This is a genomic window from Bradyrhizobium centrosematis (genome assembly GCF_045571495.1).
In the GTDB taxonomy this organism is placed as follows: domain Bacteria; phylum Pseudomonadota; class Alphaproteobacteria; order Rhizobiales; family Xanthobacteraceae; genus Bradyrhizobium; species Bradyrhizobium centrosematis.
This window is the reverse complement of record NZ_CP120703.1, coordinates 7,051,141-7,108,391: the sequence shown is the minus strand read 5'-3', so window position 1 is coordinate 7,108,391 and position 57,251 is coordinate 7,051,141. Positions and strand designations below refer to the sequence as shown.

Annotated in this window: 51 protein-coding genes (2 of these 51 only partly in view); 31 read left to right on the top strand and 20 right to left on the bottom strand. The window is 64.5% G+C overall.

The features are described 5' to 3' along the window. The 5 genes from P6U31_RS33480 to P6U31_RS33460 all read left to right on the top strand — a co-directional run. Positions 1–362 carry the 3' end of a tetratricopeptide repeat protein gene (locus P6U31_RS33480; RefSeq protein WP_407185872.1) on the top strand. It extends 403 nt beyond the left edge of the window, so only the last 362 of its 765 coding nucleotides appear in the window; its start codon lies off the left edge, out of view; its stop codon occupies positions 360–362. A gap of 119 nt (positions 363–481) precedes the next feature. Beyond that, positions 482–1,864, top strand: coding sequence for a tetratricopeptide repeat protein (locus P6U31_RS33475; protein ID WP_407185871.1), 1,383 nt, complete (start codon positions 482–484; stop codon positions 1,862–1,864). A 372-nt stretch (positions 1,865–2,236) separates the two neighbouring features. Then, positions 2,237–4,147, top strand: a complete 1,911-nt coding sequence (locus tag P6U31_RS33470; protein WP_407185870.1) for a propionyl-CoA synthetase — start codon at positions 2,237–2,239, stop codon at positions 4,145–4,147. A gap of 181 nt (positions 4,148–4,328) precedes the next feature. Further along, positions 4,329–4,595 (top strand): hypothetical protein, encoded by a 267-nt coding sequence (locus P6U31_RS33465; RefSeq protein ID WP_407185869.1) that lies wholly within the window; start codon positions 4,329–4,331, stop codon positions 4,593–4,595. A gap of 226 nt (positions 4,596–4,821) precedes the next feature. After that, entirely contained in the window at positions 4,822–5,550 is a 729-nt protein-coding gene (locus tag P6U31_RS33460; protein WP_407185868.1) for an OmpW/AlkL family protein, read from the top strand. A gap of 102 nt (positions 5,551–5,652) precedes the next feature. Here P6U31_RS33460 and P6U31_RS33455 read toward each other — a convergent pair whose 3' ends face one another. Then, positions 5,653–6,348: a DUF1013 domain-containing protein gene (locus P6U31_RS33455; protein WP_164937984.1), complete on the bottom strand. Its 696-nt coding sequence runs from the start codon at positions 6,346–6,348 to the stop codon at positions 5,653–5,655. A gap of 265 nt (positions 6,349–6,613) precedes the next feature. Between P6U31_RS33455 and ispH the strand changes: the two genes are divergently transcribed. From ispH to rnhA, 3 genes are read left to right on the top strand one after another with little or no spacing between them, the layout of a single operon-like run. After that, entirely contained in the window at positions 6,614–7,582 is a 969-nt protein-coding gene (gene ispH, locus P6U31_RS33450) for a 4-hydroxy-3-methylbut-2-enyl diphosphate reductase (protein WP_407185867.1), read from the top strand. A 6-nt stretch (positions 7,583–7,588) separates the two neighbouring features. Then, entirely contained in the window at positions 7,589–8,572 is a 984-nt protein-coding gene (locus tag P6U31_RS33445) for a homoserine kinase (RefSeq protein ID WP_407185866.1), read from the top strand. After that, positions 8,569–9,033, top strand: a complete 465-nt coding sequence (gene rnhA / locus P6U31_RS33440; RefSeq protein ID WP_407185865.1) for a ribonuclease HI — start codon at positions 8,569–8,571, stop codon at positions 9,031–9,033. Before P6U31_RS33445 ends, rnhA begins: the two co-directional genes overlap by 4 nt. Positions 9,034–9,172: 139 nt before the next feature. On the opposite strand, the gene P6U31_RS33435 is transcribed toward rnhA, so the two are convergent. The 6 genes from P6U31_RS33435 to P6U31_RS33410 form a co-directional block, all read right to left on the bottom strand. Beyond that, positions 9,173–9,658 carry a peroxiredoxin gene (locus P6U31_RS33435; protein WP_407185864.1) on the bottom strand — a complete coding sequence of 162 codons (486 nt, stop codon included), beginning with the start codon at positions 9,656–9,658 and terminating at the stop codon, positions 9,173–9,175. A 120-nt stretch (positions 9,659–9,778) separates the two neighbouring features. Next, entirely contained in the window at positions 9,779–10,333 is a 555-nt protein-coding gene (locus P6U31_RS33430) for a DUF924 family protein (protein WP_407185863.1), read from the bottom strand. Positions 10,334–10,348: 15 nt separating this feature from the next. Beyond that, a complete protein-coding gene (locus P6U31_RS33425) occupies positions 10,349–12,034 on the bottom strand; it encodes a long-chain fatty acid--CoA ligase (protein WP_407185862.1) in 1,686 nt (561 codons plus the stop codon). Between the two features lie 188 nt (positions 12,035–12,222). Then, positions 12,223–13,710 carry a D-alanyl-D-alanine carboxypeptidase family protein gene (locus tag P6U31_RS33420; protein WP_407185861.1) on the bottom strand — a complete coding sequence of 496 codons (1,488 nt, stop codon included), beginning with the start codon at positions 13,708–13,710 and terminating at the stop codon, positions 12,223–12,225. 188 nt (positions 13,711–13,898) lie between these two features. Continuing rightward, the gene (locus P6U31_RS33415; RefSeq protein ID WP_407185860.1) at positions 13,899–15,707 is read right to left on the bottom strand and encodes a glucan ABC transporter ATP-binding protein/ permease; all 1,809 of its coding nucleotides are present in this window, start codon (positions 15,705–15,707) and stop codon (positions 13,899–13,901) included. Between the two features lie 85 nt (positions 15,708–15,792). Continuing rightward, the gene (locus tag P6U31_RS33410; RefSeq protein ID WP_407185859.1) at positions 15,793–16,845 is read right to left on the bottom strand and encodes an ABC transporter substrate-binding protein; all 1,053 of its coding nucleotides are present in this window, start codon (positions 16,843–16,845) and stop codon (positions 15,793–15,795) included. Positions 16,846–17,074: 229 nt separating this feature from the next. On the opposite strand from P6U31_RS33410, the gene P6U31_RS33405 reads away from it, so the two are divergent. The 7 genes from P6U31_RS33405 to P6U31_RS33375 all read left to right on the top strand — a co-directional run bounded on the left by P6U31_RS33405 (position 17,075) and on the right by P6U31_RS33375 (position 22,664). Next, positions 17,075–17,443, top strand: coding sequence for a hypothetical protein (locus P6U31_RS33405; RefSeq protein WP_407185858.1), 369 nt, complete (start codon positions 17,075–17,077; stop codon positions 17,441–17,443). Between the two features lie 126 nt (positions 17,444–17,569). After that, positions 17,570–17,974, top strand: coding sequence for a phosphoribosyl-ATP diphosphatase (gene hisE / locus P6U31_RS33400; RefSeq protein WP_407185857.1), 405 nt, complete (start codon positions 17,570–17,572; stop codon positions 17,972–17,974). A 46-nt stretch (positions 17,975–18,020) separates the two neighbouring features. After that, entirely contained in the window at positions 18,021–18,623 is a 603-nt protein-coding gene (locus tag P6U31_RS33395) for a YqaA family protein (protein WP_208764398.1), read from the top strand. A 46-nt stretch (positions 18,624–18,669) separates the two neighbouring features. Next, positions 18,670–19,203: a hypothetical protein gene (locus tag P6U31_RS33390; RefSeq protein ID WP_407185856.1), complete on the top strand. Its 534-nt coding sequence runs from the start codon at positions 18,670–18,672 to the stop codon at positions 19,201–19,203. A 30-nt stretch (positions 19,204–19,233) separates the two neighbouring features. Continuing rightward, on the top strand, positions 19,234–20,634 hold the full coding sequence (locus P6U31_RS33385) for an aspartate ammonia-lyase (protein ID WP_407185855.1): 1,401 nt from the start codon (positions 19,234–19,236) through the stop codon (positions 20,632–20,634). Between the two features lie 265 nt (positions 20,635–20,899). Continuing rightward, on the top strand, positions 20,900–21,868 hold the full coding sequence (locus P6U31_RS33380; RefSeq protein WP_407185854.1) for an NAD(P)H-dependent flavin oxidoreductase: 969 nt from the start codon (positions 20,900–20,902) through the stop codon (positions 21,866–21,868). A 22-nt stretch (positions 21,869–21,890) separates the two neighbouring features. Then, a complete protein-coding gene (locus P6U31_RS33375; protein ID WP_407185853.1) occupies positions 21,891–22,664 on the top strand; it encodes a thioesterase family protein in 774 nt (257 codons plus the stop codon). A 99-nt stretch (positions 22,665–22,763) separates the two neighbouring features. Here the strand turns inward: P6U31_RS33375 and P6U31_RS33370 are convergent, their stop codons facing one another. Next, positions 22,764–23,537: an AraC family transcriptional regulator gene (locus P6U31_RS33370; protein ID WP_407185852.1), complete on the bottom strand. Its 774-nt coding sequence runs from the start codon at positions 23,535–23,537 to the stop codon at positions 22,764–22,766. Between the two features lie 97 nt (positions 23,538–23,634). On the opposite strand from P6U31_RS33370, the gene P6U31_RS33365 reads away from it, so the two are divergent. Then, positions 23,635–24,555: a DMT family transporter gene (locus P6U31_RS33365; protein WP_407185851.1), complete on the top strand. Its 921-nt coding sequence runs from the start codon at positions 23,635–23,637 to the stop codon at positions 24,553–24,555. Positions 24,556–24,842: 287 nt separating this feature from the next. On the opposite strand, the gene P6U31_RS33360 is transcribed toward P6U31_RS33365, so the two are convergent. After that, positions 24,843–26,405, bottom strand: coding sequence for an AMP-binding protein (locus P6U31_RS33360; protein ID WP_407185850.1), 1,563 nt, complete (start codon positions 26,403–26,405; stop codon positions 24,843–24,845). A 108-nt stretch (positions 26,406–26,513) separates the two neighbouring features. Here P6U31_RS33360 and P6U31_RS33355 point away from each other — a divergent pair, with 108 nt between their 5' ends. From P6U31_RS33355 to P6U31_RS33340, 4 genes are all read left to right on the top strand, one after another. Further along, entirely contained in the window at positions 26,514–27,479 is a 966-nt protein-coding gene (locus P6U31_RS33355) for an NAD(P)H-dependent flavin oxidoreductase (RefSeq protein ID WP_407185849.1), read from the top strand. 158 nt (positions 27,480–27,637) lie between these two features. After that, a complete protein-coding gene (locus tag P6U31_RS33350) occupies positions 27,638–27,886 on the top strand; it encodes a hypothetical protein (protein WP_407185848.1) in 249 nt (82 codons plus the stop codon). A gap of 137 nt (positions 27,887–28,023) precedes the next feature. Then, complete coding sequence (locus P6U31_RS33345) at positions 28,024–28,728, top strand: hypothetical protein (RefSeq protein ID WP_407185847.1); 705 nt, start codon at positions 28,024–28,026, stop codon at positions 28,726–28,728. A gap of 86 nt (positions 28,729–28,814) precedes the next feature. Continuing rightward, on the top strand, positions 28,815–29,537 hold the full coding sequence (locus tag P6U31_RS33340; RefSeq protein ID WP_407185846.1) for a hypothetical protein: 723 nt from the start codon (positions 28,815–28,817) through the stop codon (positions 29,535–29,537). 48 nt (positions 29,538–29,585) lie between these two features. Here the strand turns inward: P6U31_RS33340 and P6U31_RS33335 are convergent, their stop codons facing one another. Beyond that, positions 29,586–31,157, bottom strand: a complete 1,572-nt coding sequence (locus tag P6U31_RS33335) for a winged helix-turn-helix domain-containing tetratricopeptide repeat protein (protein ID WP_407185845.1) — start codon at positions 31,155–31,157, stop codon at positions 29,586–29,588. A gap of 308 nt (positions 31,158–31,465) precedes the next feature. Between P6U31_RS33335 and P6U31_RS33330 the strand changes: the two genes are divergently transcribed. After that, positions 31,466–32,827, top strand: coding sequence for an adenylosuccinate lyase family protein (locus tag P6U31_RS33330; protein WP_407185844.1), 1,362 nt, complete (start codon positions 31,466–31,468; stop codon positions 32,825–32,827). A 112-nt stretch (positions 32,828–32,939) separates the two neighbouring features. Beyond that, positions 32,940–34,196: an aminopeptidase gene (locus tag P6U31_RS33325; RefSeq protein WP_407185843.1), complete on the top strand. Its 1,257-nt coding sequence runs from the start codon at positions 32,940–32,942 to the stop codon at positions 34,194–34,196. A gap of 194 nt (positions 34,197–34,390) precedes the next feature. On the opposite strand, the gene P6U31_RS33320 is transcribed toward P6U31_RS33325, so the two are convergent. Next, positions 34,391–34,957, bottom strand: a complete 567-nt coding sequence (locus P6U31_RS33320; RefSeq protein WP_407185842.1) for a hypothetical protein — start codon at positions 34,955–34,957, stop codon at positions 34,391–34,393. Between the two features lie 236 nt (positions 34,958–35,193). Here P6U31_RS33320 and P6U31_RS33315 point away from each other — a divergent pair, with 236 nt between their 5' ends. Further along, positions 35,194–35,649, top strand: a complete 456-nt coding sequence (locus P6U31_RS33315) for a cupin domain-containing protein (protein ID WP_407185841.1) — start codon at positions 35,194–35,196, stop codon at positions 35,647–35,649. Between the two features lie 82 nt (positions 35,650–35,731). Here the strand turns inward: P6U31_RS33315 and P6U31_RS33310 are convergent, their stop codons facing one another. The 7 genes from P6U31_RS33310 to P6U31_RS33280 form a co-directional block, all read right to left on the bottom strand. Beyond that, positions 35,732–36,784, bottom strand: coding sequence for an amidohydrolase family protein (locus P6U31_RS33310; RefSeq protein ID WP_407185840.1), 1,053 nt, complete (start codon positions 36,782–36,784; stop codon positions 35,732–35,734). A gap of 110 nt (positions 36,785–36,894) precedes the next feature. Beyond that, the gene (locus P6U31_RS33305; RefSeq protein ID WP_407185839.1) at positions 36,895–37,416 is read right to left on the bottom strand and encodes a hypothetical protein; all 522 of its coding nucleotides are present in this window, start codon (positions 37,414–37,416) and stop codon (positions 36,895–36,897) included. 65 nt (positions 37,417–37,481) lie between these two features. Next, positions 37,482–38,297, bottom strand: coding sequence for an MBL fold metallo-hydrolase (locus P6U31_RS33300; protein ID WP_407190028.1), 816 nt, complete (start codon positions 38,295–38,297; stop codon positions 37,482–37,484). A gap of 71 nt (positions 38,298–38,368) precedes the next feature. Then, positions 38,369–38,764 carry a type II toxin-antitoxin system VapC family toxin gene (locus P6U31_RS33295; protein ID WP_407185838.1) on the bottom strand — a complete coding sequence of 132 codons (396 nt, stop codon included), beginning with the start codon at positions 38,762–38,764 and terminating at the stop codon, positions 38,369–38,371. Beyond that, positions 38,761–39,015: an AbrB/MazE/SpoVT family DNA-binding domain-containing protein gene (locus P6U31_RS33290; RefSeq protein ID WP_407185837.1), complete on the bottom strand. Its 255-nt coding sequence runs from the start codon at positions 39,013–39,015 to the stop codon at positions 38,761–38,763. Before P6U31_RS33290 ends, P6U31_RS33295 begins: the two co-directional genes overlap by 4 nt. Before the next feature lie 68 nt (positions 39,016–39,083). Beyond that, positions 39,084–40,610 (bottom strand): permease, encoded by a 1,527-nt coding sequence (locus P6U31_RS33285; RefSeq protein WP_407185836.1) that lies wholly within the window; start codon positions 40,608–40,610, stop codon positions 39,084–39,086. Beyond that, positions 40,607–41,356, bottom strand: coding sequence for an ABC transporter ATP-binding protein (locus tag P6U31_RS33280; protein WP_407190027.1), 750 nt, complete (start codon positions 41,354–41,356; stop codon positions 40,607–40,609). Before P6U31_RS33280 ends, P6U31_RS33285 begins: the two co-directional genes overlap by 4 nt. Before the next feature lie 262 nt (positions 41,357–41,618). On the opposite strand from P6U31_RS33280, the gene P6U31_RS33275 reads away from it, so the two are divergent. From P6U31_RS33275 to P6U31_RS33250, 6 genes are all read left to right on the top strand, one after another. Beyond that, positions 41,619–42,494, top strand: coding sequence for a branched-chain amino acid ABC transporter permease (locus tag P6U31_RS33275; protein WP_407185835.1), 876 nt, complete (start codon positions 41,619–41,621; stop codon positions 42,492–42,494). Positions 42,495–42,499: 5 nt separating this feature from the next. Further along, a complete protein-coding gene (locus tag P6U31_RS33270; protein WP_407185834.1) occupies positions 42,500–43,651 on the top strand; it encodes a branched-chain amino acid ABC transporter permease in 1,152 nt (383 codons plus the stop codon). Next, positions 43,648–44,406: an ABC transporter ATP-binding protein gene (locus P6U31_RS33265; RefSeq protein ID WP_407185833.1), complete on the top strand. Its 759-nt coding sequence runs from the start codon at positions 43,648–43,650 to the stop codon at positions 44,404–44,406. Before P6U31_RS33270 ends, P6U31_RS33265 begins: the two co-directional genes overlap by 4 nt. A 4-nt stretch (positions 44,407–44,410) precedes the next feature. Then, complete coding sequence (locus tag P6U31_RS33260) at positions 44,411–45,199, top strand: ABC transporter ATP-binding protein (protein WP_407185832.1); 789 nt, start codon at positions 44,411–44,413, stop codon at positions 45,197–45,199. 94 nt (positions 45,200–45,293) lie between these two features. Continuing rightward, positions 45,294–47,132, top strand: a complete 1,839-nt coding sequence (locus tag P6U31_RS33255) for an AMP-dependent synthetase/ligase (RefSeq protein WP_407185831.1) — start codon at positions 45,294–45,296, stop codon at positions 47,130–47,132. A 143-nt stretch (positions 47,133–47,275) separates the two neighbouring features. Next, complete coding sequence (locus P6U31_RS33250) at positions 47,276–48,475, top strand: ABC transporter substrate-binding protein (RefSeq protein ID WP_407185830.1); 1,200 nt, start codon at positions 47,276–47,278, stop codon at positions 48,473–48,475. Between the two features lie 177 nt (positions 48,476–48,652). On the opposite strand, the gene P6U31_RS33245 is transcribed toward P6U31_RS33250, so the two are convergent. Continuing rightward, positions 48,653–49,771 (bottom strand): lysozyme inhibitor LprI family protein, encoded by a 1,119-nt coding sequence (locus P6U31_RS33245; protein ID WP_407185829.1) that lies wholly within the window; start codon positions 49,769–49,771, stop codon positions 48,653–48,655. A gap of 122 nt (positions 49,772–49,893) precedes the next feature. Further along, positions 49,894–50,622, bottom strand: coding sequence for a transglutaminase-like cysteine peptidase (locus P6U31_RS33240; RefSeq protein WP_407185828.1), 729 nt, complete (start codon positions 50,620–50,622; stop codon positions 49,894–49,896). A 609-nt stretch (positions 50,623–51,231) separates the two neighbouring features. Between P6U31_RS33240 and P6U31_RS33235 the strand changes: the two genes are divergently transcribed. Next, positions 51,232–56,310 carry a VCBS domain-containing protein gene (locus P6U31_RS33235; RefSeq protein WP_407185827.1) on the top strand — a complete coding sequence of 1,693 codons (5,079 nt, stop codon included), beginning with the start codon at positions 51,232–51,234 and terminating at the stop codon, positions 56,308–56,310. Between the two features lie 78 nt (positions 56,311–56,388). Further along, on the top strand, positions 56,389–57,251 hold the beginning of the coding sequence (locus tag P6U31_RS33230; RefSeq protein WP_407185826.1) for a CHASE2 domain-containing protein. Its footprint extends 1,369 nt past the window's final position; the window shows 863 of its 2,232 coding nt (coding positions 1–863); its start codon is at positions 56,389–56,391; the stop codon falls past the right edge of the window.

Here is a 57,251-nt window from a genome sequence, read left to right as displayed (position 1 = left end):
AGATCGATCCGAACCACGAGAAGGCCAAGGCCAATCACAGGGCGATGGCGCGCGAGCTCGAGCGGATCGGCGCGCAGATGGCCGTCGCCGGAAAGCCCAGCTTCAATTGCACGCGTGCGCGCCGCGCGGTGGAAAAGGCGATCTGCGCCAATCGCGAGCTCGCCGATCTCGATCGCGAGATCTACGGATCGCATCTGCGCGTCATCCGCGAGGCCCAAAGCCCAGCGGAAGCACGCAAGATCCAGCGCGAGCAGGACGATTTCATCGCGCACAGGAACGCCGGATACGGCCGGCCGGGCTATGATCTGAAGAAGGCGATGCAGGACCGGCTGCAGCAGATCAACGGGGTGGATGGGTACTGAGGCCCTTCGCTTTAAGGAGGCGTCAGGCCCAGCCATGACGGCGTGGACAGATGTGGTTTGAACCCGGCCCCGGCCCACCGCGACAACGGGAAGAACCCGATGTCACGGAGCCCAAAGTCATGTGCGGCATGCATGTTTCCGCGCAAGCGTCCCCATTCTCCCTGCGCGCGTTTCTCCTCGGCACGGCGATGAGCCTTGCGCTCGTTGTCCCGGCCTCGGCTGCCGCCGATTGTGTCGCCGGCAGCACGGCTGCCCCGGCCGAGCTGATCCCGGCCTGCACTGTCATCATCGACCAGACCGCCAATTCCCCGTCCGAACGCGCTGCGGCCCTGCTGGCGCGCGCCGACGCCAATGCCCGGACGTCGGGCGGCCTCACGCAGGCCTTGCGAGACATCGACCGCGCCATTGCGCTCGACGGCAGGAATGCGAAGGCCTGGCGCCTGCGCGGCGACCTGCTGCGCGAAGCCGGCGGCGATCTCAATCGCGCCGCGGCCGACCTCGGCAAAGCCATCGAGCTCGATCCGGCGGATGCCGAGGCCTACGAGCTGCGCGGCGTCGTCTACACCAATCAGCGCCGGCTCGACCGCGCGCTCGCCGACTACGACCAGGCGATCAAGCTGAAGCCGGACAATGCACAGGCCTGGTCCGACCGCGGCGTCGCGCATTACCTCGGCGGTGACAACGAAAAGGCGATCACAAATTTCGACGAAGCCTTGCGGCTCGACCCGAACCGGGCGCGCACCTACACCAATCGCGGTGCGGCCTTTAAGAAGCTCGGCCAGCTCGACAAGGCGGTCGCCGATGACAGCGAGGCGATCAGGCTCGATCCCAAGGTGCCAGAATATTACGACAACCGCGGCCTCGCCTATGCTGCGATGGGCGAGTACGACAAGGCTATTGCCGATTACGATCTGGCGATCCGACGGGAGCCGCGCGCCAACTTCCTGACCAACCGCGGCGATTCCTATCAGTTCAAGGGCGAGCTCGGAGCGGCGCTGAGCGACTACGAGGCCGCGCTGAAGCTCGATCCGACCTTTGCGAAGACCTACAACAACCGCGCCGTGCTCTACAAGAAGATGGGCGAGCGCGCGAAGGCCCTGGCGGACTACGAGATGGCGCTGAAGCTCGACCCCGGCAACGAGAACGCAGCGAATGGCCGCCGCACTGTGATCGCCGAGATCGCGAAATTCGGCGCGGCGTCCCCCGGCCCGATGCATGCGCGATCGTCGGATGATCGCGGTCCGTCATTCGATTGCGCCGCCGCAAAGCGCGAGGTCGAGAAGGTGATCTGCGCCGATCCGCAGCTCGGCGCGCTCGACCGCCAGATCGCTGAGGCTTATGAGCGTGTGCTGAGATCCGCGAGCAGACGCGCGGCGGATGGCCTGCGCAAGTCCCAGCGCGATTTCCTCACGACGCGCGATGCCAGTTTCCGCCGCCCCGGCTACGACCTGAAGAAGGTCATGCAGGATCGCCTGCAGCGGCTGAATGCGATGGAGAGCTAGGTTCTGTCACGCGCACACTGCGTTCCCTCCCCTTGTGGGTAGGGCAATCGCATATGAGATTGATGTCACGTGCGGCATCCTGAGGGCCCGCCAAGGGCGGGCGTCTCGAAGGGTGCGCCACAGGTAACCGCACTCATATGCGATAGCCCTGCCACAAGGGGGAAAGCCCACCTATGTTGCGGTGCTGGTCTGCCCCGATCTCCAATGCTCGCTGAGCGCTCTCGACGGGACCCCTTCTTTTCGGCTTGAACCGCGGCCCGTTCCCGGGAAAATAGCCCGCAACCAAGGCCGGCATTGATCCTGGTCATGGCGGGACGCCCGTCCTGCCATGAGGCTCAAAGCTAGGCGAATAAAGGGAACGGGAGCGCGGGAATGAACGTCGACGGTAAAAGTCGTTATCACGAGGTCCATGCGCGTTCGCTCGCCGACCCCGAAGGCTTCTGGGCCGAAGCCGCGAAAGAGATCGACTGGATCGAGCCGCCGAAAAAGATCTTCGACCCCTCGCAAGGAACCTACGGCCGCTGGTTTACCGGCGGCGTCGTCAACACCTGCTACAACGCGCTCGACCGCCATGTCGAAGGCGGGCGCGCCGACCAGGTCGCCCTGATTCATGATTCGCCGCTGACGGGCAGCATCACCAGGCTGACCTATGCCGAGCTGCTGAGCGAGGTGCAGGCGCTTGCCGCCATCATGCAGGATTTCGGTGTCGCCAAGGGCGATCGGGTCATCCTCTATATGCCGATGGTACCGGAGGCTGTGGTCGCGATGCTCGCCTGCGCGCGGATCGGTGCGGTGCACTCCGTGGTGTTCGGCGGATTTGCCGCGAAGGAGCTCGCCACCCGCATCGACGACGCGCAGCCGAAACTCATTCTCTCCGCAAGCTGCGGCATCGAGCCCGGCCGCATCGTGCAGTACAAGCCATTGCTCGACGAGGCGATCAAGCTTGCCGGCAGCAAGCCGAAGGCCTGCATCGTGCTGCAGCGTCCGCAGCTCACTTGCGACCTGACCCCGGGCCGGGACTACGATTGGGCCAGCCTGCGCCGCAAGGCGCTGAACGACGGCAAGAAGGCGCCTTGCGCGCCCGTTGCAGCGACCGATCCGCTCTACATTCTCTACACCTCGGGCACCACGGGCATCCCGAAGGGCGTCGTGCGCGACAATGGCGGCCATCTCGTTGCGGTGAAATGGTCGATGTTCAACCTCTATGGCGTCAGGCCGGGCGAGGTGTGGTGGTGCGGCTCCGACATCGGCTGGGTGGTCGGCCACAGCTACATCGTCTACGGCCCGCTGCTGCACGGGGCGACCACGATCATGTACGAGGGCAAGCCGGTCGGCACGCCCGACGCCGGCGCGTTCTGGCGCGTGATCTCCGAGCACAAGGCGGTGGCGTTCTTCACCGCGCCGACCGCGTTCCGCGCGATCCGAAAGGAGGATCCGGAAGGAAAGTTCATCCGGCAATACGACCTGTCGAAATTCCGCACGCTGTTCCTCGCCGGCGAGCGGGCCGATCCGCCGACGGTCGAATGGGCGGAAGCGCAGCTCAAGGTGCCGGTGATCGACCATTGGTGGCAGACCGAGACCGGCTGGTGCATCGCCGGCAATCCGGTCGGGCTCGGCATGCTGCCGGTGAAGCATGGCTCGCCGACGGTGCCGATGCCGGGCTACCAGGTCGATGTGGTCGACGAGGCGGCGAAGCCGGTGGGACCCAACACCATGGGCTCGATCGTCATCAAGCTGCCGATGCCGCCGGGCTGCCTGCCGACGCTGTGGAATCAGGATGCGCGCTTCAAGGAAGCCTATTTGAGCGAATTCCCCGGCTATTACAAAACCTCGGACGCCGGCTACAAGGACGAGGACGGCTATGTCTTCGTCATGGGCCGCACCGACGACATCATCAACGTCGCCGGCCACCGGCTCTCCACCGGCGGCATGGAGGAGATCCTGGCCTCGCATCCCGATGTCGCCGAATGTGCCGTGCTCGGCGTCAAGGACGCGATCAAAGGCGAGGTGCCCTGCGGTTTCCTGGTGCTCAAGGCCGGCGTGAAACGCGCCCCCGCCGAGATCGAGAAGGAGATCGTCGCACTGGTGCGCGACAAGCTCGGCCCGGTCGCCGCCTTCAAGCTCGCGATCACCGTCGGCCGCCTGCCCAAGACGCGCTCCGGAAAGATCCTGCGCGGCACCATCAAGAAGATCGCCGACGGCGAGTCCTGGACCATGCCGGCGACGATCGAGGATCCCAAGGCGCTCGACGAGATCGGGGAGGCGCTGAAGGGGCGGGTGTGAGCAGCTCTCTGTCGTGCCCGGGCTTGTCGTCTTCGCATGGCTTCACCGGCCGCAAACCGAATGCCCGGCATAGCCTTGGCGGCGCCGGGACCCGGGCATCCATCAATGGGCAAGCAACTGCCTTGATTTCGATGGATTGCCGGGGCAAGCCCGGCAATGACGAATGGGACAGGACCAGCCAATGTCAGCCAAGCTCGCGCAGTACGGGGCCATCTCCCTGCTCGCCATCGCTCTCTCCGCCTGCTCCGCGCGCTACCAGAATCCGGTGGCGGCGGGCGGCGACGATGACGACGCCGTCTGCCAGAGCCGGGGCTATGCCCAGGGCTCGCCGGAATATGTGGCCTGCCGCAAGGACCGCGACGTCCAGCGCAATGCCGCGACCGCGCGCGCCGACCGCCGCCAGCGCGATCTCGGCGAATACATGCTGAACCATCCCGAGCGGCCGTAGCCATCTGGGCACGTGAACGTAATAGACTGAAGCGGCTCGCCATGCTCAGCGGCTATCACCACGCCAGTGGCTCGCAGTGTCGTTGACCGTTGCAGATATGCAACGCCGTGGCTGAATTGCGACGCATCAGTCCGGATTTGATGCAGGTCAAATCCGAGAGCGCCCCCTTTCTGCTGTGACATCTGTGATCGCGCAACGGAGCGCGCATGGCTGTAAGGGGAATTCAATGCGAAGGACTATTCGGAATGCCGCACGGCTGGTGGTGCTCGCCACCGCGTTCGGTGGGGCGCTCGCATCGGCGCAAGCTGCGGATCTGCCGATCTATACCAAGGCACCGCCGGCGGCGGAGGCGTGGAATCCTTGGATGATCCGTCTGCGCGTCCTTGGCGTGTTGCCGGACGGCGGTGGCAGCTCGGTCAATGTCGCGGGTGTGCCTGCGCTGTCGTCGCCGAATTCGGGCCTTCACATCAGCAACCAGGTCGTTCCCGAACTCGACATCTCTTATTTCTTCACGCAGAACATCGCCGCTGAGTTGATCCTCGGCGTCACGCGGCATCACCTCACCGGATCGGGCACGCTGCAGGGGCTTGATATCGGCAAGACCACGCTGCTGCCGCCGACGCTGACCCTGCAATACCACTTCACCAATTTCGGCGCGTTCAAGCCCTATATCGGTGCCGGCGTCAACTATACGGTGTTCTTCAACAACTCGGCATCCAACGTTCCGTTCGGGGGGCTCGCCGTCACCAACCTGCACGTCAGCAACCAGTGGGGCGGTGCCGTGCAGTTCGGTTTCGACTACATGCTCAACAAGCATTGGGGTCTCAACGTCGACGTGAAGAAGCTGTGGCTGCAGCCAAATTACTCGGCGATGGTCAACGGCGCGATTCCGGTCACAGGCACCGCGCATATCGATCCGTGGCTGGTCGGCGCGGGTGTGACGTACAAGTTCTGAGGCGTTGCGGCGTCGGTCCCGACGGCCGGATGCTCAAAAGACAAATACGCGGCAGGTTTCCCTGCCGCGTTTTTTGCATTCGATCGAAACGAGAGTGGAGCCTTACTCTTCCTCGTCTTCGTGCTTCTTGCCGCCGAGCGTTTTCAGCTTGGCGAACACCGCGTCGACATTGAGGTCGTCGCTCGACTTCTCGGCGGGCTCGTATTCGTCCTTGCGGGTGGTCTCGGAGGCCGGCAGCAGCGTGGCGCCGCCATAGGCTGCGTCGATCGGCTTTTCCTTGGCGGCGCGCTGCACCTCGAAATCGAGCTCGATCTGGGAGCAGAGGCCGAGGGTGACGGGATCGATCGGGGTGAGCTGGGACGTGTTCCAGTGGGTACGATCGCGCACGCTGGCGATGGTGCTCTTGGTGGTGCCGACCAGGCGCATGATCTGCGCGTCCTTCAGCTCCGGATGGCTGCGCAGCAGCCAGAGGATGGCGCTCGGGCGCTCATGACGGCGCGACACCGGGGTGTAGCGCGGGCCCTTGCGCTTGGGCTGCGGCGGCAGCACCACCTTGCTCTCCTGCAGGCGCAGCCGATAATCCGGGTTCTTCTCGCCCTTCTCGATCTCCTCGCGGGTGAGCTGGCCGTTGGAGAGGGGATCCATGCCCTTGATGCCCTGGGCCGCGTCGCCATCGGCGATCGCGCGCACCTCGAGGGGGTGCATCTTGGTGAAATCGGCGACCTGGTCGAAGGTCAGCGCGGTGTTGTCGAGCAGCCAGACGGCGGTCGCCTTGGGCATCAGAGGTGCGTTGCTCATGGCAAATCTCCTTTGTGCTTCGCCCACCCCTCTGGAGGCGAAACCGGTGGTCATCAGCGATGACAGGGAATTCGCGCTATATAAGCCCGGAGGGGGTAGCCACGCAATGGTTCTGCTATAGATAGTGCCTTGACAGCGCCCGAAAGGGGGCCCAATTCCCTTGGAAATCGCGGTATAGTTCAAGCCGACCGTTTTAAGCCCCATTCCAGCCATCGACCGCCCCCGCCAGAAGGCGAAACGGGTGATTCGGTCACGAGATCGCTCAATGTCAGCCAAACCAGACCTCAAGATCGTGCTTTGTTCTCCTCGCGGCTTCTGTGCCGGGGTGGTCCGGGCGATCGATACCGTGGAACGAGCGCTCGATAAGTACGGCGCCCCCGTCTATGTTCGCCATGAGATTGTGCACAACAAATACGTCGTCGATGGGTTGAAAAAGAAGGGCGCCATTTTCGTCGAGGAGCTCGCCGAGATCCCCGAGAATACCTCGGCGCCGGTGGTGTTCTCGGCTCATGGCGTGCCGAAATCGGTTCCGGCCGACGCCCAGTCCCGCAACCTGTTCTCGCTGGATGCGACCTGCCCGCTGGTGACCAAGGTGCATCGCGAGGCCGCGATCCACTTCAAGCGTGGCCGCGAGATCTTCCTGATCGGCCACTCCCATCATCCCGAGGTGGTCGGCACGCTCGGCCAGCTTCCCGCCGGCGCCGTGACCCTGATCGAGACCGCCGAGGACGCCAAGACCATCTCCCCGAAGGACCCCAACAACCTCGCCTTCGTGACCCAGACCACGCTCTCGATCGACGACACCGCGGAGATCGTGGCGCTCCTGAAGGAGCGCTTCCCCAACATCAACGGCCCGCACAAGGAAGACATCTGCTACGCCACCACCAACCGCCAGCTTGCGGTGAAGAAGGTGGCGCCGGTGGTGGACGCGCTGATCGTGGTCGGTGCGCCGAACTCCTCGAACTCGCAGCGCCTGCGCGAGGTCGCCGAGCGCGAGGGCTGCAAGATCGCGGTGCTGGCGCAGCGCGCCGCCGATCTCGATTGGGGTAAGTTCGGCAACATCACTAGCCTCGGCATCACCGCCGGTGCGTCGGCCCCGGAAGTGATCGTCGAGGAGATCATGGACGCCTTCGCCGAGCGCTACACACTGCATGTGGAGACGGTCTCGGCCGCGGAAGAGAACGAGTTCTTCCCGCTGCCGCGTCAGGTGCGTCCCGAAGCTGCCGCCGAGTAGACCTATATGGCGGTCTACACCGATGTTGCCGCCGACGAGCTTGCGGATTTCCTGAGGCAATATGATCTCGGCGAACTGCTCTCCTACAAGGGCATCGCCGAGGGCGTCGAGAACACCAACTTCCTGCTGCATACCAGCCAGGGGTCGTTCATCCTCACGCTTTACGAGAAGCGCGTGGCGAAGAACGACTTGCCGTTCTTCCTCGCGCTGATGACGCATCTGGCCGAGCACGGAATCAACTGCCCGCTGCCGGTGAAGGGAAGAGACGGCGAGGCGCTGCGCGAGCTGTCGGGGCGGCCTGCGGCGATCATCACCTTTCTCGAAGGCATGTGGCCGCGCAAGCCGAACGTGGCGCATTGCGCCGGAGTCGGTGCGGCGCTGGCGAAGATGCATCTGGCGGGCGCGAACTTCCCGATCAAGCGTGCCAATGCGCTGTCGGTCGCGGGCTGGCGGCCGCTGTTCGATGCGGCCTCGCACCGTGCCGACGAGGTGCAGCCGGGCCTGCGCGCGTTCCTGGAGGCCGAGCTCGACCATCTCTCGAGCGGGATCTGGCCAAACAATCTGCCGGAGGGCGTGATCCACGCCGACCTCTTCAACGACAACGTCTTCTTCCTCGGCGACCAGCTCTCCGGGATCATCGACTTCACCTTCGCCTGTAACGACATGCTGGCCTATGACGTCGCGATCTGCCTCAACGCCTGGTGCTTCGAGCCGGATCACTCCTTCAACGTCACCAAGGCGCGTGCCTTCCTCAACGCCTATGGCCGGGTGCGCAAGCTCTCCGAAGCCGAAGAGGCCGCGCTGCCGCTGCTGGCGCGGGGCGCTGCGATCCGCTTCCTGCTGACGCGGCTGGTCGACTGGCTCAACGTGCCGCCGGGCGCGCTGGTCAAGCCGAAGGATCCGCTCGAATATGTCCGCAAGCTGCGCTTCCACCAGAGCGTGACGAGCGTGCGCGATTATGGGCTGATGCCGTCGGGGCTGGTGGCGTGAGCGAGCGTCCCAATGTCACGATCTACACCGACGGCGCCTGCTCGGGGAATCCCGGGCCGGGCGGCTGGGGTGCAATCCTGAGATTCGGCGACAAGGAAAAAGAGCTGAGCGGCGGCGAGCGCCACACCACCAACAATCAGATGGAGCTGATGGCGGCGATCTCGGCGCTCGAAGCGCTGAAGAAGCCGTGCACCGTCGATCTCTACACCGACAGCCAATACGTCCGGCAGGGCATCACGGGCTGGATCTTCGGCTGGAAGCGGAACGGCTGGCGCACCGCCGACAAGAAGCCGGTGAAGAACGTCGAGCTATGGCAGCGCCTGGATGCCGCGCTGAAGCAGCACGAGGTCCGCTGGCACTGGGTCAAGGGCCATGCCGGCCACCCCGAGAACGAGCGCGCCGATCAGCTGGCGCGCGACGGCATCGTGAAGGCAAGGCTGCAGCAGCGGGTCAGGGAGTAGGGGGGCAAACGCTCCCTTCGACCCTCATGGCCGGGCTTGACCCGGCCATCCACGTCTTTTCGCACATGACGTGAGGAACGTGGATGCCCGGGACAAGCCCGGGCATGACGTGGTCCTTGGAAAGAAATGCCCCTAAAGCTCAGAGCTGCCCGAGCAGCGTATCGCCGCCGGAGACCTCGACCTTGCCGGGCATTGCCTCGAGGTTGAGCTTCTTGACCACGCCGTCCTCCACCAGCATCGAATAGCGCTTCGAGCGAATGCCGAGGCCGTTGGCGGAGGCGTCCAGCTCCATGCCGATCGCCTTGGTGAAGTCGGCATTGCCGTCGGCGAGGAAGATCGCCTCGTCGCGCTGGTCGGTATCGCGCTTCCAGGCGTTCATGACGAAGGCGTCGTTGACGGAGACGATGGCGATGGTGTCGACGCCCTTGTCCTTCATGGCATAGGCGTTGAGGAAGATGCTCGGCAGATGCATCTTGTGGCAGGTGCCGGTGTAGGCGCCGGGCACCGCGAACAGTGCCACCTTCTTGCCCTTGAAGATGTCGTCGGTGGTCTTCACCTGCGGGCCGTCCGCCGTCATCACGCGGAATTTCGCCTCGGGCAGCTTGTCGCCAATCTGGATCGCCATCGTCGTTCTCCCTGAAGATCGATCCTGCCTTTTAGACCGTGCGGCGGGCCTGCACAATATTGCCGGCGGGCGAAGCGGCGAGAGCCTGAAGCTCCCGCCGGGCCCTTCACCATCATGTCATCAACCGGAGAAGCCGCCATTGTCGAGAAAGTCCTGCTCTTCCGCCGTAGTGTCGCGGCCGAGGAGGCGGTTGCGGTGGGGAAACCGGCCGAACCGCTGGATGATCTCGGCGTGCATCCTCGCATATTTCAGGTTCTTGGCATTCTCGGTGTTCTGAAACAGCGCGACGCAATGCAGCTGGTCGGGCAGATGCTCCGAATGCATGAAAGGCAAATAGAGGAATTCGAGCAGGAGCGGGTCGACCCTGCGATCGACTCCGCGGTCGATGGCGCGGCGGGCGGCGTCGCGCGCCAGGCCGTCGCTGGCAAAGGTCTGGGAGGTGCCGCGGAACATGTTGCGGGGAAATTGGTCGAGCACGATCACCAGCGCGAGCGCGCCGTCGTCGCTGTCTTCCCACGATGCCAGTCCGCCGGCGGCCGCCTCCTGCCAGAGTGGAAGAAAGCGGCGCCTCACCTCCGCGTCGAAGGCGTCGTCATGCGCGTACCAGCGCTCGCTGCCGGCCTCGCGCCAGAAGGCGAGAACGTCTGACGGCGCGATGTTGCTGCCGGCTTTCATCAACCGGCGAGGCGCTTACGCGGCCTCCGCGTTCTTCTCGTCGCGCAGCTGCCGACGCAGGATCTTGCCGACATTGGTCTTGGGCAGGTCGTTGCGGAATTCGATGTGCTTGGGCACCTTGTAGCCGGTCAGTTGCTCGTGACAGAATTTGATCACGGCCTCGGCGGTGAGGTTCTGATCCTTCTTCACCACGAAAGCCTTCACGGCTTCGCCCGACTTCGAATCAGGGATGCCGATCACGGCGCATTCGAGCACCCCCGGATGGCTCGCGATCACTTCCTCGACCTCGTTCGGATAGACGTTGAAGCCGGAGACCAAGATCATGTCCTTCTTGCGGTCGACGATCTTGGTGTAGCCCTTCTCGTCCATCACGCCGATGTCGCCGGTGCGGAAAAAGCCGTCCGCGGTCATCACCTTGGCGGTCTCCTCCGGCCTGTTCCAGTAGCCCGACATCACTTGCGGCCCCTTCGCGCAGATCTCGCCGGTGTGGCCGAGCGGGACTTCGTTGCCGTCGTCGTCGCGGATCGAGATGTAGGTCGACGGCACCGGGATGCCGATCGTGCCCGTGAACTCGGTCGCGGTTGCCGGATTGCAGGTCAGCGTCGGCGAAGTCTCCGACAGGCCGTAACCCTCGGCGATGAAGCAGCCGGTGATCGCTTTCCATTGATCGGCCACGGGGCGCTGCACCGCCATGCCGCCGCCGTTGGAGATCTTCAGCTTGGAGAAGTCGAGCTTCTTGAAATCGGGATGGTGCATCAAGCCGTTGTAGAGCGTGTTCACAGCCGGGAAGCTGTTGACCTGGTACTTCGCCAGCTCCTTGATGAAGCCGGGAATGTCGCGCGGGTTGGGGATCAGGAGATTGCAGCCGCCGGCGCGCACCGCGAGCAGGTAGCAGGCCGTCAGCGCGAAGATGTGATAGAGCGGCAGCGCGCAGACGATCATGAGCTGGTCGACATGCGGCGGCGCGGCCAGCGCCGGCTGCAGCCAGGCGTCGTTCTGCAACACGTTGGCGACGATGTTGCGGTGGAGCAGGGTGGCGCCCTTGGAGACGCCGGTGGTGCCGCCGGTATATTGCAGGAAGGCGACGTCGCCCGGCGAAAGCTTCGGCTTGTTGAAGGTCATGCCGCGGCCGGCCGACAATGCGTCGTTGAAGGAGACCGAACCCGGCAGCGACCACGCCGGTACCATCTTCTTGACGCGGCGGACGACGAGATTGACGATCACGCCCTTGAAGCCGAGCAGGTCGCCCATGCTGGCGACGATGACGTGCTTCACCTGCGTCTTCGCGATCACCTGCTCGACGGTGTGGGCGAAATTCTCCAGCACGATGATGGCTTCAGCGCCGGAATCCTTGAGCTGGTGCTCGAGCTCGCGCGGCGTGTAGAGCGGATTGACGTTGACCACCGCGAATCCGGCGCGCAGCACCGCGGCGGTCGCAACCGGATATTGCAGCACGTTCGGCATCATGATGGCGACGCGGGCACCGCGCTGCAGCCCGCGGCCCTGCAAATAGGCGGCGAGCGCGACCGACATCTGGTCGAGGTCGCGGTAACTGATCGACTTGTCCATGCAGATGAACGCCTTGCGGTCGGCGAACTTGGTGAAGCTCTCCTCCAGGAGGTCGACCAGCGATGCGTATTGGGTCGGCTCGATATCGGCGGGCACGCCGGGCGGATATTGCTTGAGCCAGATGCGCTCCATGGAAAACTCCCCTCATCTACCAGAGCCCGTTGTGTCTCGGGCTTGCCTCATTGCCGCCAGTATCGAGCCTGCCGGAACGGGTGGCAAGCCGTCGAGGCTTAAGGCAAAGGTCGGGGAGTAGCTACTGGAATCCTCGCAAACGGCGCTGCCGCGGGTGCGAAGCGCCGGCCGTCGCGGCGAGGCCGCCGTTAACTGTTGTTGGCCGGCTTGGCGGCGGGCTTGGTCGCGGATTTGGGCTTGGCGGGCTTCTGATCGCCGGCTGCCACCGGCTTCTCGGCGGGCTTTGCCGCCGCATCGTGCTTGGCGGCAGCATGCTTGGGCGCCGCAGGTTTCGCCGCGGTTTTCGCCTCGTTCTTGCCGTCGCTCTTGGCCTCCGCCGGCTTGGCAGCAGGTTTCGCCGCCGCCGTCTTGGTGTCCTTGCTGGCGTCCTTCCCCGTGTCTTTGGGCTTGTCGGCCGCATCGGGCTTCTTGGCCACGCGCGACTTCTTGCCACGTGGCTTGGATGCGGCCTGCTGGTCGGCATCGGCCGCGACCGCCGCGATCAGGGCGGTGCCGCTGCGAGTCGGGCCGGTATAGACCAGCACGGGCTCGGTCGGCGCCGGCGCCGAGGCCATCAGCTCGGATGCCTTCATCAGCGGCGGCTGGAGGCCCGCAGTGAAGAACGTCACCTGGGCTTCGCCGCCGGTCGCCGAGGCCGATCCCGATGTGCCGCCATTGGCCGCAATCAGCGCATCGTCGTCGTCGCTGGCCGGCCGCTTGCGATGGGCGCCGCACATCTCGTCGCGCAGGTTCGGCGGCGAGGCGTCGACCGGCACGAGGTTGTCGACCGTGCCGAGCGAGGGGCGCAGCCAGGTGAGATTGTCTTGAGCGAAGCCGCGCTCCAGCAGCTGCGCCGCCTTCACCGCGCGCGCGGTGCCGGAATTGGCGCCCAGCACCACCGCGATCAGCCGGCGGCCGTTGCGCGTCGCCGAGGCGACGAGATTGTAGCCGGAGGCGCAGATGAAGCCGGTCTTGAAACCGTCAGCGCCGGGATAACGGCCGATCAGCTTGTTGAAATTGCCGGTGACGCGCTTGCCGAAGCGGATCGCCGGGATGTGCACGAAATATTCGTATTCCGGCAGGTCGCGCAGGAAAGAGCGCGCCAGGATGCCGAGGTCTCGCGCCGACGTGATCTGGCCGTCGGCGGGCAGGCCGTTCGGATTGACGTAGCTGGTCTGCGTCATGCCGAGCTTCTTCGCGGTGTCGTTCATCATCGCGGAGAAGCCGTCGATCGAACCGCCGACGCCTTCGGCGAGCACCACGGCCATGTCGTTCGCCGACTTGACCATCATCATCTTCAGGGCGTTGTCGACGGTGAGCTGCGTCCCTGGACGGAACCCCATCTTCGAGGGCGATTGCGAGGCTGCCGTCGGCGAGACCGTGAGCAGCGTGTCGAGCGTCAGCCGGCCATCCTTGACCGCCTTCAGCGTCACATAGGCGGTCATGATCTTGGTGACGGAGGCCGGATACCAGGGAATGGTCGCGTTTTCCGCCTGCAGCACCTTGCCGCTGTCGGCCTCGATCAGCAGCAGCGCCTCGGCGCTCGCCGCGCGCGGCGCAAGCAGCGCGGCACATGCGAGGCTCGCGGCGAACAGGTTGAACAGGGACTTGCGAAGCAGCGGGCGTAGGGCGTGCACTATCCGATTCCGGTCCTTGGAGGCTCGCCGATCCCGGCGGCTCTCATGATCTGATTGTCGGTTCTGAAATCCAGCGCCGCCGCTTGCGGCGTCGCAAACCTATACCGGCTGGTGCGTCGAGCATAGGGGGCCAGGCGCGGTATTCCGCAATGAAATAGGCCGAATTTCGACGGCGCTGTGAGGACTTGCTACGGGGACTTGGCCGCCGTCGCGGCAGCCTCGGACGCCGCCACACTGGCCCGCGTGCTTGCTTGGGCGGTTTCATGGACCATGAACTGCGCCCTGGCGAGTTCGGCAAAATGGCCGCCTTTGGCCACGAGTTCGTCGAAAGTTCCGCTTTCGATCACGCGCCCGTTCTCGAACACCAGGATCCGCGTGGCGTTGCGGATCGTGGAGAGGCGGTGGGCGATCACGAAAGTGGTGCGGCCCTTCATCACTTCATCGAGAGCGGCATTCACCTTGGCCTCGGTGACGGCGTCGAGCGCGCTGGTGGCTTCGTCCAGGATCAGGATCGGCGGGTCCTTCAGCAGCGCGCGGGCGATCGACAGGCGCTGCCTCTCGCCGCCGGACAGCATGCGGCCGCGTTCGCCGGCATTGGTCTCGAAGCCGCCGCTGCGCTCGATGAATTCGAGCGCCTGCGCCCGCTCCGCCGCCTGGCGCATCTCGGGCTCGGTCGCATCCGGCTTGCCGACGCGCAAATTCTCTGCGATCGAACGGTTGAACAGCAGCGCTTCCTGGAACACGACGCCGATGTTCCGCCGCAGCGAGGTCAGCGTCACCCCGCGCACGTCCATGCCGTCGATCTTGATGACGCCGGATTGCGGATCGAAAGCGCGGTGCAGAAGCGCGATCGCGGTCGACTTGCCGGCGCCGGTCGGACCGACCAGCGCGATGGTCTGGCCGGGCAGCGCGGTGAAGGTGAGATCCTCGATCGCCGGCCGCTTGCCGTCATAGGAGAAGGTAACATCGTTGAATTCGACGAGGCCCGACAGCCTGCCGGCGTCGATCGCGTCGGGCCGGTCGTGCACCGCGGGCACGGCGTCGAGCACGTTGAAGAACTCGCGCAGGCGCGGCGCTTCCATGAAGACGTTGTTGATGAAGCTCACGACCTGCTCGAGCTTCTGGATCAAGAGCGTGGCAAAGCTCACGAACATCACGATCTCGCCGACCGAGGTGAGGCCCTGGTCGTGCAGGGCGATGCCGAGCGTGAAGATCGCCAGCACCGTGATGGTGGTGGATGCGCGGGTGATGACGGTGACCAGCGCCCACCACGACAGCACCGGCATCTGCGCGGCGAGCAGCTCGTCGGCGACCGAGCGCAGTCCCTTCACCTCGGATTCGACGCGGACGAAGCTCTGCACCAGCGCGACGTTGCCGAGCGCATCGGAGGCACGGGCGGAAAGCTCGCTGTAATGCTCCTCGACCTCCATCTGCATGCCGAAGGTCCTGCGCACCACGAAGGTCGTCAGTGCGGTGAAGACGATGCAGAGCACGAACAGGAGGATCGCGAGCCGCCAGTTCAGATAGAGCGACAGCGGCAGCAGCACCGCGACCGAGAGGATCGCGGCGAAATGCTCGCGGAAGAAGCCGAGCCAGAGCCGCCACAGGGCATCGGTGCCGTTGAGCATCACCTTCATCAGGCGGCCCGAATGGGTGCCGGAGTGGAAGGTCAGCGGCAGTTGCAGGATGTGCTCGAAATAGCTCGTCAGCACCGCCTGGCGCTGGCGATGCGAGAGCCGGTCGGCTTGCAGGGCCACGAGCGCGCTGCACAGGATGGTGAAGAGCCCGAACGCGACCCAGGCCGCCAGGAACGGCCAGGCCGAGTTGGAGCCGGCTACCGTCTTGCCCGAGAGCACGTCGACGATCCGGCCGAACAGCACGGGTTCGGCGAATTGCGAGCCTGCCAGCAGCAGATTGGCCACCGCAAGCAGCCAGCCCAGCCGCGCTTCCTTGCCGAGCAGTTCGAGAACGCGGGTATAGAGGCGGAGGATGGACATACGGGCGACGAACTCGAGCGGATGACGGAGCCCGCATTCTAAGCAGGGATCGCGCGCGAGATATAGCGGAAGCTGTCAGTTTTTCTCAGTTGATCAGCCGCCCCGCGACCGGCGGCAGGAACTGGTCGTCGAAGATATCGCTTGCCGCTGGCCGCTTGCGGAATTTGTAGTCCTGCGCGATCTGGTCGATCGAGCGCTCCAGGCGCAGTGGCTCGATACCGCCGAGACCGTTGCGCCTGACCTCGTCGGTGAGGATGTTGTCGGCGAGGACGGTGCGCACGCGTTCCAGCTCGAGCTCGCGGTCGCCGCCGTCGATGCGGCTCGCAACCTCGTCCGCCGCGCGCGCCGGCTCCTTGGCGGTCGCGGCGATGCCGGCGATCAAGGCGCGGAGGAAGCCCTTCACGGCGTCCGGCTTTGCTGCGGCGAAGGCGGCGTTCGCCACCACGGCGAAGCCATAGGCCTCGCAGCCATAGTCGGCATAACGCAGCACGACGAGGTCGGCGCCGGGTACACCGCGATCGCGCAGGTTGACCGCCGAAAGATAGCTGAAACCCGCGATGGCATCGACCTGTCCCGCGGACAGGATCGGCTCGCGTACCGCGGCGCTGATCTTGTGGAATTTGACACTCGCTGCCTTGATGCCGTTGTGCTGCGCCAGCGCCGGCCACAGCCGCGTCGACAGATCGCCGTCGGCGACGCCGACGGTCTTGCCGTCGAGATCGGGTAATGCGTGGATGCCGCGGCTCCTGCGCGCGATAATCGCGTAAGGGGCCCGGTCGAACAGCACGAACACCGCCTTGACTGGTGCCGCGTCCTCCTTGTCGCGAAACCGGATCAGCTCGTTGATGTCGACGAGCGCGAGCTCGCTGTCGCCCTTGGCGACGCGCGCGAGCGCTTCCGGCGATCCTGTTGCGCTGCTGAAGGTCACGTTGAGACGCTCGGCGCCGAACCTGCCGTCTTTCGCCGCAAGGAAGAATGGCGCCATGCTCGCATCGAGCGGGCGGTCGAAGGTGAAGTGGATCGCAATCGAGGGCGGCACGGCAGTCTCGGCCGCGCCGACATCGTGTGCAACGAGTGTTGCAAGCGAGATCGAGAGGGCCAGCAGGCAACGAAGCGCGATGATCTTGAATTCCGACATCAGTTGCGCCGGTCCCGCATTGTTATGATTTGGTGACGCTTGCAGCGCCGGCTGGCGATCAGCCTGTCCGCACCAACATGAACGGCGGATGAGCGGCGGTTGCGTCACGATTACGCAACCCCGTTCAGCTTGCGTTGGGGTTGGGGAACCCAACTTAGGCTATGCGGGTTTGAAAGGCATGAGCCTGTCCGCAGGCGTCCATTCCAGGTCCCAAAGGAGGGCCCAAGACATGTTCGAGCGATTCTCCAAATTTGTGGGCCGAAAGGCCGTTCTTGCTACTGCTGCGGCGCTGGCGTTGACCGCGGTTGCCCCGACCACTTCCTATGCGGGCGGCCGCCACTGGCACGGCGGCGGAGGCGGCGCGGCCGCTGCCGCGGCTTTCGCGGCCATCGGCACTGGCCTTGCCATTGCCGCGACGCGCGACGCCTACGCCTATGACTACGGTCCGGGCTACGGCTATTACGGCGGTCCTGCCTATTACAGCGGCCCGGCCTACGGTCCCTATTACGGCCCGGGCCCGAACTACCAGTATCAGCGCTATGGCGGCACGGCTCCGTCCGAATTCTGCGGCCAGGGTTATTACCAGAACTGCTACTAGTCCTATACTAGCCTTGGCAGCCGGGTTAACCGGGACAGGCCGTCGCGCTTGCCGCGCCGGCCTGTTTTTTGCTTTTATTGTAGCACGTTAACGCGCTCGACATTTATTTAGAGTAGTTTGACTATCATGAGTGATTCGCTTGAGCGGCTATATCTGGCTGTGCTCGCGGCCAGAGATCTTGATCCGGCAACATCGCGCACCGCCCGGCTGTTTCAGCGCGGGCCCTCGAAAATGGCAAAGAAGCTCGCCGAAGAGGCAATCGAGGTCGTGATCGATGCCGTCAATGGCGACACCGATGCCGTGATCCGGGAAAGCGCCGATCTCTTGTACAATCTCACCGTGCTGTGGGCCTCGGCCGGGGTGCGCCCCGAGGACGTCTGGCGCGAGATGACACGGCGGGAAGACATGCTCGGCATCGCCGAGAAGCTGCCGAAATCGTCGATGAAGCTGCCGAAGGTCGCGTCACCGCGCATGGCCGCGAGGCGGCCAATTGTCGCGCTCGAGGGCCGTACGGCGCGCAAGCGCCACTAAAGCGCGACGAAAACGTCACAAAACTCGCGATGGACAAATCCGCCCCATGGTGCTTCATCGCGGCGCTATGCTGAAACGTATCTACGACTGGTGCATCGACGCCGCCCACAAGCCCTACGCGCTCTGGATCATGGGCATCGTGTCTTTCGCCGAAAGCTCCTTCTTTCCGGTCCCGCCGGATGTCATGCTGATCCCGATGTCCCTGGCGCGCCCGCAGCGCGCCTGGCTTTATGCAGCCGTCTGTACCGTGACCTCGGTTCTCGGCGGGGTTCTCGGCTACGCCATCGGTGCGCTGCTCTATGACTCGCTCGGCCATTGGCTGATCCAGCTCTACGGGCTCGGCGATCAGGTCGACGGCTTCCGTGCCAAATACGCCGAATGGGGCGCGGTGATCATCCTGCTCAAGGGGCTGACTCCGATCCCGTACAAGCTCGTCACGATCACCTCGGGCTTTGCCGGCTACAATCTGCTTTTGTTCGTCCTGTTCTCAGTCGTTGCGCGAGGCGGACGCTTCTTCATCGTCGCGATCCTGCTCAACCGCTATGGCGACTGGATCCGCGTGAAGATCGAGAAGCATCTCGGTCTCGTGGTGGCGGTCGGTGCCGCGGCGCTGGTGCTCGGCTTCGTCATCGCCATCAAGCTGATGTAGCGTCAGCGGCTTTGCCGCCGGGCCGGCTTCGGCTACGGTTGCCGTCATGATGGTTCGATCCGGCAATCCCGCCCTGCGGCTCGGGACGCTGATGTCAGCAGTGCTGCTGATCCTGCTTGCCGGCGGGACGGCTTGGCCGCAATCCGTCCCGCCGGCGCTCGGCCTGCGGGAGCAGGGGGCGCAGGCCGCGCCGCCATCGACCCCCGCAGCTTCGGCGCCGCCGGCGGCAGTGGAAAATCCCGGGCTGATCAACGAAATGGGCAAGCTGTTCGACAAGCTGCCCTCGATCCTGCCGCCGATCAAAAGCCCCAGTGAAACCATGAACGACCTGTCGCGGCTGACCAAGCCCTCGACCATGGTCTCGGGCCGCATGGCCTGTCCGGCCTCGTCGAACGGCGCGCCCGATTGCAAGCAGGCCGCCGACCTCCTGTGCCAGAGCAAGGGTTACAAGGAAGGCAAGAGCCTCAATGCCGACTCCGCGGAAAAATGCTCGGCCAAGGTCCTGATCCCGGGCAGGCAACGCAAACCGGATGACTGCCGCACCGATACGTTCGTGACCAGCGCGCTGTGCCAGAATTGACGGACGTCGCGCGAGCAACAAGGAGTGCCCATGAGCCGTACGGAGCAGGACTTCCTCGGACAGCGTGAGATCGCCGACGACATCTATTACGGCGTCCAGACCATCCGGGGGAAGGAGAACTTCCACATCACCGGCATTCCGATGAGCCAGGAGCCTTACTTCGTGAAGGCGCTTGGTTACGTCAAGAAAGCCGCGGCCATGGCCAATCGCGACCTCGGGGCGATCGACGCCAAGGTCGCGGACGCGATCATCCTCGGCTGCGACCGCGTCATCGCCGGCGACATGATGGACCAGTTCGTCACCGACTTCATCCAGGGCGGCGCCGGCACATCGACCAACATGAACGCCAACGAGGTGATTGCGAACCTTGCGCTGGAATTGCTCGGCTTCGCCAAGGGCGACTATCAGCACGTCAGCCCGAACGATCACGTCAATTACGGCCAGTCGACCAACGACACCTATCCGACCGCGTTTCGGCTGGCGCTGATCCTGCGGCTCGAGAGCTACATGACTGCGCTGCGCCAGCTCCAGGAAGCCTTCTTCACCAAGGGCCGCGAGTTCGACCGCGTGCTGAAGATGGGACGCACGCACCTCCAGGACGCCGTGCCGATGTCGCTCGGCGCGGAATTCCGGGGCTGGGGCACCACGATCGGCGAGGAGGTCGATCGCATCTCGGAAGCACGCGCATTGCTGCGCGAGATCAATCTCGGCGCCACGGCGATCGGCACCTCCGTGACCGCGGCCGTCGGATATCCCAAGCTCGCGGTCCGGCACCTGAGCGCGCTGACCGGCGTCGACTTCATCCTCGCTGGCGACCTCGTCGAGGCGACCTCGGACACCGGCGCCTATGTGCAGCTCTCCGGCGTGCTGAAGCGCACCGCGAGCAAGCTGACCAAGATCTGCAACGACATCCGCCTGCTCGCCTCCGGCCCGCGCGCCGGCTTCAACGAGATCAACCTGCCGCAATTGCAGCCGGGCTCCTCGATCATGCCCGGCAAGGTCAATCCCGTCATCCCCGAGGTCGTCAACCAGACCAGCTTCCTCGTGATCGGGCTCGACACCACGGTGACGCTGGCGGCAAGCGCCGGTCAGCTCCAGCTCAACGTGATGGAGCCGGTGATCTCGTTCGCGCTGTTCTTCTCGATCCGCACCATGGAGCGCGCCGTCAACAGCCTGCGCGAGAACTGTGTCGTCGGCATTACCGCCAACGAGGAGCACACCCGCAATATGGTGCTGAACTCGCTCGGCATCGTCACCGTGCTGAAGCCGCTGCTCGGCTACAAGCAATGCGCCGAGATCGCGCGCGAAGGCTACAAGACCGGCAAGTCGCTGCACCAGATCGTGGTGGTCGAGCGCAAGTTGCTGACGCAGCAGAAGTGGGACGAGATGTTCTCGTTCGAGCGGCTGATCAACCCGGATTTGATTGGGTGATCGACCGTCACGGGCAGATCTCTCCTCGTCATTGCGAGGAGCTTTTGCGACGAAGCAATCCAGAATCTTTCCGCAGAGGAGCCTGGATTGCTTCGCTTCGCTCGCAATGACGGATGGGCAAGCCGCGGGGGCGAATTCCGCTGCTTGGAATTGCGGCAACAGCCTCTTCCGCGGCGGCCAAACGCAATACTTGACAGTGGAAAGATTGCCTTGTTGGTATGGTGCCCAACCTTCCATTGACCGGCCAACAGAGGATCGTTTCGCAATGTCCATGCCTGCCTTGTTCAAGGGGCGCCTGTCGATCCCCGTGATCGGCTCGCCGCTCTTCATCATCTCGGTGCCCGATCTCGTGATCGCGCAGTGCAAGGCGGGTGTGGTCGGCTCGTTTCCGGCGCTGAACGCGCGACCGCCGGAGCTGCTCGACGAATGGCTGGCCCGCATCACCGAGGAGCTCGCGGCGTATGACCGCGCCCATCCCGACAAGCCGTCGGCGCCGTTCGCGGTCAACCAGATCGTGCACAAGTCGAACAATCGGCTCGACCACGACATGCAGCTCTGCGCCAAGCACAAGGTGCCGATGATCATCTCCTCGCTTGGCGCGCGGGAGGAGCTGAACCAGGCCGTGCACGGCTGGGGCGGCATCGTCTTCCACGACGTGATCAACCAGAAATTTGCGCACAAGGCGATCGAGAAGGGCGCCGACGGTCTGATCCTGGTTGCGGCCGGCGCCGGCGGCCATGCCGGCACCATCTCGCCGCTCGCCTTCGTCGCCGAGACGCGCAAGTGGTTCGACGGCCCGATCGCGCTGTCGGGCGCGATCGGCAACGGCAAGGCGATCCGTGCCGCGCGCATCTTGGGAGCCGACTTCGCCTATATCGGCTCGGCCTTCATCGCGACGAAAGAGGCCAATGCGGTCGAACGCTACAAGGAGATGATCGCCGGCTCGAGCGCCGACGACATCGTCTATTCCAATCTCTTCACCGGCGTGCACGGCAATTATCTCAAGCCCTCGATCCTCGCCGCCGGCATGGATCCCGACAATCTGCCGACCTCAGATCCCTCCAAGATGAATTTCGGCACCGACGCTTCCGGCGAGCGCGCCAAGCCGAAGGCCTGGAAGGAAATCTGGGGCTCGGGTCAGGGCATCGGCAGCATCGACAAGGTCGTCCCTGCCGCCGAGCTGATCGCGCGCTTCAAGAAGGAATACGACGAAGCGATCGATCCGCCGCTGTGATCGTCCCGAGATCGAGTGCAGCATGACCGCCATCTACCGCGTCGACGGCAACAGCGTCGTCACCAGTCCGGATGCCGCCGGTCCCTGGGACCGGCGCATGCAGCACGGCTCGGCGCCGGCGTCGCTGGTGACATGGGCGGCTGAGCGCATCCCGACGCCGGTGCCGATGGATGTCGCGCGCGTCACCATCGATCTGATGCGGCCCGTTCCGGTGGCGCCGCTCGCGATCGCGACCGAGGTCCTGCGCGAGGGGCGCAAGATCCAGCTCTGCGGGATCAAGCTGCTGGCCGACGGCGTGCAGGTCGTCGGCGCGACCGTGTTGAAGATCAGGCGCCAGAAGCTCACGCTGCCCGCCGAGGTCAAGGAGCTGCCGGTTACATTGCCCTTGCCGGAGGAGTCATTGGTCGAGGACGGTCACGCCGCCACCAGCCCCTTCGTGCGTTCGGTCTCGATGCGTGCTGCGCGCGGCCGCTTCGGTCAGGCCGGCGCTGGCGCGATCTGGTTTCGTGTCGATCATCCGCTGATCGAGGGCGAGGCGATCTCGCAGGCCATGCGCGCCGTGGTCGCCGCCGATTTCTCCAACGGCACCGCCTCGACGCTCGATTTCCGCGCCTGGACCTACATCAACGCCGACCTCACGGTCAGCTTCGCACGCCAGCCGGTCGGCGAATGGATCCTGCTCGACGGTGAGTCCTGGATTGGCACCGACGGCACCGGGCTCGCAATGTCGCGCCTTGCCGACAGGCAGGGTTATTTTGGCCGCGCGGTGCAGAGTCTCGTGATCGAGAAGCGGTGAGGCGCTCTGGAATACCTGATTTTGCCCGGTCGAGCCCGGCGATGACACGTGGTTCGCCGTGAGCGCTCGCGGGCTTGGCGCCTGCGACCCGTCACGGCCTCAACGATAAAACATCGACGGCGGCACGCCAAAGTGCCGGCGAAACATGGCGGCAAATGCGCTTTGGCTGGCGTAGCCGCAATCGAAGGCGACGTCGATGATCTTCTCGCCGGAGGCGATACGGCGCAGCGCGTGCAGGAGGCGCGCCTGCTGCCGCCATTGCGCGAAACTCATCCCGGTCTGTCTCGCGAAGAGGCGGTGAATTGTCTTGGCGGTGACCCCGACGCGCCCAGCCCAATGCTCGACGGTCGAATTGTCCGATGGGTTGTCGGCGATGGCTGAGCAGATCGTTCGAAGCCTGATGTCTTCGGGGAACGGCAGATGCAGAGGCAGTACGTCCGAGACGCGCAGTTCGTCGAGCAGCAGCCGCATCAACCGTCCGTCGCGGCCGGCCTCGTCATAGTCGAGGGGAATGCGCGTTGCCGCAACGACCAGCTCGCGCAGTAGCGGCGACACCGCGATGACGCAGTTCTTCCCCGGCAGATGCGCTGCGGCGTTCGGGTCGACGAACACGGTGCGGATCCGTACCCGCCCCGACATGATCGTCTCATGGTCGAGACCGGGCGCGAGCCATACCGCCCGGTTCGGCGGCACGATCCACGTGCCCGCGGCCGAACGCACCACCATGACGCCTTCGATGGCATAGAGCAGCTGTGCGGTCGGATGCGCGTGTACGCCGGTGGAGGCGCCATCGGGATAGTCCACCTCCATCGCAGACAGCGCGCGCCTCGTGGCATGGAACGCAAGATGCCGTGTGGTGAGCTCGTCCAGCATGTCTCAATCTCGACAGTCCCGGTCATTCTAGAGCGATACGGACGCTGGCGAAAGCACTACGCCTGGCCTCAACGGTTTGAATTCGAGAGTCGAAGCCATGACCAACAAGGCCGCCTTCCTCTATCCGTTCTTCGCGATCGTGCTGTGGGCGGGAAACGTGATCGTCTCGCGGTTGTCCGCCCACACCATCGGGCCCGAGGCGATCACGTTCTATCGCCTGCTGCTCGCGACCGGATGCATGAGCCTGTTCGTCGCCGCGCCGGCCTGGCGCAACCGGACGGTGATCTGGCGGCATTTCGGACAGTTCGCGGTGCTCGGCTTCCTTGCGATGTGCCTGTTCCAGAGCTTGTCATATCTCGCTGCCGAGACCACCAGCGCGACCAACATGGCGGTGTTCACGGCGCTGACGCCGCTGCTCACAGTGCTGCTGAGCGCGGTGCTGCTTCGGGAGACGCCGACCGTCGGACTGGTCGGCGGCGGCATGCTGTCGCTCGCCGGTCTCGTCTATCTCGTCAGCGGCGGCGATCCGGCCGCACTGCTGCGGGGCGGCGTGCGTCCCGGAGATCTCCTGATGTTCGTCGCCGCGCTGGTCTATGCGCTGTATGGCGTCCTGTTGAAGCGTTGGGATCTGCCGGTCGCGGGCTGGCAATCGACCTACATGCAGGCGCTGTGCGCGCTTGCGATCATGTTTCCGGCGTTCCTCGCGACGCCCGCTCCGATGCGCGCGCTGAACACGGAGACGCTGCCGCTGATCGCCTATGCTGGAGGTCTTGCCTCGATCGTGCTTCCGTTTTTGTGGGTTCGCGGTGTGCAGGTCCTCGGCCCCAATCGCTGTGCGATCTTCATGAACTTGCTGCCTGTGCTCGCCGCGCTGGGCGCCATCGCGCTGCTCGGCGAACCCGTCCGCGCCTTCCACATCATCGGCGGGGGTGTCGCGCTTGCTGGCGTCGCCTGCGCTGCGCTATTTCGTCGGCCATTATGGATGTCGGCCCCGGCTGTGCCGGCGCTGGGTGATTGAACGGCAAGCTTCCGCCGCCGCGGAAGGGTTGCTTGCCATCCTGCCAGTTCACAATCCGTAGAAGATCTTGATCTCCCACAGCACCACGATGATAGCCGTGATCAAGGTGACCGCGGCGACTGCACTTTCCAGGGAAGCGACTCGCATGTCTTACTCCGCTTCCCAGCCCCAGCAGCGGGTCTAGGTGATTCCCCGATTCGCCGGCAATTGGGCGGCCGCAGCAGGCGCGCACTCCGCTGCGCGTTGTGGTCTCCGGGCCACAACGACACCGTAGAATCCCGGGGTATTTACCCCACCATCCGGTCCCTTCCGCTCCAGAACCCCGCACGCAGCACCTTCTTGTCGACCTTGCCGACGCCGGTCATCGGCAATTGCTTGACGAACTGGATCTGCTTGGGGGCATGCGCCGAACCCTTTCGCACCTTCACCAGATTGATCAGCTCGTCCGAATCAGGCCTTGCGCCCTCGCGCGGGACTATGATGGCGGTGACAGCTTCGCCCCATTTCTCGTCGGGAATGCCGACGACCGCGACCATGGCGACATCGGCATGCTGCGACAGCACGTCCTCGACTTCGCGCGGAAAGATGTTGAAGCCGCCGGACACGATCATGTCCTTCTTGCGGTCGAGGATGAACATGTAGCCGCGCTCGTCCTTGCGCGCGATGTCGCCGGTGTGGACCCAGCCGTTCTTCAGCGTCTCGGCGGTGATGTCGGGCCGCTTCCAGTACTCCGCCATCACATGCGGGGCACGCACGCAGATCTCGCCGGCCTCGCCCGTCTTCACCTCCTGGTCATTGTCGTCGAGGATCTTGACCTCGCAGGCAGCGATCGGGAAACCGCAGGACAGGAACAGCTCCGGCGTCTTGCGATCGTGATCCGCCTTGCGCAGCACCGAGACCGGATAGCATTCGGTCTGGCCATAGAGCTGCGAGAACACCGGTCCGATGCGCTCGATGCCCTCGACCAGTCGGCTCGGCGACATCGCCGAAGCTCCGTAGAGCACCAGATCGAGCGAGGACAGGTCGGTCTTATCAAGCGCAGGATGGTCGAGCAGCACGTAGATCATGGTCGGCACGAACAGCGTGAAGTTGATGCGCTCGCGTGCGATCGTGGTGAGCACGGCCTCGGGATCGAAACCTTTGAGCATATGCACGGTGCCGCCGCGCATCAGGGTCGGCAGCACTTTCGTGCCCGCGACATGGCTGATCGGGGCGACCGTGAGGTAGCGTGCCGCGTCGGGGATCTCGAAATCGGCGAGGATGGCGCCGGCGGCTCCGGCATTCTCGCGGTGATAGCGCAGCGCGCCCTTGGATTTTCCGGTGGTGCCGCCGGTGTAGTTCAGCGTCGAGAGATCGTCGAGGCTGGCGAGGTTTCGCGCGCTGGCATGTCCCGCGCTCTCGATCGCCGCCAACAGATCGAGACCGTAGCCGGCCGGTCCCATGGTGAAGACCGCCTTCAGCCGGCTCGCTCGCGCGGCGAGCTCGCCGCCGCGGTCGCGGAAGGCGGCCGCATCGACCACCAGCATCTCGGCCTCGGCATCCTCGAGCTGGAACAGCTGGTCCTCCAGCGATCCCAGCGGATGCAGCCAGGTGACGCAGAGCCGCGACAATTGCGCGGCAACGCCGGCGCACCAGGTGTCGGCGCGGTTCGCGGTGAGGAAGGCGACCCGTGCGCCCGGCTGCAATCCAAGCTGCATGAATACATTCTGGATTCGCCCGATCAGGTCGATGGTGCCTTGGTAGCTCAGCGATCCGCCGGGCCAGGCGAAAGCGGTGCGGCCGGGATAGCGCGACAGCGCCCGTAGCGTCTGCGCACAAGTCGGGGACGATGCGTGGAGCGGATCGGACATATGTTTCCTCGTTGCTTTGTCACCGGCTTCTGGCGTGCCAATGTTGCCGATGACGCTAGCACAGAGACTGCGGGAGGAAACGACAAAGCCCGCGCGAGGGAGGCATGCGTGCCATCAGATCGACTGCAACGCTTCGGCGATCGTCTCGCTCTGCCACTGATCGCAGCACCGATGTTCCTGGTGTCGGGCGTCGAGCTCATGGTCGCGGCCTGCGGCAATGGGGTGATCGGCAGCTTCCCGACCGCGAATTGCCGCAGCACGGACCAGCTCGATGAATGGCTGACCGCGATCGAGACGCGCTTGCGCCGGCATGAGGATCAAGCCGGAAGCAGGGCCGCGCCGCTTTGTCCGAACCTGATCGTGCACCGATCCAATGCGCGGCTGGAGCAGGATCTTGCCGTACTGTTACGGCACAGGCCGGAGATCGTCATCACCTCGGTCGGCTCGCCCGCGCCCGTGTTGAGGCCGCTGCACGATGCCGGGGCGCTGGTGCTGGCGGACGTCGCTTCCATCCGCCATGCCGAGCGCGCGGCGGAAGCCGGCGCCGACGGGTTGGTGCTGCTCTCCGCGGGCGCGGGCGGCCAGACCGGCTGGCTCAACCCGTTCGCCTTCGTCCGCGCGGTGCGCGCCTTCTATGACGGCATCATCGTGCTCGCGGGTGGCATCAGCGACGGCCGCGCACTGCACGCGGCAGAAGTGCTCGGCTGCGATCTTGCCTATATGGGCACCAAGTTCATCGCGACGCGGGAGAGCATGGCGGACGAGCGTCACAAGCAGATGCTGGTCGAGAGCAGCGCCGACGATATCTTGCTCACCACGGCATTCACGGGTCTGCAGACCAGCATGCTGAGGCCATCGATCCTGGCCGCCGGGCTCGATCCCGACGATCTTCCGGCACGCGGCGCGATCGACATTGCCAAGGATATCGACATCGCCGCGCGCGAAACCCGCCCCAAACGCTGGCGCGATATCTGGAGCGGCGGGCATTCGACCTCTGGAGTCACCGACGTGCTCGCGGTCGACGATCTCGTTGCGCGGACCCTCGTCGAATATCGCGAGGCGGGTGGGCGTTAGCTTCTTCGCCTCGCCCCCGTACGAACGGGGGGAGCGAAGACGCTGGTATCGATCACAGTTAATCCCGCGCTGTTCCGGCCCGCCCCACTTAACGGCGGATTAACCATCGCCCGCCAAGAATCCCTCACGGCCGCCAATCAGGACGAGAGGGACAGGCGATGGACTTCGATTATCTCAACAGCAAGACCGCCGCGACGATGGACGAAATCCGAATTCGCGTCGCCCATGCGCTGGCCCGCCACCCGCTGTGCCGCAACGTCCGCTTCGATGTCGTCAGCGTTCCCCGCACCCGTCGGGGCGGCAACTGGACGGTGACCCTGCAGTCGGTCGAGCCGCGCGCGGTCTGGGAGGCCTCGGAGATCGTCGCCGACATCCAGGACGCCTACGATCTGGCCACAGCGGCCTGATTTCATTGGGCTTTTTTCGGAGCTTGTCGCTGCCGGCACACGGATTGTCGCAACGAAGGCACACTCAAGCCTTAATTCGTGCCCTTTTCACGGGCAACATTAACAAACTCGTGAAGCGGTCGTTCCCGGAGAGACGTTTGTCCAGAGCCATCACCCTTGTCGTCTTGACCTGCTTCCTCGTCCTGGGCGCTGCGACCACCGCCATTCTCGGTCGTGACAGCGTGCCCAGCGTCAGCGCCGAGATGATCACGCCGGCTCCGCCGAAGCAGCTCTCCACCAACCGCGCCGCCAAGGCCGATCGCCTGGTCCCCACCCTGGCCCTGGCCTCGGCTGCGATCGAGCCGGTCCAGGTTCCCGCCGACAGGCTCGCCCAAGCGCCGGTGGAGACCGAGCCGTTGCGCCAGGCTTTTGCCGCGGCAACGCCGTCTGATTTCCCGATGCCGAAGCCATCGAGCGCGTCCGAAGCGCCCACCGCGGCGGAGGTTCCCGCGGTCGAAGTTCCGGCCAAACCGAAGGTGGCGGCCAAGCCGCAGAAGACCTATGCGCTGCTGTCCGACGCACAGATCGCGGGGATCAGGGATCGTCTGAAGCTGTCGTCGTCGCAGGAATATTATTGGCCCTCGGTCGAGACCGCGCTGCGCAACGTCGTCCGCAAGATCTCGGCCAACAAGCTTTCCAATCCGCATGCGCCCGGCGTGCCGATCGATCCGAATTGCGACGAGGTCCAGCAGCTGAAGTCGGCGGCGATGCCGCTGCTGTTCCAGCTGCGTGACGATCAGAAGGAAGAAGTGCGCAAGCTCGCCCGCATCATCGGGCTTGAAAAGGTCGCGCAGCAGATCTGACCTGCAAGTTCCTGCGGGAACTGCTTCCACATCAGGAACATCCGGCAATCGACGCGCGTTGCTCGCCCCAATGAGGGAGTGGATCAATGCGCGCCTCGACAGCCTATTTCGTCGGTGCCGGAACGATCATCGTCGCCATCGCCATTGGTTTGGGCGGCGGCATCGTCGCCGGCAACATCATGAACCCGGTCGCGTCCAAGCAGGGCCCCGACACCAGCAAGATGGCGCAGCGCGCCGAGTCCGCCGGCACGCCGGCGGCGACCAATGCACCCTCGGAACGCGTCAATTATCTCACCGGCTCGCAAGCCTTCGGCGCGATGATCGCGACGCCGGCGCAGGCCGAAGCCAAGCCTGAAGCGGTAAAGTCTGAAGCGATAAAGTCTGAAGCCGCAAAGCCCGACACACAGCAGGCGAAGGCCGAACCGCCGGCACCGCCGCCTTCGCAGGCGGCCGCGGTTGAGCCGCCCAAGGAACAATCCAAGCCAGTTGCCTCGTCCGCGAAAGCTGCAAAGCCGGCCGACCAGCAGGCTTCCGCCGACGCGGTCTCTTCGCCCGAAAACGCCTATGCCAAAGCCCGGGACTCCGACGTGAAGCGCGCCGCGTCGGAACGGCGCCGGATCGAGCGTCGTGAGCGCTGGGCCGAGCGCCGCCACTTCTATGAAGGCCGCGAGCAGCGCGGCATGCGCGACCACACCGATTGGGACGACGTGGCGCGTAACATCCGCGAAGATTCCGATACGCGCGATTACGCCGGCCGGCCGCGCGGCGGCTTCCCGCAGATCAGGCTGTTCGGTCCCGACGACGATTAGCGCGCAGCGCACGATGAGAGAAGGTGCATCGCCATCCTCGCGCGGCCGTCACGTCATTCCCGCGCGCTGCAATCCTTCCAGATAATGCGCACGATCCTCGTCCCGCAGCATCGGAAGCTCGCGCGTGATCCAGCCGAGCGAGATGCCGGGCTGAGCGCGGCGCAGGCCTTCCAGGGCGGAAGCTGCGAGCGCCGGATCTCCTGACATGCCGGCGGCGGCCGTCAGCACGCGGTGCGCGCCGACGAAATCGCCGCGTTGCCGCAGCGACTCTCGCGCCATCTGCACGGCTCCCTCGTAGTCGCGGCCGACGAACCGGGCGTAGGCCGCAACCCCGCAATAGATCGCAGCGAGCGGATCGCGCGGGCTCAGTCGCAGCGCGCGGCGCGCGGCGGCATCGCCGTCCTGCCATCGCCCGGCGTAGCATAGTGTCACGCCGTAAAAGGCATGCGCCATCGCGAAGTTCGGATTGAGCTGCAGCGCGAGCTCGAACTCCGCCAACGCGTCGTCGAAGCGGCGGCGAAATAGATAGGTGTAGGCGAGGCCGTGATGGGCCCACGCGTCCTCGCGATCGGCCTCCACCGCCGCGAGGGCGGCGCGTTCGGCGATCGGTACCGTCGCGGCCATATCGGCCCAGCCCATATGCGCACCGAAGATATGGCTGGTTGCGAGCAGCCCCAGCGCCTTGCCATAGGCCGGATCGATCGCAACGGCCTTGCCGAGCAGCGCCTGTGCGGCGGCATTGTCCTCGCGGGTGATGCGCCAATGATGCGACAGCGCGCGCATCACGAGGTCCCAGGCATCAAGACTACCCGGCGGCTTCTGCTGGGCGCGAAAACTTTCGGCGGCATAGAGCTGCGGCTCGATCGCGGCGACGATCGCCTCGGTGATCTCGTCCTGCACGGCGAAGATGTCGGCGAGCTCGCGGTCGTAGCGCTCGGCCCAGAGATGGCTTCCGGTCGAGACATCGTTGAGCTGTGCCGAGATGCGCACGCGATCACCGCTTCGACGCACACTGCCTTCGAGCACGTAGCGCACCCCGAGCTCGCGCGCGACCTCGCGGATATGCACGGCGCGGCCCTTGTAGACGAACGAGGAGTTGCGCGCGACGACGAAGAACCAGCGGAGCTTCGACAGCGCGGTGATGATGTCCTCGCTGATGCCGTCGGAGAAATAGTCCTGCTCGGCCGCGCCGCTCATATTGCTGAAGGGCAGCACGGCGATGGCGGGTCGGTCGGGCAGCGCGAGTGCGGCGCGCTGCACCTCGGCGGTTCGGCCGGGTTGCGGCGAGATCGCGCCACTCATCGCGCTATTCTTGGCCTCGACATCGCCGACGAAGCGAAAGCCCTTGCGGGCAATGGTGCGGATCAGCGTCTGGCTCGCGCCACTGTCGCCGATCGCCTTGCGCGCCGCGTTGATCCGGCTGGTCAGGGTGGATTCGGAGACGCTGCGCCCGTGCCAGATCTTGTCGATCAATTCGTCCTTGCTGACCACCCGGTCGCGGTTCTGCATGAGGTGGACGACGAGGTCGAAAACCTGCGGCTCCACGGCAACGGGAACCTGCTCGCGGCTCAGCTCGCGCCGGTCGGTATCGAGAAGGTGGTCCCGGAACAGAAACTGCACGTCGAAAACTCAGGCCTCACAACGACATCAGGCAATGGTCAAACTGCAATGGATCTCGGCTTGGAGTCTGTGAGTCCGCTCACAGGTCCGCCAGGTTCACCCCAATCGTGTGATGGCAGCCATGCTGTTTGCGATGGGAATACAATCACGACGGGTTTTGGCGGCTCTGGCCGAGCGGCCAGCCGTCGTCATTCGGACACGCGCTCCGTGCGGCGGAATGTCGGGCGTATCGGGCTTTGTCCTTTGCTGAACTGCGCCGACTGCGTAAGCTATGGGTTCCACACAAATATCAAGCAAAAAGAACGCCCATGCCCGCCTTTCCCGCCTCCACCACCGTGCTCGATTCCATGCTGTTCCGCGATGCCTTCGGCACGGCCGAGATGCGGGAGGTGTTTTCCGACGTCGCGCTGGTGGCGCGCTATGCCGAGGTCGAGGTGGCCCTGGCGACGGCGGAGGCGAAGTGCGGCGTGATTCCGCAGGAGGCGGCCGAGGCGATCGCGGCGCGGACCGACGTCGCCGCGCTCGATTTCGACCTGCTCAGGCAGGAAACCGACATCGTCGGCTATCCGATCCTGCCTTTGGTGCACCAGATGGTGAAGCAATGCGGCGAGGCCGGCCGCTACGTGCATTGGGGCGCGACCACGCAGGACATCATGGATACCGCCGTGGTGCTGCAGCTCCGCGCGGCGCTCGAGATCGTCGAGCGCGACATCGCCGAGCTCCGCGGCATCCTGGCGAACCTCTCGAAACGCTACCGCGACACGCCGATGGCGGGGCGCACTCACCTGCAGCAGGCGCTGCCGGTGACCTTCGGCTACAAGACCGCGATCTGGCTCGCCATGTTCGATCGTCACGCCGAGCGGCTGGCGCAGTTGAAGCCGCGCGTGCTGGTCGGCCAGTTCGCCGGCGCGGCCGGCACGCTGGCCTCGCTCGGCGACAAGGGGTTCGAGGTGCAGGAGGCGCTCTGTGCCGAGCTGAGGCTCGGCGTTCCCGTCTCGACCTGGCACGTCGCGCGCGACGGATTCGCGGAAGCCGTGAATTTTCTCGCGCTCGTCACCGGCTCGCTCGGCAAGATCGCGCTCGACATCATGATCATGGCCTCGACCGAGTTCGCCGAGGTTTACGAGCCCTTCGTCAAGGGGCGGGGGGCCTCCTCGACCATGCCGCAGAAGCGCAACCCGATCTCGTCCGAGCTGATGCTGGCAGCGTCCAAGGCGGTGCGCCAGCACGCCGGCCTGATGCTCGACGCCATGGTGCAGGATTTCGAGCGCGCCACGGGGCCCTGGCACGCCGAATGGATGGCGATCCCCGAAAGCTTCGTGCTGACTGCCGGCGCGCTGCACCAGGCGAAGTTCGCGCTCGCAGGCCTCATCGTGGACGAGGCGAAGATGAACGACAATCTCGCCGTCAGCCGCGGCCTGATCGTGGCCGAGGCGGTCATGATGGGGCTCGCGCCGCAGATCGGCCGGCAGGAGGCCCATGACGTGGTCTATGACGCCTGCCGTCAGGCCAATGAGAAGGGCATGAGCCTGGCCGACGCGCTGTCCGCTGACGCGCGGATCGCGAGCCGCATCGATCGCGCCACGATCGAGGCGCTCACCTCACCAAGAAATTACCTGGGGCTCGCGCCCGCCATGGTTGACCGGGTGCTGAAATCGGCAACGCGTTGAAAACCAAAATGCGCAAAACTGCGTATCTTCTCGGTGTCGCAAGGTGCTCGCGCACTTGCACCTCGTGATGCTAGACTTAGATTGAACGAGAGACTTCGGCAGAGGGACCCGCATGACTGATCACCGCAATTCCGCCGCTCCCATCGATCCCGCAAAACTCGACCGGCTGGCCGAGGTGGCGGTGAAGGTGGGCCTGGGCTTGCGGCCGGGACAGGATCTGCTTCTGACGGCACCGGCCATCGCGCTGCCGCTGGTGCGGCGGATCGCCGTGCATGCCTACAAGGCCGGCGCCGGTATCGTGACGCCGATCCTGTCGGACGAGGAGATGACGCTGGCGCGCTACCGCCACGGCCACGACAGCAGTTTCGATCGTGCCGCCGGCTGGCTCTACGAGGGCATGGCCAAGGCGTTCTCGGACAACACCGCGCGGCTCGCCATCGTCGGCGACAATCCGATGCTGCTGTCGGGCGAGGATCCGTCCAAGGTGGCGCGCGCCAGCAAGGCGAATTCGATGGCCTATCAGCCCGCCCTGGAAAAGATCGTCAATTTCGACACCAACTGGAACATCATCGCCTATCCGAGCCCGTCCTGGGCCAAGCAGGTCTTCCCTGACGATCCCGAGGACGTCGCGGTCGGCAAGCTCGCGGATGCGATCTTCGCGGCATCCCGCGTCGATCGCGAGGACGCGATGGGCAATTGGGCGAGCCACAATGCGGTGCTGCGCGAGCGGACCAACTGGCTCAATGGCCAGCGCTTTCGCGCGTTGCAATATTCGGGGCCCGGCACCGATCTGACCATCGGGCTTGCGGACGGCCATGAATGGGAGGGCGGCGCCTCGCTGTCCAAGAACGGCATCAGCTGCAACGCCAACATCCCGACCGAAGAGGTCTTCACCACGCCGCATTGCCGCCGCGTCTACGGCCATGTCGTGAGCTCGAAGCCGCTGTCCTATCAGGGCACGCTGATCGACAACATCGCGGTGCGCTTCGAAGACGGCAAGATCGTGGACGCAAAGGCCTCGCGCGGTGCCGAGGTGCTGAACAAGGTGCTCGACACCGACGAGGGCGCCCGGCGGCTCGGCGAAGTGGCGCTGGTACCGCATTCCTCGCCGATCTCGCAGAGCGGGCTGCTGTTCTACAACACGCTGTTCGACGAGAACGCGGCGTCTCACATCGCGCTCGGCCAGTGCTATTCGAAATGCTTCGTCAACGGCGCGCAGCTCACCCCGCAGCAGATCGCGGCACAGGGCGGCAACCAGAGCCTGATCCACATCGACTGGATGATCGGCTCCGCCGAGACGGATATCGACGGCATCCTGCCCGACGGCAGCAAGGTGCCGGTGTTCCGCAAGGGCGAGTGGGCGAAGTAACGCTTCACCTGTCTCGTTGGGGCAGGGCTATCGCACATGGAGGCGGCCTCCCTGCAGTGATCCTTCGAGACGCCCGCTTTGGGCGGGCTCCTCAGGATGAGGTCTTGTTTCACGGCAAGACTTTAGGCCCTCATGGTGAGGAGCGCCGCCTTGCGGCGCGACTCGAACCATGAAGGCCGAACACGTTCGTACCCTCACAGCCTGCTCTCACGCCGCCGCGTTGCGCAGCATCGGTTGTTGTCGATGCTGAAACGGTTGAACAGCGTCGTGAACGGGCTGCCGTCGGTGGCCCGCACGATGGCGTCGGACGCAGCGATCGCCTCGTAGAGCGCGCCGACGGGATCGTCCGCCTCGCCGAGGGCGAGGCTCCTGCGGATCTCCCCGCGCGCCGCGTTGATGCCGTCCTCGTCCTCGATCGTTGCCTCCAACGCCTCCGCCGCGCGCCGCATTTCCTGCAGGTCGCCGCCGCCCGAAAATTTGAGGATGTCCAGCCAATAGGGGCGGGCTACGACGAGCTGGAGGAATGCCTCGAAACTGTCCGCAATGATGCCTGCGCGGCCTGCCGACGAGACGTAGAGCACATTCTGCGAGGGCAGCAGCACGAACGCGCCGCCGGTGCCGTCACTGCCGATCTGCCGGGGATTCTCGACGCCGTCGATGGAAAACCAGGGCTCCTCGTCCGGCACGAAGGAGACGTCGAGGCTGGCGAGCCGGGCGACGACCGCACGATCGGCAGTCACAACCTCGGGCGTGAGGAGCATCGGCGTGGCTTCCTTCTGGTGCTTCCGCGCACTTTGTCGCACCCCCAGAGGGACCGGTTCATGTGCGCGAATTTGCAGGGAAATCTGAACGTTAACCGCGTTGTGCCTGCAACTACCGGCTGATTTTCAAGGCTCGCGTAAGAAAGAATTAAAAACCGATGACTAGCGTTCCCGACATCTTTCGAAACAATCCGGGGCGAGACCCGGCATACTTATTATATCCCCTGGGGAAGAAGATGTCGCGCGCATTGATTGAAATCGGTAATTGCAACGTCGACCTCGAGCTGCGGCCGATCGAGCCGTCCTGGATCATCGAAGGCAACCCGGTGTCGCGTTCGCACATCCTGTCCACCAGCGCCGACGGCACTGCCTCGACCATCATCTGGCACTGCACCGAAGGACGCTTCAACTGGTACTACGACATCGACGAGACGATCATGATCATGGAAGGATCGATCGTGCTCGAGAGCGATGGGCTCCCGCCGAAGCGCTACGGCCCCGGCGACATCATCTTCTTCCGCAACGGGGCGCATGCCAAATGGCATGTCGAAGGCTACGTCAAGAAGATCGCCTTCTGCCGCAAGACCAATCCCGTGATGATCGGCTTCCTGATCCGGGTCGTCAACAAGCTGAAGAAGATCTTCACCTCCACCGGCGAGCGCCGTCCCGCCTCGCTGATGGGCGCAGGCTAGAGCTCTCCACAAGGTTTCAAGGACGCTTCCCAGCGGCCACGACGAAGAGGGGCCGGGATCAACCTCCCGGCCCCTTTTCTCGTCATGACGGTAGCTCGAGCCGGTAGACGTCGATCGCTGTCTGCGAGAACAATGCCGTCTTCTCGGATTCGCTCAGCTTTGAGGCGATATGCTTGAAGGCGTTGAAGATCACCTGGTAGCTGCACTGGCCCTTGTCCGGCGGGAAGTTGCTCTCGAACATCGCGCGCCTCACCCCGAACGCCTCGATGCAGGTCTCGACATAGGGCCGCCAGGCTGCCGCCAGCTGTTCGGATGTCGGCGGCCTCTCGCGCAAATGGAAGTCGTAGCCGAGCAGGCACATCGCGAGCCCACCGAGCTTCACCACCACGTTCTCGCATGTCGCGATCTCCCGGATCGAGGCGCGCCATTGCGCGAACACCTCCTCGCGTCGTCCTGCGAAGCGGCCGATTCCAGCCGGGCCGCCGCAATGGTCGAGCACGATCGTAGTGTCGGGGAAGGCGCGCGCCAGCGCCGTGAGCTCGCCGATCTGGGGATGGAACAGCCAGGCATCGAAGCTGAGTTTGAGCGGCGCGAGGCAGGCAAAGCCTTTGCGGAAGGCCGCGTCCTGCAACAGTCCCTTCGGCCTGTTCGCATACATGCCGGCCACGACAGGATCCTCGTCCCAGGCCGAGGAATGCCGGATGCCGCGAAAGCGCCCGTTGCCTGCGGCAGTCTCGGCTTCCAGCACGCCCTTTGCGGCATCGCCGAGCAGCAGATTGGCGTGGCCGACGATGCCGGCGCAGATCGCAGCCTTGCCGTAGCCACCGCTCGCGCTCATGGCGGCGACGCCATTGGCGAACTCGACCTCGCCGATCGGCCGGAATGCTTCCGGACCGTGGGCGCGGTACATCGAACGGCAATCGACATAGACGGTGGCGATGACGTTGTGGCCGGAGGCGATGTCGGCGGCCATCTCCTCGATCAGATAGCGGTGCCCGCGATTCCACAGATGGTGGTGCGGATCGACAATCGGCCGCAACGGATCGATGATCTCTTCCCGATGCAAGGCGAGCCAGTCCTCGCGCGGCTCGACGAACAGCCCGCTCGTGTTGGCGGGCACACCGCTTGCAGCCATCAGCGTTCGCTCCCTGTGTTTTGGTGTCGAGAGCCTAGCACCTCATCTCCGCATGCAGCAGCGCGCCTCGCGCAACCGCACCCATCATCGCAAGCACAGCGGCGGCGTCATCAGCCCTTGCGCCGCTTTGCCATTACCTCGACCACCAGCCGCCAGTCCGCTGCCGTGGCCGGCTTGACCTCGCCCCGCCAAAGGAAGGAGCCGCCGGTGATCGCCGTAAAGCTCCAGCGCGTCAGCTCACCGGAATCAGTCGTGCCTTCCTGCACGATGTCCTGCCCGCGCGGACGGCCGATCTGCTGGCGGAACACGCTCCGGCCGGGATCGAACCAGGAAATCCGCCAGGCATCGATGCCCGGATCGTAAACGCGCAGCGTCGTGCCGTACCAATTGCCGGCGATCGGAAACGCCGGACTGGCTGCGGGACGGGGAATGATCCAGACGTCCTGGACGGCACGGCCCTCCAGGATCCAGCCGAAATGAATTTCGCCGGGCGCGGTGTGTTTCGTCCCATCGGGACCATGGGCCGTGATCTCGGCATCCCAGTCGCCGACGAAACGGCCGTAAAGCTGGAGCGCCGCGGCGTGCTCCGGGTTCGGTCCATCGGCGTGTAACAGTCGCGCAAAGTCGGTCATGGCAATCTCCTGTCATGGCGAGATCAGCACGGCCGGACCGCTGCGGACTTGGAGAAAATTGCGCCTCAGACGCCGTCGAGGATGATCACCGTCGGTTTCGACGGCAGCGCATCCCGCGATATCCGGAACGAGCGATCGATGCGCCGGTCGATCTCGAACTGCTGGCCGATCCGGCGCATGAAATCGTCGAGCGGGGTGGCGAAGCGGTGCATCGGCAGCACCACCGAGGCGCGCAAGCGCTTGGTGATGTCCGAGATCCCTTCGAGCGACATGGTGTAGGTGCCGTCGATCGGCACCATCACGATGTCGAGCCGCCCGATCTGGGCGAAATGGCTGTCGTCGAGCTTGTGATGGAGGTGGCCGAGATGGCCGATGCAAAGCCCGGCGACCTCGAAGATGAAGATCGAATTGCCGTCCCGGATCATGTCCGCGCCGGCATCGTCGCCGAAATAGCGGCGGATGTCGGTGGTGACGTTGCGGACGAAGGTGTCGCCGATGCGTTCCGCCACGATTGCCGGCTTGCCGTCCTCGCTCCAGCCATGCAGCACATGGGGAATGCGCCTGTCCGGAAAGAGAGTGTAGTGCGTGCTGTGCGCCCGATTCATGGTGACGACGTCGGGCAACCGTCCCACCTGATAGGCACCGCTATAGTCGGTGGCGACGCGCAGGCCGCCTGGCGTGTCGATGAAATAGGTGGAATGGCCGGCATAGGTGATCTCGACCTCGGCGGAGCCGGCGGCCGGCCGGAACGCGACCGGCGTGACCCGCGGCGCGGCACTGGCCATCGCCAGGCATTCGCTGCGTTGGGGTGGTTGCTGGGCGAGAGCAGTTGAGAGCAGCAAACCGAGGAGGGCAAAGATCGTCAGGACCAGTCGCGGCATAACGCGGTCATCCATTGCACATCCGGCGATCCGAAGAGTGTATCGTCGAATTTGCCGGACGTCATGCGTCGCTATGGCAGCCGCGCCATTCCGCCGCTCGCCTCCGCTAGCTTCACCGCCTTTTTGTCGAATGAAACGAAGGTCTCCGCGCCAAGCCAGTAACCCTCATGAGCAATGACGCCATCCCCAAAATCGCCGCCAGCATCGAGGAATGCCAACCCAGCCTCTGCTGAAGGCCGGTTGACGACCACATTGGAGGCATTAATGAAGTGCCGAATGGATGCCGCGATATTCTCAACAGAAGTTTTGTAGCCTCGTGAGAGGACCCAGGCCAACTCGCACAGTGCGGAGATCGAGATAGCTACGACGTCTGCTTTCTTGAGAGTGACTGCGGCCGCTTTGCTTTGTTCGGCATCATCCCCGACCAGAACCCGTACCAGGACGTTGGTGTCGGGTGTTATCTTCATCGCTTGCCGGCCCAGCCGTCGGCTATAATCTCGTTCATCTCTTCGATTGATAAGGATCGACCGTTCGTTTTTCCTTTCAGGAAGCCGAAAGCATCCGAAATCTTTCCGGTGGGCCGAACTGCTTTCACCTCAATTCGCCCCCCAGGAAGCTTTTCTATCGAAATCTTGTCGCCGGGATGCACACCAAGGTGCTCCAGGAGCTCTTTCCGCAGCGTAACCTGCCCCTTTGCCGTGACGGTGAGCGTGCCCATGGGGTCCTCAATCCTCGATATCTTCGACAAGTAAGGCAATTTATCCTTACTTTCAAAGGAGGCGTCCGTCACTCCCGCCTTGGGCTGAACTTCCAGGTGGCCGCGACGAGGCCTGCGGTGATCAGGCCGCTGATCAGGCCGGCGATTGGCGAAGCGAGCAGCAGGGCGGCACTGGCGGCCCAGCCGATCGAGGAGAAAGCTTCGGCAATGGTCGCCAGCCGCGACGAGGTCTGGCGACGTCGGAACTGGCTGCGCCGAGCTTGCACCCGGAACCAGAGCTGGATCGCGGTCGCGGAGGCCGCGCTGATGATGATCGCGGCGGCACTGATTACAGCCTGGGACGGCGAGGCGAACGCCAGCGCCGCGACCAGTGGGCAGAAGATCACGGCGATCGCGATCAGCACCACCTCGATCTTGGCACGAATGACGCTGGACGGCGTCAGCGGCGCGGTGGCGACCAGGTCGGGGGCGTCCTCGCCCGAGATCGTCAGCCAGGCGAGCCCGCCGGCGAGCTGTCCGGCGGCCATCACGATGACGGGCGTGATCAGCGTCAGCGCCGCGGCGCTGTCGGCAAAATTGCGCCAGAGCAACAGCGCCGGCGGCACCAGATAAAGCAGCTGCATCAGGGTCTGGGAGATCAGCCAGGGATCGCGCCAGAGCAGCGAGAATTCCTTGCGCCGCAGCGCCTGCTGCCGCGAGCCGGCGCGGAACGGGCGCTCCTTCGCCCGCCTGCTGCCGGGGCTGCCAAAGCCCGCGGCATCGATCGCCGTGTCGGCAAAGCGGTGCGAGAAGATCGCCATGACGCTTCCGAGCAGCACCAAAGCGAGCGCCAGGAGCAGCAGCAGCGCCTCGCTGTCGCCCATCACCGCCCGCGCCGGCCACCACCAGATGCTGGCGACATCGGGCGCGTAGGCGGCCGCGGTCCCGGAGGTCAAAAGGGTGAAGCGCGACAGCGTGCCGTAGGACATGATCGCGGCGACCTGGAGCGCGATCACGAAGCCGGCGCCGATGATCGCGGCGAGGATCTGGGCGATGAGGCGCGTTCGCGCCGGGCCGATCAGGCGAAACAACAGGATGGTGGCGCCGATCGCAATCGCCGCCGCCGACAGGCCCATGGCGACGACCACCCCGAATGCCGCGAGCCAGCGCGCGCCGCCGCCGATCACGAGCACGTCGATGAAGGGCGTCGAGAACAGCAGCGCCATCGCCGTGACGGTCAGGGCGATCGCGGCGATGCGGACCGAGAACAGATTGGCGAGCCGCGCCGGAGAGGACATGATCAGGTCGAGGTCCGCGCGGGCGTAGAACACCCGCGTCACCGATTCGATCGCCTGCGACAGCATCAGGGTCCAGGCCAGGAAGATCGTCGCCGTGATCACGATCAGGGCAGATTTGTCCAGCGGCAGTTGCAGGTCGGCGAAGCGGCCGATCACGGCCCAGGCCGGCAGGTGCAGCAGCGCGGCGAAGCAGCTGAGACCGATGATTGCGGCGCGCGTCCGCTTGCGCCGTCCACCGGTCATCATGGCGAACCATTCGCGCCAGGCGAGCCGGAGCTCGTGGCGGGCAAACCAGGAGAGCGCAGTCGCCGAGCTCATGCGGCTTCCGGAAGCGTCACCAGCGCGATGAACAGATCCTCCAGGCTGGTGTCGGCATGGCCGTTCTGCTGGCGCAATTCGGTCAGCGTGCCTTCGGCCACCAAGCGGCCCGAGGCGATCACGCCGATGCGGTCGGCCATGCGCTCGGCGACCTCGAGAATATGCGTGGTCATGATGACGGTGCAGCCGGCGCGGACCCGCTCGCCGAGCAGGCCCTTCACATGGCGGGCCGAGACGGCATCGAGCCCGGTCAGCGGCTCGTCGAGGATGATGAGGCGGGGATCGTGCACCAGTGCGCCGGCCAGCGCCACCTTCTGGCGCATGCCCTTGGAAAAGCCCTCGCAGCGCTCGTGCCGATGCGGCGCAAGGCCAAGTGAATCCAGCAGGTCCTGCGCGACCGGCTCCGAGATCGAGGGCGCGATGCCCCACAAGCCGGCGACGAATTCGAGATATTCGAGCGGGGTCAGCTTGTCGTAGATCATCGGCTCGTCGGACACCCACGCCATCACCTGCTTGGCGGCGACGGGGTTTTGCAGCGCGTCGATGCCGAAGATCGAGACGCTGCCGGCATCGGGGCGCAGCAGGCCCGCAACCATGCGCAAGCTGGTGGTCTTGCCGGCGCCGTTGGGGCCGACCAGCGCGTAGAATTCGCCGGCGTGGATGGTGAGATCGAGGCGGTCGACCGCCAGACGGTCAAAACGCTTCGTTAACCCCTTAACTTCCAGCGCCGAGCTGTCCGGCTTCATGACGGCCACACCATCCGGTTTTGCATCGCCCGCGACCATGACCCGAAGATGTTTCGACACGGTGAATCGCACTGGCGCAAATTCCGTCATCCGGATTGGACTAAAGGCAAGTCACCGTTTGTTGACAGCGCTGGGCGGTTCAGGCTGAATTGATCCCGGACAAATGGCGCTAACGCGGCGAAACGACTGCGTAGCGACTGGACACAAGATACGGCAAGGCGGTCGGGAAGAGCCGCTGGTTGTATCGGGAGGACGCGCGTTGATGCTGGATTTCGTTCAGCAGCTGGTCAGCGGTGTCGCGCTCGGCTGCGTCTACGGCCTGATCGCGCTCGGCTTCGTCCTCGTCTACAAAGCCACCGAAGTCGTCAATTTCGCCCAGGGCGATCTGATGATGCTCGGCGGCTTCTTCGCCTTCACCTTCATCGGCATGATGGGTCTGAACTACTGGGTCGGCTTTGCCGGCGCGGTGGCCGCGATGGCGCTGTTCGGCATGCTGGCGGAGCGCGTGGTGGTGCGGCCGATCCTCGGCTATCCGCAATTCTCCGTCATCATGGCGACCATCGGCCTTGGTTATTTCCTGCGCTCGATCGCCGGCATGATCTGGGGCACCGACGATCTGAAGATCGAGACGCCGTTCAGCCAGGGCGTGCTCCGCATCGGGTCGCTGGTGCTTGCCTACGACAAGCTGTCGGTGATCGCGGCGACGATGATCCTGTGCACGCTGCTCTGGCTGTTCTTCAACAAGACCACGCTCGGCACTGCGATGCGCGCCAGCTCCGAGAACATGCTCGCCGCCTATTACATGGGCATTCCGGTCAAGCGCGTGGTGTCGATCGTCTGGGCGATCAGCGCGGCGGTCGCGACCTGTGCCGGCGTGCTGCTGGCGCCGATCACCTTCATCCATTCCAATGTCGGCCTGGTGCTTGGCCTGAAGGCGTTTCCGGCGGCGGTGCTCGGCGGCTTCGGCTCGATCCCGGGCGCCGTGGTCGGCGGCGTCCTGATCGGCGTGATCGAGAGCATGGCCGGCTTCTACCTGCCCGAGGGCTGGAAGGACGTCGCGCCTTATATCGTGCTGCTCACCGTGCTGCTGCTGAAGCCGGAAGGCCTGTTCGGCCATCACGTCCGCAAGAAGGTCTGAACGCCATGCGTTTCCTGTTCAAGACCGACTATGAGGACGACATCAAGCTGTTCCCGCATCCGGGCTATCTGGTCTCGTACGGCATCCTGCTCGCGCTGCTGCTGATCGCGCCCTATGTGCTCTCCAGCTATCTGATGAGCCAGCTGGTCTTCGTCTGCATCTATGCGACCGTCGGCGTCGCGCTCTTGATCCTGACCGGATTTACTGGCCAGGCTTCGCTCGGGCATGCCGCGTTCCTCGCCATCGGCGCTTACACGGCCGCGTATTTGCAGACATACAACGTGCCGTTCCCGGTCTACTTCCTCGCCGCCGGCGTCCTGACCGGCATCATCGGCGCGATGGTCGGCTTTCCCGCCCTGCGCCTGACCGGCATCTACCTCGTCATCGCCACCATCTCCTTTGCCCTGATCGTCGAGGAGATCCTGGCCCGCTGGGAGAGCGTCACCAACGGTAACGAGGGCATGCGGGTCAAGACGCTGTCGCTGCTCGGCGTCACGGTGCCGCGTGACAGCCCGACCTTCTATTATCTCTGCCTTGCCGTGCTGGTGCTGAGCATCGTCGGCACGCTCAATCTGCTGCGCTCACCCACGGGGCGTGCCTTCGTCGCAATCCGCGACAGCGAGACGGCGGCGCGCAGCATGGGCGTCAATGTCGCGCTCTACAAGGTGAAGTCCTTCGCGATCTCGGCGGCGATCACCGGCTTTGCCGGCGTGCTGTTCGCGCACAAGCTCTCCTTCATCTCGCCGGAGATGTTCACGCTGCAGCTCTCGATCGAGTTCATCATCGTGATCCTGATCGGCGGCGCGTTCAGCCTGCACGGCGCGGTGCTGGGCGCGATCTTCATCGTGATGATCGATCCGTTCCTGACCTATCTGAAGGACGACATGCCCGGCATGATCGCGGGTGTTGCCTCGACCTTCGGAGCCGGCCCGGCCGCCGCGGCAAGCATCAAGTCGAGCGTCGCGGCCTTCGCTTCGCTCAACGGCCTGAAGGGCGCGATCTACGGCATTATCATCGTGCTGTTCGTGCTGTTCGAGCCGCTCGGGCTGTACGGCCGCTGGCTCAAGATCAAGCTCTTCTTCCAACTGTTCCCGCTCTACAAGCGCGCCACCTTCAAGCGGCAGAAGATCTACGTGAAGTCGGAGCGGAATCGATGAGCTATTTCCGCGCCGAGAATCTGTCGCTGCACTTCGGAGGTCTCAAGGCGGTCGATGCGGTGTCCTTCGCGGTCGAGAGGGGCGAGATCCTGTCGATCATCGGGCCGAACGGCGCGGGCAAGAGCTCGATCTTCAACCTGATCTCGCGGATCTACCGGCCGACCTCCGGGCGCATCTTCTTCGAGGATCAGGACATCACGGAACAGCCGCCCTACGACATCGCAAAGCTCGGCATCGCACGGACGTTCCAGAACATCGAGCTGTTCGAGAACGCGACCGTGCTCTCCAATCTCCTGGTCGGTCGCCATCGGCATTCGACCACGCAGCTGTGGCAGGAGCTCTTGTTCCTGCCGAGCGTGCGGGCCAACGAGAAGGTACACCGCCGCAGGGTCGAGCAGGTCATCGAATTCCTCGATCTCGAGCCCTATCGCGACAAGCTGATCTCCGGCCTGCCTTACGGCGTGCGCAAGGTGATCGAGCTGGCGCGCGCATTGTGCACAGAGCCGAAGCTGATCCTGCTCGACGAGCCGTCCTCCGGGCTCAATGTCGAGGAGACCGACGACATGTCGTTCTGGATCCGCGACATGAAGAGCGAGCTCGGCATCACCGTGCTGATGGTCGAGCACGATATGTCGCTGGTCAATCGCGTCTCGGATCGCGTCATCGCGCTGAACTACGGAAGGGTGCTGGCGATGGGGTCGCCCGCCGAAGTGCAGCAGCACCCCGACGTCGTCGCCGCCTATCTGGGAGCCTGACCCGATGGATGCCGCGACCACACCCGACATCATCCTGAAACTCTCCAACATCGAGAGCTATTACGGGCCGATCATGGCGATCCGCGGCATCTCGCTGGAAGTGCCGCGCGGCCGCATCGTCACGCTGCTGGGGGCCAACGGTGCCGGCAAGACCACGGTGCTGAAGACCATCTCCGGCATTCTCGATCCACAGAAGGGCTCGATCGAGTTTCTGGGCAAGCCGATCCAGCGCATGGAGGCCGACCGGATCGTGCGGCTCGGCCTCAGCCATGTGCCGGAGGGGCGCGAGGTGTTCCCGTTCCTCTCGGTGCGCGAAAACCTGATGATGGGCGCCTATCCGCGCAAGGACCGCGACGGCGTGGCGGAGGATCTCGATCGGGTCTACGGCTATTTCCCCCGCCTGAAGGAGCGCATCAACCAGCCGGCCGGCCAGCTCTCCGGCGGCGAGCAGCAGATGCTCGCGATCGGCCGCGCCCTGATGAACCGGCCGACGCTGCTCCTGCTCGACGAGCCCTCGCTCGGCCTGTCGCCGCTGCTGGTGAAGGAGATCTTCACCATCATCCGCCGCGTCAACGAGGAGCAGGGCATGTCGATCCTGCTGGTCGAGCAGAACGCCAAGGTGGCGCTGGAGACGGCGCATTACGGCTACGTGCTGGAGATCGGCCGCATCGTGATGAACGACAGCTGCGACCGCTTGATGCATTCCCAGGATATCCAGGAGTTCTACCTTGGCGCCAAGGAAGCGGGCGCGCGCGGCGAGCGGCGCTGGAAAAAGAAGAAGACGTGGCGGTGAGGACGAGCTGGCAGTAAGATGAGATTGCCCAACCGCAAGCAAAGACCGCCGGCAAGGCAGGCAGCGGACGGGACGCGACAAGGAGGAGAGGCGCATGGTCCGCCCTGCGGTGCTGACGGTCGCTGATACGATCGCAAGGAGCTTCTTGCGCGCCGCCGAGACGCGGGGCGACCGGCCGGCGATCCGCGAGAAGAAATTCGGCATCTGGCAGCCGACGAGCTGGCGGGAGTGGCTGGAGATCTCCAAGGAAATAGCCTACGCGCTCCACGCGATCGGCTTCAGGCCCGGCGACGTCGCCTCCATCATCGCCAACGCCGTTCCTGAGTGGGTTTATGCCGACATGGGCGTCCTGTGTGCCGGCGGCGTGTCCTCGGGCATCTATCCGACCGACGCATCGTCCCAGGTCGAATATCTCGTCAACGATTCCGGAACGAAGGTCATCTTCGCCGAGGACGAGGAGCAGCTCGACAAGATCCTCGCCTGCCGCGCCCGCTGCGCGAGCCTGCAGAAGATCATCGTGTTCGACATGGAGGGCCTCAGCGGCTTCTCCGACGACATGGTAATGTCGCTCGACGAGTTTCGCGCGCTCGGCCGCAATCACATGGTCGGCCGGGAGGCGCTGTGGCCGGAGATGATCGACAGCCGCAGCGCCGGCGATCTCGCCATCCTCGTTTATACGTCCGGCACGACCGGCCCGCCCAAGGGTGCGATGCACGCCAATCGCAGCGTCACCCACCAGATGCGGCACGCCAACGACTTCATCCCGGCGCGAGAGGACGAGGATCGCCTGATCTTCCTGCCGCTCTGTCACGTCGCCGAGCGCGTCGGCGGCTATTACATCTCGGTCGCGCTCGGCTCGGTGATGAACTTCGCCGAGAGCCCGGAGACGGTACCGGATAATCTGCGCGAGGTGCAGCCGACCATCTTCCTCGCAGTGCCGCGCATCTGGGAGAAATTCTACTCCGCCATCACCATCGCGCTGAAGGATGCGACGCCGTTGCAGCAATGGGTCTATCGCCGCGCCATCGAGATCGGCTACCGCATGGTCGATTGTCGGCTCGAGGGCAGGGCGCCGCCGCTGTCGCTGCGCATCGCCAACGCCATCGCCTACCGGCTCGCCTTTCGCAACATCCGCCGCATGATCGGGCTCGACCGCTGCCGCACTGCCTTCACCGGCGCAGCACCGATCGCGCCGGAGCTGATCCGCTGGTACCTCGCACTCGGCATCGACATGCACGAGGTCTACGGCCAGACCGAGAATTGCGGCGTCGCCACCATGATGCCGGCGAAGCGGATCAAGCTCGGCTCGGTCGGCACCGCCGTGCCCTGGGGGGAGGTCACGCTGTCGCCCCACGGTGAGATCCTGATCAGGGGTGATTTCCTGTTCATGGGCTACCTCAATCAGCCGGAGAAGACCGCGGAGACGATCGATTCCCGCGGCTGGCTTCATACCGGCGACGTCGGCACCATCGACAACGAGGGTTTCGTTCGCATCACCGACCGGATGAAGGACATCATCATCACATCAGGCGGCAAGAATATCACGCCGTCCGAGATCGAGAACCAGCTCAAATTCTCACCCTATATCTCCGATGCCGTCGTGATCGGCGATCAGCGGCCGTACCTGACCTGTCTCATCATGATCGATCAGGAGAATGTCGAGAAGTTCGCCCAGGATCACGACATTCCCTTCACCAATTATGCCAGCCTGTGCCGGGCGGTGGAGATCCAGGACCTGATCTGGCGCGAGATCGAACACGTCAACGGGAATTTTGCCCGGGTCGAGACCATCAAGAAATTCTACCTGATCGAACGCCAGCTCACGCCGGAGGACGAGGAGCTGACCCCGACCATGAAGCTGAAGCGTGGCTTCGTGAACAAGCGCTACGCGGCCGAGATCGAGGCGATGTATCGCCAGCGCGCGGTGGCGTGAGGCATGCGCATGCCCGGAAAAAAGTGAGAACCGGCTTTCCGAGAAGGGGCATGCGCAGAAAAAAGAAAGTCGCGTTTGAGAAAGCGAGGGAGCGACGGCCCCCGCCCTTCGCGTAACACGGGCCTTTAGGAGAGGAGACGTCAATGTCGAAATCGTTCGGCGCATTCGGCCTTGCTGTGGGGGCCGTGGTGCTCACCTGTCTGCCGGCCGCGGCACAAACCAAGGTCACCAACGAGGGCATCTCGGCAAGCGAGATCGTGATCGGAACTCACCAGGATCTGTCGGGCCCGATCAAGGGCTGGGGCGTCCCGGTCTCCAACGGCATGAAGATGGCGGTCGAGGAGATCAACGCGGCCGGCGGCGTCAACGGCCGCAAGATCCGCCTGGTGATCGAGGACAGCGGCTACGATCCGAAGAAGGCCGTGCTGGCGTCGCAGAAGCTGATCGAGCGCGACAAGATCTTCGCGATGGTCGGCGCGATGGGATCGCCGACCGTGCTCGCCGCGCAGGACATCCTGCTCGATGCCGGCGTGCTGCAGCTCTTTCCGCTGACGGCGGCCGAGTTCACCTTCAAGTTCGATCCGGCCAAGCCGCAGGAGCGGCTCAAGTTCAACAACCTGCTGCCCTATGTCGAGAGCACGCGCGCGGCGCTCAAATACATGATGGAGTGGAAGAACTTCAAGAAGCCCTGCATCATGCATCAGGACGACGAGTACGGCAAAAACGTGCTGGACGGCTTCAACCAGCAGCTCACCGCCATGAAGGTGCAGCCGGCATCGATCACGAGCTACAAGCGCGGCGCCTCGGATTTCAGCGCGCAGGTCGCCAAGATGAAGTCCGACGGCTGCGACCTCGTCGTGCTCGGCGCGGTGCTGCGTGAGCCCATCGGTGCCATGACTGAGGCCAAGAAGCTCGGCTGGGACGTCACCTTCCTCGGCGCCACGCCCACCAACGTGATGGAAGTGCCGATGCTCGGCAAGGAGGCGGTCGAAGGCCTCTATGCCGCGAGCGGCTTCGAGATCCCCTATGAAGACACCGCGAAAGGCAAGGTCAAGGACTGGCTCGTCAACTACAAGAAGATGTTCGGCACCGACGCCAACACGCAGGCGATCATCGGCTACAATGCGATGATGACCTTCGCCTTCTATGCGCAGAAGGCGGGCAAGGATCTCACGGGTCAGAAGATGCTGGAGTCCCTGGAGTCCGGCGAAAAGTTCCTCGATATCTTCAACTCGCCCCCGACCAAGTTCTCCAAGACCGACCACCTTGCCAACACCATTACCCAGGTGCAGCAGGTCAAGGGCGGCCGCTGGGTGTTGGTGAAGGACAATCTGATGTTCTGATGTTTCTTTTTCACCCTCCCCTGGAGGGGGAGGGTCGATCGCGCGCAGCGCGAGCGGGGTGGGTGATCTCTCGGCACCGGCACTGTTGCATGTCGAGAGACTGTCACCCTACCCCGCCACGCATTCCGCTTCGCTCCATGCGTAGCGACCCTCCCCCTCCAGGGGAGGGTAAGAACCCTACGACCCCCCGCTCGCGGTGCCCGAATTCACCGGCGCGAGCTCGTCTTCCCGGCAGCGCCAGCCGTCGGCGGCTTTCACGAAGGCAAAGGTGCGCTGGATCCGCAGTCGGCGCGTCACGTTGAAGGCTTCGCCCGCGCGCTCCTTGTTGGCGGCGCCTGGCTGCGGACGGCCCGTCCTGGCGTCCCAGCAAGTGCCGGTGCAGATTGAGGCGACCTTGCTGCACATGGTGAAGGGCGCCAGCACGGCCATCTCGATTTCGCCCGTGACCTGTGCCTCCTGCTCGGTCACCTGGCTGTCGAGCGCGTAGACGCGGTTGATGCGCAGGAAGTTGCCGCAGGAATTGGCCGCATGGATTCGCGCGGCGCAGAAGTCGACGGCGTCGGTGTCGGGGATGCGGGCCGCGACCTGCCGGCCGAACACCTTCTTGGGATCCCCGTTCGCCGCGCGGATCTCGTCGGCCTTGCGCTTCAAATGCTCGGCGAGGCAGTCCTCCGCGAATTCGAGCTCCTGCAGCGGCACGTTCTCCTTGCCCACGAGATTGCATTTGCGGTCGCGCTCTCGGGTCCACCTTCCATATTCGGCGAAGGCAAAGCGCGCCGCGGTCGGGTCCAGCTTGCCGATCAGGTCAAGCACCTGGCCGTTCAGCTCCGTTTCGGCCAGCGCCAGCGCCGGGTCCGCACAGATCAGCGCGCCCGCTGCGGTGTTGGCTGCCAGGCAGTCGAAGTCGGGATCGCGCACGATCGCGGTGCGCTCCTCAGTCACCTTGAGCAGGCACGCTTTCACCTGGTCGAACTCGTCGGGGCGGATCGCGGTCTGTCCGACGATGCCGCAGCCGAGATTGCGCTGGCGGACCCAGATCGCATTCTCCTCGATGGCCGGCAGGCGGTCGGGCAGGCGGGCGAGCCGCGCCTCGATCGCCGTGTTCAGCTTCTCGGCGGCGGCGGCGAGCGTGGCATCACCGCAGAACAATTGATTGCCGGGGTCGCGAATCCGCTGGCAGTTGTTCTTGGCAAACAGCGGCAGCCGGCCGGCGATGGAGGGAGGCTCGGATTGCGCGAAGCCCGGTGCTGCCGGCAACGCCAGCAGCGTAAGCACAGACAGCACGATGAATCGCATTCCCGTCGCCCCTGCATGGAAGGCGCCATGCTAGCCGCCCGGAACGCTTGGTGGAATGGGGTTGTGGCGTGTGTGAAGTCGGCAGCCCGGATTTCGCTGCGCGCCGTCCGGGCTGCAAGCAATCAACGCGTCTCTGCCGCCATCGAGAAACGCACGGGTTCGTCGACATACTTCATCACCGCCGACTGGTAGAGCGTGAACAGCGGCTGGTAGCTCCGCGCGGCGTCGTCCTCGACCATCGCCATGCGGCGGTTGTCGAGCATCAGCCAATGGCCGTCGAGCCGCGCGGCGGCAACCGCATGCTCTTCGCCGGCCCTGACGTCGCGTACCACGACGATGCGGAGGTCCTCGGCGGCAATTCCTGCCAGCCGCAACGCGGCCAGCTTGGCAATGGCGTAGTCCTCGCAATCGCCGGCGCCGCTCGCGAAGGTCGCAAGCGGTGAGCTCCAGACGTCGTCGGTGCCGTCACTGGCGGCCCGGATGGCAAGGTTGATGGCGCGGTTGGTCTCGCCGAGCCGCGCGCGGCCGTCGCGGGCGCGGGCCTGGTCGACGATGGCGAGCAGCTTCAGGGCGGCAGGCGAAGCGCAATTGTCCCGATCGCCGTCACACAGCGCAAGCTGAACCATGTCGTCGTCGAGCCGGCCCTTCAGCGCAAGCCATTTTTGCCGCAGGCTGCCGGACGAGATGGCGAAGGCGAACACGCCGAACGGCTCGGCGGACTTGCGCACCAGCAGGCCTGCTCCCGGCGACAGCAGCGTGCCGGCGCGAAGATCGGCGGCCGATCCGAGCAGAATCAATCCGCACAGGACAAGGATTGCGCGCCAGGCGCGCGAGCGAGCAGCGGTCTCCATCTGACATCCCTTTCCCGGGCTTCGTCAGGTCTCCTCGACCTGGACGTGCCGGGCTTTGTTGCTTTCGTGCAGATAGTGCGAGACGGCCCGTATTGTTCTGCTTAATGCGCCCAGCAGGGCTTCCCAAATCCGCGGACAGGCTGAAACGGCGCTGCCCAAATTGCGTAAAATTCTAGGGATCGGGAGCTGTTCTGCCGCGAAGTCGCGCCAGGTGCAGGTGCAGGTTGTGGGGGTGCCGAATCCTGGGCGTATGGCTAACGACCCCTATTTCATGGGGTTCTGTTAGTTAGGTCACAGATTTAACTCCGTATTTGCGGCAGGATATTGCGGGGTCCCGCCTAAAGCAGATGCCGCAAGTATCCGTTCCATGACTATACAACAGATTTCTCCGGATGACTTTAAATGCGCGAAAATAGGCGGGATTCGACTTCAGAATACCTAAACTATTACTTTGGCTGCCCCGGAAGGGCCGTGCTCGCTCAGAGTTCCTGCCGCCAAGTGACGCGAAATCACACAAGCATTAGATGGTTTCGCTAAGGACTTGGTAATGCTATGCAAGCTTAGGCAGTCGATACTTACTTAAATTTTAACCCTTTTTACGGTGCCCGGTTGAATTACGCTGGCCAATTTGATGGCGCGATTGCTTTGGACGGCCTGGGTTCCCGCGCGCCCGCTGTTTCGCACGTCGAGTCCTTCACGGCGAAGGCGCATGGTCACGTGCCGGACGGCGCGGTCGTGGTTCCCGACCCCAACCTGATCTTCAACGGCGAGTTCAAGCGCACAGGCCTCGATCTGGTGCTGTCGCACGAGGGGCACGAGTTCGTCGTTCACGATTATTTCAGGGGCGACAAACGCGCGGCGCTCGCCTCGTCCGACGGCGCCCACCTCACCGGCGACGTCGTCAATGCGCTCGCAGGCCATGTCCAGCTTGCGCAAGCCGCGCCCGGCGCTGCCGCGGCCCAGGTCATCGGCCACGTCACCAAGCTCGTGGGCAGCGCGACCGCGATCCGCAACGGCGTCTCGGTCATCCTGAACAACGGCGACAACGTCGAGAAGGGCGACGTGGTCTCGACCGGCGCCGATTCGACGCTCGGCATCACCTTCATCGACGGCACTGTGTTCGGCCTGTCCTCCAATGCGCGGATGGTGCTGAACGAGATGGTCTACGATCCCAACGGGTCGAGCAATTCCTCGCTGCTGAGCCTCGTCGCCGGCACCATCACCTTCGTCGCCGGCGAGACCGCCAAGCACGGCGACATGAAGATCGACACGCCCGTCGCCACCATGGGCATCCGCGGCACCGCGGTGCTCACCCAGATCAATTTCATCGTTCCCGCCGGCGGCGGCGATCCGCAGCCGCAGGCAAGCTTCCAGGTGCTGGTCGAGCCGAATGGCACCACAGGCTCCTATATTCTGTTCGACAAGGTCACGCTGCTGCCGATCGCGACGGTCAACCAGGCCGGCCAGATGATCCAGATCAGCGGCGGCAACGTCTCGATCTCCAATGCGCTGATGTCGCCGGACGTGCAGAAGCTGATCACGGACGTGTTCACGCTGAAGTTCACCGACGCCAACACCAACACCAAGCTGACCACGAACTTCACCGACACGCTCACGCCGATGAGCCAGGATCTGGTGTTCAAGTCGGGATCCGGTGCAGTCGCGGTCGCAACCGTCGTCAACCTCAATCTGCAGACATCGGACAAGCCCAGCACGTCCACGCCGCCCATCGTGCGCATTCCCGGCCAGCCGAATGTGCAAAGCTTCGACGCCAGCGGCAATGTGAAGACGGCGTTCGCATTGACCGAGCGTACCGACACGACCGGCGACACGCATAGCGATACGATTTCCGGCCTGATCAGATTCGTCGATCAAAACCTCGGCGATCGGCCGACCGTGAGCATCAACCTCGCCGAAGCGCCGAACTACGTCTACAAGGACGCCGGCCAGCACGACGTCACCGCCTCGCTTTCGGCGCTCCAGAAGCAGGATATCGCAGCGACCCAGATCCAGATCAGCGTCGTTCCCGACGCCTCCAACGCCAACAACGGTTCGGCGGTCTGGACCTACACGATTCCTGACAACGTCTTCGACTTCCTCGCTGCCGGCGAAACCCTGACGCTGACCTACATGGTCCGCGTCGATACCAATTTCGTCGTGAACCCCGAATCCAAGCTCGTTCCGATCACCATCACGATCACGGGTACGAACGACAAGCCTACCGTCGCGACGTCGGGCGGAACCGTCATCGAAAAGATCGGGACCGGCAACCAGGCGCTCGACACCATCACGGGCACGGTCACCTTCACCGACGTCGATCTCACCGACCGGCCGATCGTGAGCGCCGCGCTCTCGTCCACCCAGCCGTTCAAATATCTCGATGCCAATGGCAACGACATCACCGCGACGCTGACGCCGCAACAGCTCGCCGCGATCGCCGCCGTCGAGCTGCCGCTGAAGGTGGTGCAGGGCGCGGGCAACAGCAACAATGGCTCGGCCACCTGGACCTACAGCGCCCCCGACCATCTGTTCGATTTCCTCGCCGACGGCGAGAAGCTGATCCTCAATTACGTGGTACAGGTCGACGACGGGCACGGCGGCGTCGTCAGCACGCCGATCACCGTGTCCATCAACGGTGCGGACGTCAATGTCGAGGGCACCAACGATTTGCCGACGATCGTCGGGGACGACACCATTCCGGCAGGTGCGGTGACCGAGGATACGGCGGCCACGCTCATTGCCAGCGGCATCGTTACGTTCAACGATCCCGATCTCACCGATACGCATACCGCGAGTTTCTCGCTGAAATCGACGACGTCGAGCGCGCATCTGCCCGGCTTCAACGACGGCATCTCGCATATCGGCACGTTCGCGCTCCAACCGGTGATCGAAAGCCCGGGAGTGAGCTCCCGCGGGTCGGTCGGCTGGACCTTTACGATCGACGACAACGATCCGGTGCTGCAGTCGCTGGCCCAGGGCCAGACCATCACGCAGGTTTACACCGTCACGATCGACGATCATCATGGTGGGACAGTCACCCAGGACGTCACGGTCACCATCACCGGCACCAACGATGCGCCGACCGTCACGAGCGATGCCGCGGCGGCCAAGGGAACGGTGACCGAGGATGCCGGTGCGACGCTGACGGCCGGCGGGACGCTCGCAATTCAGGACCTCGACCTGATCGACACGCACACGGCGCAGGTCGCGTTCAAGTCGTCGACCTCGAGCGCACATCTGCCGGGCTTCATCGACAACACCACGAAGATCGGCACCTTCACGATCGATCCGTCCGTGAATGAATCCAGCAGCGACACCGACAACGGTGCGACGCTGGGCTGGCACTTCAGTCTCGCCGACAGCGATCCGGTGCTGCAGTCGCTGGCCGATGGCCAGACCATCACCCAGGTCTATACGGTCACGTTCACCGACAACCACGGCGCAACGGTCTCGCAGGATGTCACGGTCACGATCAAAGGGACCAATGACACGCCGACCATCACCAGCGGTGCTGCGGCCGCGGCCGGAGCCGTGACCGAGGACACTGGCCTCACTTTGTCGATCGGCGGCACGCTGGCGATCCAGGATCTCGACCTGATCGACACCCATACCGCACAGGCGGTGTTCAAGTCGGCGACCTCGAGCGCGCCTCTGCCGGGCTTCGGCGGCAACGCGCCGCTCGGGAGCTTCACGATCGATCCATCTGTGCTCGAATCCAGCACCGACACCAATAACCATGCGACACTGGGCTGGCACTTCAGCCTCGCCAACAGCAATCCGGTGTTGCAGTCGCTGGCCGACGGTCAGACCATCACCCAGGTCTACACCGTCACCTTCACCGACAATCACGGCGCGCACGTCTCGCAGGACGTGACCGTCACGATCAAGGGCGCCAACGACGCGCCGACGATCACCAGCAGCGCCGCGGATGCCGCCGGAGCCGTGACCGAGGACGCCGCCGCGACGTTGTCGACCGGCGGCACGCTGGCGATCCAGGATCTCGACCTGATCGACACCCATACCGCGCAGGCGGTGTTCAAGTCGGCGATCTCGAGCGCGCCTCTGCCGGGCTTTGGCGGCAATGCGCCGCTCGGGACCTTCACGATCGATCCATCGGTGCTCGAATCCAACACCGACACCAATAACGGTGCGACACTGGGCTGGCACTTCAGCCTCGCCAATAGCGATCCGGTGTTGCAGTCGCTGGCCGACGGCCAGACCATCACCCAGGTCTACACCGTCACCTTCACCGACAATCACGGCGCGCACGTCTCGCAGGACGTGACCGTCACGATCAAGGGTGCCAACGACGCGCCGACGATCACCAGCGGCGTTGCCGCCGCTGCCGGGGCGGTGACCGAGGATGCAGCCGCGACGCTGTCGATTGACGGCACGCTGGCGATCCAGGATCTCGACCTGATCGACACCCATACCGCGCAGGCGGTGTTCAAGTCGGCCACCTCGAGCGCGCCTCTGCCGGGCTTCGGCGGCAACGCGCCGCTCGGGACCTTCACGATCGATCCATCGGTGTTCGAATCCAATGCCGATACCAATAACGGTGCGACGCTCGGCTGGCACTTCAGCCTCGCCAATAGCGATCCGGTGTTGCAGTCGCTGGCCGACGGCCAGACCATCACCCAGATCTACACCGTCACGTTCACCGACAATCACGGTGCGCACGTCTCGCAGGACGTCACCGTCACGATCACCGGTACCAACGACGCGCCGACGCTCGCCGATCTCCACATCGGTCCGCTCTCCGACACGGCTGCTGCCGACACCTTCTCCGATCTCACCGGAACACTGGCGGGCCACGATGCCGATACCGGCGAGACTGCGACGCTGACCTATGCCGTCCTCGATGCGGCTCACAATCCGGCGACGACGGTCGGGGGATTGTACGGGACGCTGACGGTCAATCCCGACGGCAGTTACAGCTACGTTCCCAACGCCGCGGCGATCAACGCGCTGGCGGAAGGATCCTATGCGGATGTTTTTACCGTCCAGACCACGGACGTGCATGGCGCGACCGGTACGGCTACGCTGACGGTGGACGTGACGGGTGCGGACGAGGCGAACGCCGCTCCGGTGATCGACGTCGATCAGATCAGCGTTACGCAAGAGGGCGTCCAGGTCTTCGTTCACGGCATCACGGTCACAGACGCCGACGCTGCTCCCAATGAAACCTTCGCGCTCACCGCGGCGGCGGATTCGGGCACATATGTGGAGCCTGCACCAACGTCAGATACCCTGGCGAGCATCAATTCGGCGCTCCAGGGGCTGACCTATACGGAGCCGAGCGAGGGCGGGCCTGCGACGGATAAGCTCGCGATCACTGTGACGGACAGCCACGGCGCAAGCGATACGGTCAACCTGATCTTCAACCTGACCGAACAAGGCCCGGTCACCCTCGCCAGCACGGACGGCAAGGACGTACTGTTCGGGACGGGCTATCAGGATCAGTTCGTGTTTGCGGCCAATTCCAACCACGACGTGATCCTGGATTTCACGCACAATCAGGACCATATCGATCTGTCGGCCGTCGTGACCACCGCCAGCGTGTCCGACTGGATGGCCCAGCATGTGGCCGCATCGGGATCAGACACTCTGATCACGCTTGACGCGGCAAACACCATCCTTGTGAAGGGCGTCGGCCTTCAGGCAAGCGATTTCATCGTGCATTCCTGACGGGCTTGGGCGAGCTCGATCGTCTGCGTAGCCGATCGGAGCTGCCGCCCGCCGTCAAAGCGTGATATTCAACCAGCCATGAAACGTCTCAAGATCCTGCGGCGGTGGTTTGCGCGCAAGTTCGGCTTCGCGCGGCTGACGTGCCTTGCGTTGCTGGTACTGTTCGCCGGCGCGCGGCTGTGGGACCCGCCGCCGATCCAGGAATTGCGGCTGCGCACCTTCGACATGTTCCAACTGATCGACCCGCGCCACAAGGCGGCGCGGCCGGTCGTCATCGTCGACATCGACGACAAGAGCCTGACGAGGCTCGGCCAATGGCCGTGGCCGCGGACGAGGATCGCTGATTTGATCCAGAACCTCACCAACAGTGGCGCGGTCGCCATCGGCTTCGACGTGGTCTTCGCCGAAGCCGACCGACTCAACCCGGATCAGGTCGCGAGCCAGATGCGCTACCTGGATGACGCCACCCGGGCCAAGCTGCGCGATCTGCCGAGCAACGATCAGATCCTCGCCGAGGCGATCAAGCGCTCCCGCGTGGTGCTGGGCGAGACGGGTCTGCCCGAGGTGCTGACCGAACTCGACAAGTCGCTTCCGTTCACGGGCGTGGCAACGATCGGCGAGGATGGCGCCGAACGCTTCCTGTTCGAATTCCCCGGCCTGTTGCGCAACGTGCCCGTCATCGAGAAGGTCGCGGCCGGTCGCGGCCTGTTCTCGATCAAGACCGAGCGCGACGGCCTGATCCGCCGCGTCCCTCTGATCATGCGCGCCCAAGGCAACATCATGGCCTCGCTCAGCCTCGAGATCCTGCGGGTCATTACCGGCACGCCAACCCTGCTGGTCCGCACGGACAAGGCCGGCATCAAGTCGATTCGCCTCAAGGGTTTGGAAATTCCGACCGACAAGAACGGCCAGCTCTGGATCCACTACGCCCGTCGAGATCC

Coding starts and splice junctions, on each gene's coding strand:
- P6U31_RS33475 (WP_407185871.1), top strand. CDS start 482: ATGTGCGGCATGCATGTTTCCGCGCAAGCGTCCCCATTCTCCCTGCGC.
- P6U31_RS33470 (WP_407185870.1), top strand. CDS start 2,237: ATGAACGTCGACGGTAAAAGTCGTTATCACGAGGTCCATGCGCGTTCG.
- P6U31_RS33465 (WP_407185869.1), top strand. CDS start 4,329: ATGTCAGCCAAGCTCGCGCAGTACGGGGCCATCTCCCTGCTCGCCATC.
- P6U31_RS33460 (WP_407185868.1), top strand. CDS start 4,822: ATGCGAAGGACTATTCGGAATGCCGCACGGCTGGTGGTGCTCGCCACC.
- P6U31_RS33455 (WP_164937984.1), bottom strand. CDS start 6,348: ATGAGCAACGCACCTCTGATGCCCAAGGCGACCGCCGTCTGGCTGCTC.
- ispH (WP_407185867.1), top strand. CDS start 6,614: ATGTCAGCCAAACCAGACCTCAAGATCGTGCTTTGTTCTCCTCGCGGC.
- P6U31_RS33445 (WP_407185866.1), top strand. CDS start 7,589: ATGGCGGTCTACACCGATGTTGCCGCCGACGAGCTTGCGGATTTCCTG.
- P6U31_RS33435 (WP_407185864.1), bottom strand. CDS start 9,658: ATGGCGATCCAGATTGGCGACAAGCTGCCCGAGGCGAAATTCCGCGTG.
- P6U31_RS33430 (WP_407185863.1), bottom strand. CDS start 10,333: ATGAAAGCCGGCAGCAACATCGCGCCGTCAGACGTTCTCGCCTTCTGG.
- P6U31_RS33425 (WP_407185862.1), bottom strand. CDS start 12,034: ATGGAGCGCATCTGGCTCAAGCAATATCCGCCCGGCGTGCCCGCCGAT.
- P6U31_RS33415 (WP_407185860.1), bottom strand. CDS start 15,707: ATGTCCATCCTCCGCCTCTATACCCGCGTTCTCGAACTGCTCGGCAAG.
- P6U31_RS33410 (WP_407185859.1), bottom strand. CDS start 16,845: ATGTCGGAATTCAAGATCATCGCGCTTCGTTGCCTGCTGGCCCTCTCG.
- P6U31_RS33405 (WP_407185858.1), top strand. CDS start 17,075: ATGTTCGAGCGATTCTCCAAATTTGTGGGCCGAAAGGCCGTTCTTGCT.
- hisE (WP_407185857.1), top strand. CDS start 17,570: ATGAGTGATTCGCTTGAGCGGCTATATCTGGCTGTGCTCGCGGCCAGA.
- P6U31_RS33395 (WP_208764398.1), top strand. CDS start 18,021: ATGGTGCTTCATCGCGGCGCTATGCTGAAACGTATCTACGACTGGTGC.
- P6U31_RS33390 (WP_407185856.1), top strand. CDS start 18,670: ATGATGGTTCGATCCGGCAATCCCGCCCTGCGGCTCGGGACGCTGATG.
- P6U31_RS33385 (WP_407185855.1), top strand. CDS start 19,234: ATGAGCCGTACGGAGCAGGACTTCCTCGGACAGCGTGAGATCGCCGAC.
- P6U31_RS33380 (WP_407185854.1), top strand. CDS start 20,900: ATGTCCATGCCTGCCTTGTTCAAGGGGCGCCTGTCGATCCCCGTGATC.
- P6U31_RS33375 (WP_407185853.1), top strand. CDS start 21,891: ATGACCGCCATCTACCGCGTCGACGGCAACAGCGTCGTCACCAGTCCG.
- P6U31_RS33370 (WP_407185852.1), bottom strand. CDS start 23,537: ATGCTGGACGAGCTCACCACACGGCATCTTGCGTTCCATGCCACGAGG.
- P6U31_RS33365 (WP_407185851.1), top strand. CDS start 23,635: ATGACCAACAAGGCCGCCTTCCTCTATCCGTTCTTCGCGATCGTGCTG.
- P6U31_RS33360 (WP_407185850.1), bottom strand. CDS start 26,405: ATGTCCGATCCGCTCCACGCATCGTCCCCGACTTGTGCGCAGACGCTA.
- P6U31_RS33350 (WP_407185848.1), top strand. CDS start 27,638: ATGGACTTCGATTATCTCAACAGCAAGACCGCCGCGACGATGGACGAA.
- P6U31_RS33340 (WP_407185846.1), top strand. CDS start 28,815: ATGCGCGCCTCGACAGCCTATTTCGTCGGTGCCGGAACGATCATCGTC.
- P6U31_RS33330 (WP_407185844.1), top strand. CDS start 31,466: ATGCCCGCCTTTCCCGCCTCCACCACCGTGCTCGATTCCATGCTGTTC.
- P6U31_RS33325 (WP_407185843.1), top strand. CDS start 32,940: ATGACTGATCACCGCAATTCCGCCGCTCCCATCGATCCCGCAAAACTC.
- P6U31_RS33320 (WP_407185842.1), bottom strand. CDS start 34,957: ATGCTCCTCACGCCCGAGGTTGTGACTGCCGATCGTGCGGTCGTCGCC.
- P6U31_RS33315 (WP_407185841.1), top strand. CDS start 35,194: ATGTCGCGCGCATTGATTGAAATCGGTAATTGCAACGTCGACCTCGAG.
- P6U31_RS33310 (WP_407185840.1), bottom strand. CDS start 36,784: ATGGCTGCAAGCGGTGTGCCCGCCAACACGAGCGGGCTGTTCGTCGAG.
- P6U31_RS33305 (WP_407185839.1), bottom strand. CDS start 37,416: ATGACCGACTTTGCGCGACTGTTACACGCCGATGGACCGAACCCGGAG.
- P6U31_RS33300 (WP_407190028.1), bottom strand. CDS start 38,297: ATGCCGCGACTGGTCCTGACGATCTTTGCCCTCCTCGGTTTGCTGCTC.
- P6U31_RS33295 (WP_407185838.1), bottom strand. CDS start 38,764: ATGAAGATAACACCCGACACCAACGTCCTGGTACGGGTTCTGGTCGGG.
- P6U31_RS33290 (WP_407185837.1), bottom strand. CDS start 39,015: ATGGGCACGCTCACCGTCACGGCAAAGGGGCAGGTTACGCTGCGGAAA.
- P6U31_RS33285 (WP_407185836.1), bottom strand. CDS start 40,610: ATGAGCTCGGCGACTGCGCTCTCCTGGTTTGCCCGCCACGAGCTCCGG.
- P6U31_RS33280 (WP_407190027.1), bottom strand. CDS start 41,356: ATGAAGCCGGACAGCTCGGCGCTGGAAGTTAAGGGGTTAACGAAGCGT.
- P6U31_RS33275 (WP_407185835.1), top strand. CDS start 41,619: ATGCTGGATTTCGTTCAGCAGCTGGTCAGCGGTGTCGCGCTCGGCTGC.
- P6U31_RS33270 (WP_407185834.1), top strand. CDS start 42,500: ATGCGTTTCCTGTTCAAGACCGACTATGAGGACGACATCAAGCTGTTC.
- P6U31_RS33265 (WP_407185833.1), top strand. CDS start 43,648: ATGAGCTATTTCCGCGCCGAGAATCTGTCGCTGCACTTCGGAGGTCTC.
- P6U31_RS33260 (WP_407185832.1), top strand. CDS start 44,411: ATGGATGCCGCGACCACACCCGACATCATCCTGAAACTCTCCAACATC.
- P6U31_RS33255 (WP_407185831.1), top strand. CDS start 45,294: ATGGTCCGCCCTGCGGTGCTGACGGTCGCTGATACGATCGCAAGGAGC.
- P6U31_RS33250 (WP_407185830.1), top strand. CDS start 47,276: ATGTCGAAATCGTTCGGCGCATTCGGCCTTGCTGTGGGGGCCGTGGTG.
- P6U31_RS33245 (WP_407185829.1), bottom strand. CDS start 49,771: ATGCGATTCATCGTGCTGTCTGTGCTTACGCTGCTGGCGTTGCCGGCA.
- P6U31_RS33240 (WP_407185828.1), bottom strand. CDS start 50,622: ATGGAGACCGCTGCTCGCTCGCGCGCCTGGCGCGCAATCCTTGTCCTG.